The sequence below is a fragment of the Rhodoferax sp. genome, assembly GCF_023700745.1.
Classification (GTDB): domain Bacteria; phylum Pseudomonadota; class Gammaproteobacteria; order Burkholderiales; family Burkholderiaceae_C; genus Rhodoferax.
The window spans coordinates 1-56939 of sequence record NZ_JAMPYG010000003.1; the positions used below are offsets into that span (position 1 = coordinate 1).

Genomic DNA, 56939 nt, shown 5'->3' on the forward strand with positions numbered 1-56939 from the left:
CAAAATAACTCAAAACGCGATGGAGTCCATAACCGCAATCAACAAACCAATAAAGACTTAAAGCAGACGCGAGACTGACATTCACCGCAAACCGTGTAGTGTTTTAAAAAACAATACGGGCTGCATGATACGACAAGTTTCAGTTTTTCAAACATTTATTTTCAGGCGCTTCAAAAATCCGTTGGTTTGCTCAAGAAAATGGTATGGCTATTTGCATTCCTTGCCATGTCAACTGGAGATTTACCCATGAGCCTGCTGTTTTCACCTTTGACCCTGCCCTCGCCGCGTGGTGGCCTGACGCTACCCAACCGCCTGGTGGTGGCGCCCATGTGCCAATATTCGGCCCATGAGGGCTGCGCCACCGACTGGCATCTGATGCACTGGGGCAACCTGCTCAACAGCGGCGCGGCCATGTTCACCATCGAAGCCACTGCGGTGTTGCCCGAAGGCCGCATTACGCCCAATTGCCTGGGTTTGTGGGACGACCGCACCGAAGCCGCCCTGAGCAGCCACCTGCAGCGCGCCCGCGCCCTGGCCCCGAGCACAGCCGTCTGCCTCCAATTGGCGCATGCCGGGCGCAAGGCATCCAGCGCGGTGCCATGGCAGGGCGGCCAACTGCTGGCGCCAGCCCAGGGCGGCTGGGAAACCTTTGCCCCGTCAGCGCTGCCGCATTTACCCAGCGAAACCGCGCCCACGGCCATCTCTGCCGCCAGGCTCATCGAGATTCGTGAAGCCTTTGTGACCGCCGCCCGGCGCGCCGCACGCCTGGGCGTCGAAGCCATCGAGCTGCACGGAGCGCACGGCTATCTGCTGCACCAGTTTTTGTCGCCCCTGGCCAACCAGCGCAGCGATGCCTATGGCGGCCCGTTTGAGAACCGCATCCGCTTCCCGCTCGAAGTATTCGCCGCTGTGCGCCAGGCGTTTGATGGCGTACTGGGCTTGCGCCTGTCGGCCACCGACTGGGTCGAAGGCGGCTGGGATCTGCCACAAAGCATTGAACTGGTGCAACGCCTGCAAGCCGCTGGCTGCAACTTTATCCACGTCTCTTCCGGCGGTGTTTCGCCACTGCAAAAAATTGCGCTGGGGGCGGGTTACCAGGTGCCGTTTGCCCAAGCCATTCGCGCCGCCACCGGCATGGTCACCACATCCGTCGGCCTGATCACCGAAGCCCAGCAAGCCGAGGCCATCCTGCAGACCGGCGATGCCGACCTGATTGCGCTGGGCCGCGGCTTTTTGTACCAACCGCGCTGGGGCTGGCAAGCTGCTGCAGCCCTGGGTGGCACGGTGCAGGCCAGCCCGCAATACTGGCGCTGCCTGCCGCGCGAAGCCCAAACGGCTTTTGGCAAGGTGACGGTGGCGCAGCGTTAATGAAAGCGGGCCAGCCAGGCGGACACCTGCCCAACTGCCTGGTCGCTGGCTGAGGTCAGGGCGCGTACAGCACCCTGCGCATCCGGCGTCGGTGCCGGCTGCTGCACAACAAAACTGCGTTGCGCCAGCACGGCTTCACTGCCGGCAATGCGCTGCGACAGGGTGGCGCGCAAGCGCAGCAAGCCGTGGCTTTGCGCCGGGGAATCAAATACCTGGCTGAATTCTTCCAACACCAGCCGCACATTGAACTGCGCCACCGCTTCACCCGGCGCCACCACCGCACGCTGCTCGCCCAGCTGCTGGCGCAGGCGCTGGCTGACCAATTGCGCCGGCGGCATGCTCCATCGCGTCAAGGCATAGGGCTTAAGCTGTTGCGCGTCGGCATAGGCCAGACGGTACAGCACCGCGTTGCCTTCCAGCGCCGGGCCGACCTGGGGCTCGAACAAGGCCACCGCCGCCAGACCGGGTCGCGCCTGCGTTGCAGCGGTCTGCACCGGGGCAGGACCAAAGTCATAGATCTTGACCACCGCTTCCGGTCGCGGTGTGGTGCAGCCAGCCAGCAAGAGCATCAACACAAGCAGCAGACCCATGGGCTTGACCAAATCAGTTTGGGACGCAGTTTTTTTCATGGTGCATTAAAACCGGGTTCACCCGGACCGGGCATGGGGGGCGGGGCGCCCAGCAGCAGGGCCTGCGGGGCGTCGCGCAGGATTTGCACCAGCTCGCCAATCTGGCGCGTACTGCGCGCCACGTCCTGGGCGACGAGATTCAGGCGCGGCAAGGTGACACTTTGCAGACTCTGATTGGTGGCCACCCATACCTCGGCGCCCTGCCCGAGCTGGTCCAGCGCGCCACCGGGGCCCGCCATGCGCTCGGTCAGCCGCTGAAAAGCGCGAGCCGACGTTTTTGCGGCGTCCGCGCTGTCACCCAAGCGCAGCGAGGTCGCCTTCAGCAGGGCCAGACTGTCGCGCGTACCCTGCGCCAGTTCGGGCAGCAAGCTGCGTGTTTGCGCTGTCAGCTGCTGGATTTCCGAGGCAACCCGGCCCAGATTTCCCACGGTGGTCATCAGGGTTTGCTGGTTCTGGCTTGAGAGCAATTGGTTCAGGCGCTGGCTGGCCTCGTCCAGCTGCCCCAACACGCGCTCACCCCGGTCGGTCAGCTTGCTCACCAAACCGGGCTTGAGTGGAATGCGGCTGTTGTCTGCAAGCTGCGCCAAGGGCGCGGCCGCGCCTTCGGTCGGCTTGTTATCGTCCAGCTGGATGAAGGCCAGCCCGGTCACGCCCTGGTAGCCCAGCGTGGCAAAGGTATTGGCGTTGATGGGGGCCAACTCATCGACCGCAATGCGCACCAGCACATGGCCCTGGGTCTGGGGGTCCAGACGGATGCTGGTGACCTTGCCCACCGGCACGCCCTGGTAACGCACATTGGCCTGGGGCTGCAAACCGCTCAGATTGACCTGCCCGGCCAGTTCATAGCTACGCAGCTGGCGTGTGTCGCGCGTCAGCCAAACCGCCAGTGCGATCAGCAAGGCGGTGACAAAAACGACAAACAAGCCGGCGGCCAGCGCGTGTGATTTGTTTTCCATGAGTTGTATTTAAACCCAAATCATTCCTAGAATGCGCTCCTGTGGGGGCATAGCTCAGTTGGGAGAGCGATTGGTTCGCAATCAATAGGTCGGCGGTTCGATTCCGCCTGTCTCCACCACCTCTCCGAATGCTCAATGCGACCGGATCATCGTGCCAAAAGCCTGATCCGTCAAAATTTCGAGCAGCAGCACATGCGGCACGCGGCCGTCAATGATATGCACCGAATTGACGCCACTCTTGGCCGCATCCAGCGCACCGGCAATTTTGGGCAGCATGCCGCCGCTCAGGGTGCCGTCGGCAAACAGCGCATCAATCTGGCGCGCCGTCAGGTCGGTCAGCAACTCACCGGCCTTGTTGAGCACGCCGCTGATGTTGGTCAGCATCATCAGTTTTTCGGCTTTGAGCACGGTAGCGAGCTTGGCGGCCACCACGTCGGCATTGATGTTGTAGCTCTCGTTGTTGTCACCAAAACCAATCGGGCTGATCACCGGAATAAAGGCATCGTCCTGCAGCGCCTTGACCACGCTGGGGTCGATACTGACGATGTCACCCACCTGGCCCACATCGTGTTCAATGCTGGGGTCGGCGGTGTCGATCATCTTGAGCTTTTGCGCGCGGATCATGCCGCCATCGCGCCCGGTCAGCCCCACCGCCTTGCCGCCAGCCTGGTTGATCAGGCCGACAATGTCCTGCTGTACCTCACCGCCCAGCACCCATTCGACCACTTCCATGGTCTCGGCGTCGGTCACGCGCATGCCCTGGATGAATTCACCCTTTTTGCCCAGCCGCTTGAGCGCCGTTTCAATCTGCGGGCCACCGCCATGCACCACCACCGGGTTGATGCCGACCAGCTTCAAAAGCACCACGTCTTCGGCAAAATCGGCCTGCAGGGCAGGGTCGGTCATGGCATTGCCACCGTACTTGATGACCATGGTCTTGCCGTGAAATTTGCGGATGTAAGGCAGCGCCTGCGCCAAGATTTCGGCCTTATCGCGCGGAGGAATTTGGGAGACGTCGGTCATGGTGGGCTCGGTGTTCAATGAAAGTGACAGTGTAAGACCCGTAAATTGTGCCGCATCTTGCCGCCATGGACTGCCGCGCTGCGCAGTAACTGGGCAAGTTCAAGGCCCGGCAGCGGTACTAGCCGGAAAAAGCTGGCTTACGGTAAATACGATCCAAAGGCGCTCTTATTGCCCGGATGTCAGTCTTCTTTACCGAACAGATTGACACATCGCTCCAAGGAATATCCAAGATGAACATCGGCGAGTTTCAAACCCGCCGGCAGCACCATTTACCTGACCGTATGCGGCCAATCCAAAACCCGGCTTTGCTAATAGCGTCCCTATGCTTTCACAACGCCGTTAAAGGTGCATTTAATGTCTGGTGATTTATATCGCAAACGCTTCTTTGCTTTGCCCTTGCGCCACCAAGGCCGCCAGCCAGCGCGGCATCAAGCCGCGGCCGCTCCAGGTTTCACCATTGGGACCGCGGTATTTGGCGGGTGCAGGATTGCCAGGCTTGGCCGCTGCAGTCGACTTGCGCGTGCGGCCCCTGGCACGGTCAAGGTCTTCTACCGTGATGCCATAAGCATCCATCTTGCCCAGAATATCCTGGATGGTTTGCGCCAATTCACGGGTGCGGATTTCTTCGGCTTGCTTTTGCAAGATGGCGATCTGGTTTTGAATATCGATTAAATTGTTCATGGTATTTGATAAGAATATGTGTTTAACACCCTGGTTGGCACGTTGCAGTGGCTCTTTTAATGGGTCAAATTATCACTTCAAACCACATTGAATCTGAGCAAAAATTTTAGTTCCATGAAAATCGCTATTTATCACTCCGTCATTTGGGGTCTATGTCGACCATGAATGCCATAAACCAACAAAACACCCAGCGACAAACAAAAGAAATACCCAATATAAGCATCGTAAAGCGAGGAGTTAAAAAGACAAGATATCACCAAGGCTACCAATACCGATTGCCCCGCTCTGGCAATGGGTTCATCCATTTTGAGTAGGTCCTTCATGATGGAACTCAAAAAACCCAGCAGAAGCAGGATGCCGCCCACACCAAGCTGAACGCCCCACAACAAATACTCCTGATGCGGGTTACTGCCAATACCCAGATCCTTATGGCCTGGGAAATTCAACTTCTGAAGTTTGTTGTATTCAGTGGCCCAACTGCCAACACCAAAGCCCGTCAAGGGCCTTTCTGCAATGGTTTCCACAGAGCCTTTCCAAAAATCCAAGCGGTTATCTTCGGAAGTGGCAGCTCCCACTCCGGACGAAAAATTCGAGATTTCAGTTTTTGTAAAAACAAATCTCTGCGCCACGTTTTCAAAACTCAAAACTGCCAACAAAATCAACACTGGTGGGACAACCAATGTAACAAGGCGATAACGTCTCGGCAACGCCCAAAAAATAGCCATTGAAATCATGACAACGCCCACCACATGACCGGTTCGCCCAACAAACAGAAAAAATGCATTCCCCAGTGCCAGCAAGGATATTCCTGCAAGAACATAAAACAGGGGGCGACTGGGTGCAAGCGGCTTCAAGTGCCAGAAAATGGCTGCAACTACAGCGCTCATGATGCCCTGATCAAGATAAGTAACAAATACCGCATAGCGTGTTAGTGCCATTTTTGAAGTGGCCCATGCCACTGGCACATTGAAATACAGCAGCCACGAACTGATCAGCAGAAAAACTTGCGCGACAGCAAAAGCAAGTAGTACCCAGGTGGCCTCACGATGCGTTCGGACAAGCACCAGCAGCGTCGGGATAACCAGGAACTTGCCGTATTTTCCGATTGTGCCCAAGGCCTGGTCCATAGGGGCAGTGGTCCAGAACAAACTGACAGCAAACGCAAAAAGAACCATGAGAACTACTCTTGGCGTCCACATGAACCGCCAAGCGGCAGGCGCCACTGTCGCGGGTTTTCCCAAAAGCAATGCGATAAGTGCTGCAATGACCAAAAGCACTTTTGAGAGGCTGACAAAAACGATCGGCAAAGCAGCAGAGGCCGCTGCAAATACAGCAATTGCTACACGGATATTTAGACGGTTGGGTGTCATTCTTTAAATACTTCAAGGCTATACAGGCGGCGAGAATAATAATTCTTATATCTAGAAATATCGACTACCTATGCAAATATTCAACATCCAGTGCAACTTTTTCAGGCATCGGCAACTCATTCCGCCCATTAATTTGCGCCCACCCGGTTAACCCTGGCACCAATTCATGTCTGCCGGCTTTGGTGGACAACTCGATCAAGTCATGTGATTGAACAAGGCCGGCAGCGACGCAGCAATCCATGCAGTCCGGAGAGGCGCGTCTTTTGAATCTCGCCACTCCCGTGTCTTGGAAATATCCGCCTGCAATACCCACACCGGCACCGGCAGCAAGCGCGCGGCTACAACCGCAGCCTGCACCATCCCACGAATCAACTCTCGTTGTTCTGGAGCAGCATTTTCTTCAGCTGCTCACGCCAGAGAAAAACCGCGCTCAACAGGCCCGCCAGCAGGCCGGCCAGCACCATCACCATCAAGGGACCAGGGCGTTCGGGGCGGGTGGGCACGGAAGGCTTGGCGACGAACTGGGCCTGCGACAGGAAGCGGGCACTGATCTGCGACACATCGGCGGCCAGCGACGACAGCTTTTCGCGCTCGGCCTCGGTCTTGACCAGCTTGCTGAACCGGTCAATCAACGCGGACAGCCTGACCACGCTGTCGCTGCCGCTACGCGCCTCGTTCAAGGCCGCCTCAGCATCAGCCACCATCGCCTTGGCAAACGCCTGTTGCGCCATTTCCCGGTCGAGCCGCTGGATTTTTTCACGGACGTCAATGATCTCGGACTCGGCGCCCACCAGCTGCGCCATCGGCGACATGAACTTTTCATTGTCCTTGCGTACATCAACCACCTGCTGGGACTCGCGTCGCGCCGCATCAGGGTAACTGGCCACCAGCTTCTTCAGCGCTGTGGCACGGGTTTGGGCCTGCTCGATGTCAAACTGATACTTCAGCTTGCGCTCCACCGCACGGTCTGAAAACTGGCGGTTTTCAAGGGCCCAGCGGGACACCTGCTCACGCACTGCCTCGCGGGTGGCAACATCCTTGAAATAATTGCCCAGCCAGGTGGCGCCCTTGGCGGTTTCTTCAGGATCAGCGGCCGTCTTGGTCAATTTCAAACCAAGGTATACCGTACTTTTTCGCTCCCTGTCCTGTGTCTTTTCACGTTCCTGCTCCAACTGAAGCAAGATATCCGGCAATTCCTTGGCATCGGCCTTGCTGACCTTGGGCACCGGCTTGAGCCATGCACCCTTCGTCACCTCACTGACCAATTGATCCACCCTGCGGCTGTCCACATCCGGCGGTAAAGACACGGCGGCAAACTGCCGCACGGTGTTGGCATCCGTGGCCAGTTCGGCAAAGCGTTTGTATTCCGCCGTGCCCATTTCCATGCTGAGCACCCCCTCGGACTTGTAGCGCAGCAGCGGCCCGTAGCCCAGCCCGGCCCCCACGCCAACACCGGCCAAAACAGCCACCAACACCCCTACCATTTTCTTTCGCATGTGCACTCCCATATTTTGCATAAACAGATACGGCTAACCGCACCACTCTTAATCATCAACAGCAGGGGGACTATATCCATGGACAAATTGCTTCAGGATATTCTTGATCACCGCCTCATTGTTTTGTGTTGCGGCCTGCCGCATCTCCACCAATACGGGCGCCAGCTCGGGCCAGACCACAAAGTCTTCACGCGCCTTCATGATGCGCTCATGCGCGGTGCCTTCCGGGTTGTCGCCAATGAGCAGCTCCTCATACAGTTTTTCCCCAGGGCGCAGGCCGGTGATTTTAATTTCTATATCGCCGCACGGGTTGCGGTCATCGCGCAATGTCAGGCCAGAGAGCTGGGCCATGCGCCGTGCCAGATCGATAATTTTCATGGGCTTGCCCATGTCCAGCACGAACACATCGCCGCCGTTGGCCATGGCACCGGCCTGCAACACCAGTTGGGCGGCCTCGGGAATGGTCATGAAATAGCGGGTGACTTCCTCATGCGTCACCGTCAGCGGGCCGCCATCGCGCAACTGCTTGCGAAACAGCGGCACCACGCTGCCACTGCTGCCCAGCACGTTGCCAAAGCGCACCATGGCAAACAGGGTGTGGTTGCGCACTTGCGTGCTTTGCGACCCGTCCGGCAGATGAAAAACCACCGAAGAACTGGCCGCCAGCGCCTGCAGCACCAGTTCGGCCATGCGCTTGGTGGCACCCATCACATTGGTGGGTCGCACCGCCTTGTCGGTGGACACCAGCACAAAGTGGGCCGCCTCGCTTTCCATGGCGGCACGGGCCATATTCAGGGTGCCAAACACATTGTTCAGCACGCCCTCGGCAGGGTTGCTCTCTACCAGCGGCACATGCTTGTATGCCGCCGCGTGGTAAACGGTGGCGGGTCGGTAAAGCTGGCAAATTTCCCTCAAACGCCCAAAATTCCCCACGCTGGCCAGCAGCGGAATCACCTCCACCGGCAAGGCATGCTCTGCGCACAGGCCCTCCAGCTCACGGTGGATGGTGTACAGGCCAAATTCGTTGTGCTCCACCAGCACCAGCTGGCGCGGTTTTTCCATAAGTATCTGGCGGCACAACTCACTGCCAATGCTGCCGCCGGCCCCGGTCACCAGCACCGTCTTGCCGGCCAGATTCTTGGCCAGCAAGATCGAATCAGGTGGCACAGGGGGCCGCCCCAGCAGGTCTTCGACATCAAGTTCCTGAAAATCCTGAGTCGTCACCCGGCCCGATGCCAAGTCACCCATGCCCGGCAAGCTGCGCACGTGCACCGGCAATTCGCGCAAACTGGCAATGATTTCATTGCGGCGCATCCGTTCCAGCGACGGCATGGCCAGCAAGATATCGGTCACGCCCATGCGCTCCACGGCATCGGCCACCTCATCAGGCGCCATGATGTCAACGCCGTTGATGCTGCCCCCCGCCTTGGCCTTGTCATCGTCAATAAAGCCCAACAGCACAAAATGGCGCGCTACACCCAAGGCAGACGCCGTCTGCACACCCGCCTCGCCAGCACCGTAGATCAGCAGACGGCCAGTGGCATTTCGCGCCTTACGGGACCAGCCCGCCAACCAAAACCGCGCAATCGCCCGACTGCCCCCCACCAGCAGCAAAAAGAGCAGCGGCTGAATCAGCCCCACGCTGCGCGGCACGCCCTGCCAGTTGAACCACAACAGGGCAAAGAAAAACAGCAGCGTGTACAGCCCCACCGCCTTGGCGGTAGTGGCCAGGGCTGCCATGCCGGTGTAACGAAAAATGGCGCGGTACAGCCCAAAGCGAACAAAAATGGGAATCGCCAGCAAGGGCGCCAGCAGGTAAACATACTTCTGCTGGAGTTGCGGCAGGCCCGTCTGGTCGATGCGCAGATAAAAGGCGGCCCAGACCGAAACCAGTGCCAGCACCAAATCAAGCGCAACGACTACCAAACGCTTGGCCGGGCGCGGCAGCGCCAGCAAAGGAGTAGCGAATCGACTCAGCGGCATACCTGCCTCAAAACTGCGGCTACCGTTTCACATGTCTTGGTGATTTCTGCAAGAGTCAACGTGGGATGCACCAGAAACATCAAGCTGGTTTCACCAAGCTGCCTTGCAACCGGCAAACGCTCGGCCGGGCGCCAGCCGGTCCCGTCGAATGCTTTTTCCAAGTAGACCTCCGAACATGACCCCTGGTAGCAGGGCACACCTTGGGCATTGATCGCCTCCACAATTCGATCACGGCTCCAGCCGTCGACCAGGCGCTCGGGCTTCACCTGCACATAACATTTGTAGTGAGCGTGCACGCTGCCAGCCGGCATGGCAGAAAAGTCGGGGACGTGCACCACTGCGTGCTCACGGCAGGCAGCCCAAATGGCTTCAGCGTGCCGGGTGCGGCTGGCCGTCCAATCCGCCATGCGGCGCAACTGGATGCGTCCGATCACGGCTTGCATCTCCAGCATGCGCCAGTTGGTGCCAAAGCTCTCATGCAGCCAGCGGAAACCCGGTGGGTGCTGGCGCTCGTACACCGCCGCGTAGCTCTTGCCGTGGTCTTTAAAGGCCCACATGGCACGCCACAGCGCCTCGTCGTTGGTGGTGATCATGCCGCCCTCGCCGCCGGTCGTCATGATCTTGTCCTGGCAAAAGCTCCAGGCGCCCACATGGCCAATGGCACCTACGCCTCGGCCCTTGTACTTCGCCCCATGGGCTTGGGCGCAGTCCTCGATCACCTTGAAGTCCTGCGAATCGGCAAGCGCCATGATAGGGTCCATGTCACACGGCCAACCAGCCAAATGCACGCAAATCACGGCCTTTGTGCGCGGTGTCAGAACCTTGGCAATCGTGGCAGCAGAAATATTGCCACTGTCAGCCTCTACATCTGCAAACACTGGCGTGGCGCCTGCATTCACCACGCAAGACACGCTGGCGATGAAAGTGCGCGGTGTCACCACCACCTCGTCGCCCGGGCCAATACCCAGCGCCTTCAGCGCCACATCGAGCGCCAGTGTGCCGTTGCTCAATGCCACGGCATACCGCGTACCGCACCAAGCCGCAAACTCTTTTTCAAACTCGCGACATTCGGTGCCGGTCCAGTAATTGACCTTATTGGACAGTAGCACCGCGCGCACGGCGTCAGCCTCTTCGGTGGTGAAACTGGGCCAGGAAGAAAACAAAGTGTTCAGCATATGTAATTCAATATTTCATCGAGCGAGTCGATCCAAAACTGTGGTAACTGCTCGGGCTGGAGTCCATCCAAATTCTGGCTATGGATATTGCGACCGTCGTCGCGAAGCCCTAGGGTTGTCCAGCCCAAAGAATTAGGAGCCAGGAAATCTTTTTTTGGGTTATCGCCAACGTAAATTTGGCGCGATGCAGGCATGTGGCGCATGATAAGTTCAAAGCGCAATGGAGAAGGCTTGTCAGCGCCGTAGTCTTCTGAGATATACGCCGGAAAACGTGATAACCCCAAAGCCTTGATTTTCTGGCGCTGGCTAATGGAGCGACCGTCAGTGATAATCGCCAGATTGCACTTCGTCTGCAACCTCTCCAGCAAATCCTGCACAAACGGAGTCAATCGAATTGCTGGCTCATGCAGACGATAGATCCACAAAAGCGACTCTTTAACTGAAATCGGCAACCCAGCCACACGGCAAAGACCTGCAAGCAGATCCGGCTCACCAGCTTTCTGGAGTGCAAGTAAATCCAATGCCAGCGATTTACCATAAAGCTGCTCAATCCAACGACATACCTCGGCAAAGCCCGAAGCATGATAATCAGCTTCCTTGTATAGAGTGTCATCCAAATCAAGAACGACGACAGTCTCAAAAAATTCAGTTATAGCCATGCACTAGAACCTTAGCGTCATAACGCAGCATCAATAGATCGGCTTCCCAATCCTCCTTGAACGGCAGATCATGATCGAGCAAATACTCGTCAATTAGCCAACCAGGATATTTGGCCTCCGCACCATAAGTGAGCGGATAACCGCCACCGAAGCGCGGGTTTATCTCAAGGGCCGCAAACCGTCCCGTCTCTTGATTGCTAAACAGTTGCAGCGTGATGCATCCGCGCGCGCCTTGAATTCGGGTCAACTTGTCGCGCAAATAGTGATAGACGTGATTTCGGCGCGTGACACCCTTGCTAACTTCGCCAGCCCGTGTTTCTAAGCGCTGCCGGGGTACGAAGCAACGCAACTGGCCCCGGCGGTCATAGTAAGCGTCGACGGTATATTCTTGATGGCTGGCATCAATGAGTTCCATAAACATCATCTTTTCGTCTGCCAACATTGCATCGGAAAGCATTGCTGGCGTGCCAACTATAGAAGCACCAATGCTGCAACTACCGTCATAGGGCTTGGCAAAGCAAGGAAATCTGATCGCATCGCGTGCAAAGATTTTTGGGGTATCAATACTGATATCCGTGAACAAGTCTGCAGTCAAACGCTTGTCGCGGCAGATTCTTACCAGTGACTCATCCGAAATGATGACGTGAATACCCTCATCAGAAAACATCTGCCGATGCTGCGATAGCAGCAGAAGTTCAGTATCAATAGTCGGCACGACCAAGCCTATTCCTTCCCTCAGGCAGGTCGAAAGCAGAAAATCAACGTAAGAGGAATCCGTAACCCGAGGAGCTTTAATGGCTTTGTGCACGACCTGGCACGCTGCAGAAGTTTCAGGCCTCATCTCCGTCGCCAGGAGTCTAGAGTCCAAATTCCGTTCGGCGATATCAATCAAAAAAGACTGGGCAAGTTCGACGCGTCGCCCGGCAGACAAGAGTAAAACGTTTTTCATTCTTCAGCTTTAGTTAGGTTGGATCCCTTGAAAACTGGCATCGTCGCCTCGCCCGCCGCACTGATGCCCTCGCGCACCAGCACCTTCTTCACCGTCAGCCACAGGACCTTGATGTCCAACCACAGCGAGCGGTGGTCGACGTACCACACGTCCAGCCTGAACTTGTCGTCCCAGCTGATCGCGTTGCGGCCATTCACCTGCGCCCAGCCGGTGATGCCAGGGCGCACTTCATGGCGGCGCGCCTGTTCGGGCGAGTAGAGCGGCAGGTACTCCATCAGCAGCGGACGCGGCCCCACCAGGCTCATATCACCCTTGAACACATTCCACAGCTCGGGCAGCTCATCCAGGCTACTGGCGCGTAGGAATCGGCCGAAAGGCGTCAACCGCTCGGCGTCGGGCAGCAACTCGCCATCCGGCCCACGTGCGTCCGTCATGGTGCGGAACTTGACCATCTGGAACGGTTTGCCGTGCCGACCGGGACGTGTCTGGCGGAAGAAGGCGGGACTGCCGAGCTTGTTGCGCACCAGCCAGATTAAGCTGAGCAGAGGCAGGGCGAGTAAAAGCAACGCCAGCAGGGCGATGACGAAGTCAAAGAGTCGTTTCATTCAGGTTCGTGTCGTGTGTGATGCTAGCAGTTCGATTTCCGGCTTGACGCGAGTGCCTTGAAGATGACCCCAAACCTGGCCGCCCCCACCGGCAGTGACAAATGCTCCCGGTAATAGTCCTGAGCCTTGCGGCCCATTTCTTTGAGCTGACTGGAAGAAAGTGCAGCCATCGCCTCCGCCGCAATTGCCAAGGCTTCTGCATTCTCAGACTCGGCAACTACGCCGCCGCCGGACTGGATGACCAAATCGGCCGCATCGCCATCCACCGCCATCAAGAGTGGTTTGCCAACGGTCATGTAGGCCTGGGTCTTGGACGGGATGGTGATCTGAAACAGCGGATCCTTGCGCAAATGCACCAGCAAGGCATCGGCCGCATTCAGCAGCGTGCCCACCTCAGACATAGGCACTGGCGGCAGGAAGACTACATTGCGGAGCTGCAGTTCCGCAGCCCGTTGCTTGAGTCGGTCCACCTCCACACCGCCGCCCAACATCACCCAGCAGACACGCAATCCACGCGCCTGCAGCAGTTCAGCCGCCTGCAGTACGGCATTCAGCGCCTGTGCCTTGCCCATGTTGCCGGCAAACATGATCCGAAACTGATCCGCTCTCGGAAAGACCTCAGGCAACTGCCCCTGCGGTGCGGCCAGCGCCGCCTCGTCCGCCCAGTTGTAAATAACCTCCACCTTGGCCTCTGACACCCCGCGCTGCATTAATAAGCGCTTGAAGCCTGGCGACAGCACTACGATGTGGTCCACACGGCGGTACACCCACTGGCATACAGCACTCACCACGTTCAAGGCGCGGACGTTGTTGAGCATGCCCGTGGCACGCAAGGTATCGGGCCACATGTCCTGAATGTCATACACCACTGGAATATGGCGTAACAGGCGAATCAAGCTGGCGGTGATGCCTACTGTCAATGGCGGATGATAAGCATAGATCACATCTGGCCTGCGAGCCATGAACAAGCCGTACACCAACGACGACGCGGCAAAGCTGGCGTAATTCAACACCCGCTTGATGGCCGACTGGTCGTGGTTGGGGTACAGCGGAACGCGCGTCACCTGCACGCCATCAATCACTTCGCGCTGAAGCCACTTGATGCAATAGCCGGGGTAGACCTTGCCACCGGGGTAATTAGGAAAGCCGGTAAGCACCTCTACCTCGAACCCTTGGCGCACCAGCTCGCGTGCAAACACCAAGCCCTTGAAAGTGGGCTCGGGGTCGAACCATTGCGTCAGCAACAGGATGCGTGTGGCCATGCGTCAGTACTTCTTCCACACCACGCGGTTCACGTAATCCGTGTAGCTGTGGATGATACGCAGAACCTTGTCCGAGACATTGGGCATGCTGTAGTCGGCCACCTGGCGCAACAGGCGTGTCTGGCCACGAGGCTGGCTTTCCAGAATGGCCAGGCCCTGCATGACCCGCTCCACCTCCAAGCCCACCATCATGACCGCAGCCTCTTCCATGCCCTCGGGCCGCTCATGCGCCTCGCGCAGGTTCAGCGCCGGAAAGTTCAGAATGGACGACTCTTCATTAATGGTGCCGCTGTCCGACAGCGCCGCCTTGGCCGAAAGCTGAAGTTTGTTGTAGTCGGTAAAACCCAGCGGCTTAAGCAACTGCACATTGGCGTGGAACTTTGCACCCATGGCGTCAACCCGCTTTTGCGTGCGCGGGTGGGTGGAGACGATCACCGGCAGGCCGTATTGCTCGGCCACAGTGTTGAGCACCTGCACCAGCTTGCCAAAGTTCAGGTCGGAGTCGATGTTTTCCTCACGATGGGCGCTCACTACAAAGAACTGCCCCTCGGCCAGCCCCAGCCGGTCCAGCACGCCCGATGCATCAATGCCCGGGCGGTAGTGCGCCAGCACCTCGGCCATAGGGCTGCCGGTCTTGATGACCATGTCGGGCGGCAGGCCCTCGCGCAGCAGGTATTCGCGGGCAATGCTGCTGTAGGTCAAGTTGATGTCTGCCGTGTGGTCCACGATGCGGCGATTGATTTCTTCGGGCACACGCTGGTCAAAGCAGCGGTTGCCGGCCTCCATATGGAACACCGGCACCTTGCGCCGTTTAGCCGGCAGCACGGCCATGCAGCTGTTGGTGTCACCCAGCACCAGCAGGGCATCGGGCTTTTCCGTGGCCAGCACGCCATCCACCGCGATGATGATCTTGCCAATGGTTTCCGCCGCGCTGGCGCCAGCGGCGTTCAGGAAGTGGTCTGGTTTGCGAATGCCCAGATCGTCAAAAAAGATCTGGTTCAGTTCGTAGTCGTAGTTCTGGCCCGTGTGCACCAGCACATGGTCGCAATGCTCGTCAAGGCGCGCTAGCACGCGAGAGAGGCGAATGATCTCGGGCCGGGTACCGACCACAGTCATGACTTTGAGTTTTTTCATGGGTATCGATTTCAGAGCGGGCAGGCAAAGGTATCCGGCCGCGCACGGTCGAACACCTCATTCGCCCAGAGCATGACGATCATTTCGTCGGCGCCGATGTTGGTGATGTCATGCGTCCAGCCCGGCACGGTTTCCACGATTTCGGACTTGTCACCGCTCGTGACCAGTTCATTCTCCTGGCCGGTTTGCATGTGGCGGAACTTGAAGCGCGCCTGGCCCTTGATGACCAGGAACTTCTCGGTCTTGCTGTGGTGGTAATGCCCACCCCGCGTGATCCCTGGGTGCGCGGTGAAGAAGGAGAACTGTCCGCAATCGGGCGTCTTGAGCATTTCAACGAACACGCCGCGCGGGTCGCCATGCTGGGGCACGGTGTAGGTAAACGACTCCACCGGCAGGTAGCTCACATAGGTGGCGTACAAGGCACGCACCAGCCCCGTGCCCACGCGATCCGTCATCAGGGTGCTGCGGCTGTCCTTGAACGCCTGAATCTGCCGGGCCAGTTCGCCCACGGTAGAGGTGTATTGCGGTGCCACAGTGGCAAAGCCATCCGGCCCCACCGCAGCGTCAGCGCCATCCATCAACTGCACAAAGCGTTCAATCACATCGTCCACATACACCAGCGTGAGCGGAGCGGCCGGGTCATTGATCTGAATGGACAGATCGCGGGCAACGTTGTGGCAGAACGTAGCCACCGCCGAGTTGTAGTTGGGCTTGCACCATTTGCCGAACACGTTGGGCAGGCGAAACACATGCGCTGGCACGCCGTGGCTGGCGGCCAAGGCAAACAAAGCGTCTTCCGCCGCGCGCTTGCTCTGGCCGTAGAGGTTGGGCTGCGTGGCCTGGGTACTAGAGGCAAACACCACCGGCACGCGGCGCCCGCTACGCTCTGCCTCAGCCGCCAAGGCACTGCACAGCGCCTGCGTGAGCCCGGCATTGCCGCTAGCAAATTCGGTAGGGTCTTGCGGACGGTTAACCCCCGCCAGGTGAAACACAAAGTCCACCCCTTGCAGCAGCGCCGGCAGTTGCTTCACGTCGTCTGCACGGGTAAAGCAGCGCACCTGCACATCCTTGCGTTCGGCCAGATGCAGTTGCAGGTTTTTGCCAATGAAGCCGTTGGCCCCGGTGATCAGCATCGTCTTGACGTTGCTCATGTACTTATTCCTCGGCCACGGCGTGCTCGCCGCGTGCAATGCGCTGCATGAAATCCAGCTTCAACAACAACGCCTTCATGCCTGCGACATCCAGCCGCGTGGTGTTGTGCGAGTTGTAGTCCTCGCCATGGGCGGTCTGGGTCAAGCGCTGTTCGCCTTCCTCGACGAACTTGGCGTAGTTGAGGTCGCGCCCATCCGGAGGCACGCGGTAGTAGTCGCCCATGTCTTCGGCACAGGCCATTTCTTCACGGCTCAGTAGTGCTTCATACAGCTTTTCGCCATGGCGCGTGCCAATGCTTCGCACTTCGTGTTCGGGCTTGCCCATCAGTTCCAGAATCGCATGCGTCAGCACTTCCACCGTGGCCGCAGGCGCCTTTTGCACGAAGATGTCGCCGTTGTTGCCATGCTCAAACGCATACAGCACCAGTTCAACCGCATCGGCCAGCGTCATCATGAAACGGGTCATGGCCGGGTCTGTGACGGTGATGGGCTTGCCCGCAAACACTTGATCGACGAACAGTGGAATCACCGAGCCGCGCGAAGCCATCACATTGCCATAGCGCGTGCCGCAAATGACGGTGCTGGTACCCTCCAGGTTGCGGCTAGCCGCCACCATCACCTTTTCCATCATGGCCTTGCTGATACCCATGGCGTTGATGGGGTATACCGCCTTGTCGGTACTGAGGCACACCACGCGCTTGACACCTGCATGGATCGCAGCCTCCAGCACGTTTTCCGTGCCCAGCACATTGGTGCGCACCGCCTGCATCGGGTGAAACTCACACGACGGCACCTGCTTGAGTGCAGCGGCGTGGAACACGTAGTCCACACCGCGCATAACCTGCTCCACACTGCGACTGTCGCGTACATCACCGATGTAGAACTTGAGCTTGGAACTGGCATAGCGCTTGCGCATGTCATCCTGCTTTTTTTCATCGCGGCTGAAGATTCGAATCTCTTTCAAGTCGGACTGGAGAAACCGGCGCAGCACCGCGTTCCCAAACGAACCTGTGCCGCCAGTTATTAACAGTTTCTTACCAAGAAACATATTCACCGCATTTAAATTAACCATCCAAGGACTCCAAATTAAGAACTCACTACCCTGAAAGTGACCTAGACTAAATCCTAGGCCAATTAGCCAATTACAGCCACACAACAACTAGAACTTCAGTTGACTACACATCTAGCACATGCAACCTTTATAACCATTAACTTGATAAACAATTTAAAACTCAGCCTCCATGCGCAGACGTCCCACCCCTGATGATATTCCGAGCAATTTATGAAAGTACGACTCATAAGGAACAAAGAAGCTATTTTCCTTCACTAGGGTAAAAATTAACATGGAAAAGGCAATAGATGCAACAATAGTTCGAATGGTAATTTTAAATAAAAATGATTTACGATCGATAATCAATGCCAATGCCATTCCTTGGACCGGCACAGCCGCAAGCATAACTCGATTCCAAATAGATGGGATTTGATAACCAAAAATAATTGAAGCAATTAATCCGATTGTTAACCAGATTGCCACATTGGACACCACATCAACTTCAGAATTTCGTGGTGCACCATAAGAAACTCCAATAGCTATTAAAATATTGTACAAAATATACAAACCAACGGTGAAAGGAATATTCTCTGAAAAACCTGAGGAATAGGAACTAAATTTTGAGAAAAAACTATCTCCATCGATCAATGACAGGAGCGAAAAAAACTCGCCAACGTCTATCACAAAACCAGCAAAGATCATCACCGAAGATAAAATAATTACCGACAAAAAAGACAAGCGGAAGCGCTTAAGTAAAACCAATGGTAAGGTAAAAATAACAAAAAAATGGAACAATGCACCAACCAAGACCATCAGAATAAAAAATTTTCGCCTTCCTTCAAAAAGGTAAATTAAACCAATATAAAAAAATGAAATTCCCAAAGAATATCGCACAACAATAAAATACGCCAACAAGTAACAAAATCCAATATATAAAACGAGCGGAACATATAAATTAACTCTAATTGAGACGAGTAATTTATATAAAGCGAATGAATAAAAAATTGCCGACAATAAAAAAATAGACTGAATTGACCCACCGAATGATTTTACAATATAAGAAAAAATAAAATACAAAGGCTCAAATGAGCTATCCAATATGCTGTCGATCAAAGTTATTTTGGTATTTATTTGATCGAAATTAATTTCATATGCCAGCCAATCATACCCCGTCTCGTATCTGAGACCACCCACCATGGCCATACTAAAAAGAATGAATATCAGTACAAATCGACGATACGCACCATCGGCCAGCACAGCCAAAATAACAATTAGATACAAACAGATATATATTGCCAACGCATTAATTTCTAAAGTTAATATTTTATTTAATATTCATTGACCTACAAATTTTCTTCGGGGATTAAAATCCTCAAATAAACTATTATTTATTGGTCAAGGAAAAGCTTTCAATCAAAAAAATTGTCAACTCCATCTATAAAAGCCCGATAATATCTGCCGCTTTTTCAGAATTAAATTTATTTGCAAAACATTCTCGACAATTTTGAGACATTTTTCCTCGCTGTTCGTGATCAATGACCAATTGAGAAAGCGCAAAAAAAACAGAATCATCGTCATCAGGATGAACATAAAAACCAACTTTATTTTCGTTTATAAAAAATTTAATAGCCGGATTTAAACAATCCATCACCACCACAGGCAACCCAGCACGCATGTAGTCGACTAGTTTTGATGGGAAGCTCGGACATCCCGTTGCATCATCCAATGAAACAAACCCTGCCAAGCAATGCCGAATAAGTTCAACATACCTAGCACGTGAAATTGAATTCGTAAAAACTATATTTTTAATTTTTCTTTCTGAGCAGGCCGATTTCAATCTTGATAATGCATTTCCTTTACCAATGACCAAAATACGCAATGCTGGATCTACAAGAGCCGATATTTGACATAGCTGGATGAAATTAAGCAGACCGCGTCCTTCGGCAAGTTGTCCACCAAACACAATAGTTTTACATAGATCATCCGGTGCGTTGTTAGATATGCTACTTCCGCTAGACATATCCACCCTCCCCCCCCATAGACCTGTAGTGACCACCTCAACATCAGCCGGTATTCGATAGTTTGATTCAAGAAAAGTTTTGTAATCATCTGATAGAACGCATATTCTTGAGCATCTTGAGTAAATAGCTTCCTCAATGAGGTGTAGAGCAGGGGAAATCGCACGCGGAATCATGCCAAGCTTGACTTGATGAATCGGGAAGAAGTCCCAGCATAATGCAACCCAACTACACTTCAGGAAGCGGTGACCTAACAAAAGAAACAGAGTAAACACTGTCATTGGTGTAGTTAGCAAGCATACATCGAAATTCTGCGCACGCAGCCTTCGGCGCAAGCTAAAATAAGCGAGAGCGGAAGACATCAACCAAACTATCGGCAATCTAAATATTCGTGGTAACCATGTTAATTGCAGGCGTGCGACGCTATAAAGTAATACATTTCCCTGTTTCCGCTCACAAGGTCCACCATTGTCGTTGTGCCAATCTATATTTACGACTGTTACGGAATCGCCGCGTGCGGCATATGCGTCACATATTTCATTAGTTAGATACGGCGACTCTGGGTCGACCGGAAACTTGGTTGTAAGCAGCAGAATATTCATATAGGCGACCTCATTCGAACCCAAGTTCGCATCTTCCAGAGAAATAGCGTAAAGTAGAGTCTGACCGCGAACCCAAGTCGGTGCTTCCCTCTATTAATAAAGATCAGCCCGCCATCCGCCAGCTGAATCGCTCCTGACAAACGATGCTCTAAATAAAAACAAAGTGCCTTCCTGATTTGCATCTCTGGAATATGCCCTATGGAAAGGGCCGGACGCCATACACCACCGGTTGGTGTGAGCAAAACAAGTTTCAAATATGAGTGAAACTTCGTTCCTATTAATTCTGCAAGTCTTAATCCCACATCCTCAGCATTATTTTCAGAATAGTTATTTGGAAAAGCAGCCATACAACGCTCGGTAAGGGAGCGTAGTAGCCCAATCGCCTTAGCATTGGCAAAAAAACAGGCTGAGCATATGTACGATTGAGCCCCAGACCATGGATTGTTCTGCAAGAAAAAGCGGTAATCGGCGCTAAAACCCACCATACAAGGCACATCTAGTCTTTCGGAATAGTCCAAGTCACAGGCCAGCCGTCGAAGAATCCACCAAGATGGCAGCTTCGTAAATAGCGAGTCGTTCATGAAAAGTACTCCAGAGTCCATCTCACCCTCTTTCAGAAAAGCTAACCCTTCGTAAAATGCGGAAAAATCAAGTAACATATTGCTACCAGTCACTTGACTCACCCTTCCCATCACATCATTTAGGCCCTCAAGGTTGAGTTCCATGTAGTCGCCGTTGTGAACGACGACTAACATTCGCAAATCAAAAAGTTGACTCGTCAGCAGGCGCCGCACTACATCTTGAAGAGCCTTGGCGCTCAAGTAGTAGTGACATAGAACGAGGCAAATGGCTGGTCGACAGGCGATTTTCATTTCTCTAGATTTCACACAATTCATTCAACGTATTTCAATCACAGACTATCTCGATGATGTCTTGGTGTTTTGTAAGCGGTATGACTGATGTAATCATGTGTAAGAGCTTGTTCAGGACACGTACTACCCATCCACTCTCTCCCAATTTTGCCCGCATGGATGCCTCAAATGTATGGATTGGCGCTGGATAAACTTTTATGCTCCTAATACCAAATTTACCCAGTTCCATTTGAAGCACCTCAAGTGATGGCAGACACAAATGCCGAGGTGCCTCCAACCCACGCCAGTGACGGCCAAACCAACGTCTAACAACGCTGCTTGGATTTGGATACGCAATGAATAGGCTCCCACCAGGCTTGAGCGCATTCACCAAGCTACTGAGCAACTGGCGAGGCTCATGAACATGCTCGATTACGTGCGAGCACACAATGCATTCAAATGAGCTTCGATATTCACAAAGGAGTTCGAATGATCCATGCTGGACGGAGAGTCCTTTACTGCAGGCTGCATCCACCGCTTTTGCATCAATCTCGAGGCCCCTTACTTGCCACCCCATTGCTTGAGCAGCCAAGAGAAGATCGCCACTGCCGCAACCCACGTCGAGTAGTTTGCCACGCGGCAGGCACGCCAACTGGTCAAGTGGAAACTTGCGCGGGATCATCGGTTTTAATACACTAAGGTAGCCACCAAACCGATAATGAAGGCGAGGCCCTTGATCTATTCCAAGCCAATGAAACAAGCATTCATTTCTTAGCCTAAGCTTGAAGCTCGACCTTACTCCCTGAGCCACGGTTTCTCCCTTATGCGTGTAATAAGTGCTATATGCACGCCAAATCGATTCAGCGGTTGGGCGAGGGTCCAAATAGAGAGAACTGCATTCATCACAAAGCCAATAGTTCCAACTCCCGGGGGCACACGCAAACGCCCAGTCTTTGACCCCACGATGTGCCAACGTGCGCCGCTCAGATTCACACATTGGACAAACCGAAACAGACTCGATGTCTTTCTGTGGCCAAGCCTGATCAATGATCGAAGCAGATTTTGGAAATATGTCTTTATGCGCCACTCAAAGTCCTCCCAACAGCAATCCGTAAGAGCGCAAGGTCAAGCGCCACGCGCACTGTCCAGGCAATGGCAGCACCGATGAGTCCATATTTCCGGGTTAACGCCCAAATTAACGCCGCATACAGCAGCATTTCAACCAAGTGAAAAATAGCCGTGATCTTAGGCTTCCCAATCGCCTGGATCACGGTGTATGGCACCATTGCCATAGAGTTGAGCCAAATGCCCACGATAAGTACGAGTGTTACCGGCAACGCACTTTGGGCAAAGGTCGGTGAAATCCAAATGCTCAAGCTAGGGTAAGCCAACACAGCCGCGGAACAACAGACGCAAAACATCCAAAGGGAAACCCTCTTAGTGTTGTGGTGATATGCCGCCACAGTTTTTTCGCGTGACAGTGCGGCAAGCTGTGGCAGTAGAGCGCCACATAAGGCAGTGGGGATTAATAAAAGACGCTGCAGCGCTTCTTGGGGAATAGCGTATTGAGGTAATAATTGTGCACCGACCACAGCGCTAACGAAAAATCTATCGCCATACACCATCAGTGGACCAACAATGCCTGTTACTGTTACCCACACACCATAATTGAGCAGGGCGGCAAGATGTGCGCGTTCGAGCTTACTGGGGAGTAACATGAACTGACGCAGCTGGTATAGAACTAACAGCATTAGGACGAGTCGGCCGATAACCATGTACAAGGTGGCAATCCACAAGTGGTTACCGTGGGCATACACAGACCATGCAGGTAATGCAAACATAGCGGTGCCAAGAACTAAGCGATTAATGTTGGATGCCGAAAAACGATTGAGCCCCTCTAGGGCACCGCGCAGGCCACTAGATATGGTTGTCGGGATGATGCCTACTGCTGCAATTAAGAACGAGAGCAGCGCGTCGTACTGCCATTCTGCGCGGATATGCAACCAAGTACTGGACAAGGGCTTGGCTAATACTGCGACGATTGCTGCACCAATCAATCCAGTTGCACACGTTAACGCGATACCGGCACGCACGTAGGGCGCAAGCTCGCTTGGTGAAGCAGACGAGCGCCGGGCAAGCTCGTAAGTAAGAGCCCGACCGACACCGAAGTCGAACAGGCTAAAGTAGCCAATCAACGCCCACACCAGCGTGAGCACACCAAAACCTTCCATCCCCAGGACGCGCAGTAGGTAAGGTATGGCAAAAAGTGCTACTAGTAAGGGCGCGCCCGCTCCTACAAGATTCCATAACGTATTTCGCCTCAGTGACATAACTAGCGCGATGTTGGGTAACCAAGAGAGTATCGACTCTGTGGGTCACAGCTAGCGCACTGACCTGCAACGTAAATTTTGTCTTGCTCGCTCATTTATGTTGTTCTGCCGTAAGTGTCTTCAAACCGCACAATGTCGTCTTCACCCAGATATTCGCCGCTTTGTACCTCGATCATCACCACGTCAACCACCCCGGGGTTTTGCAGGCGGTGTTTGTGGCCGGCAGCAATGTAGGTGGATTCATTTGGTCTGAGGATGATCTCGTTGTCACCATTTACAACCTTGGCGGTGCCACTGACCACCACCCAGTGCTCGCTGCGGTGGTAGTGCATTTGCAGGCTCAGGCTGGCGCCGGGCTTGACCTCGATGCGCTTGATCTTGAAGTTGCGGCCCTCTTCCAGCACCGTGTAAGTGCCCCAGGGGCGGTGCACGGTGCGGTGGTGTTTATGCGCCTCGTGGCCCTGGGATTTGAGGCTGGCGTAAATGTGTTTGACATCCTGCGCGCGGCTGCGGTCGGCCACCAGCAGGGCGTCAGGGGTGTCGATGATGAGCAGGTTGCTGACGCCCACGGCGCCCACCAGGCGTTCGTTGCTCTGGATGTAGCAGTTGTTGACATCGTGCAATTGCACTTCGCCTTCGATGCGGTTGCCATTGCCATCCTGCACGGTCAGGTCGCCAATGGCGCTCCACGAGCCAATGTCGCTCCAGCCAATGCTGCAGGGCACCACGGCCACGTTGCGCGACTTTTCCATGACGGCGTAGTCAATGGAGTTGTCTGGCACCTGGGCGAAGGCACTGGGCGTGAGTTCGATCTGGGTAAAGCCCTTGCCGGTTGCCGTGCTGGCTTGCTCGATGCAGGTGCGGGTGGCCGCCAGGATGGCCGGGCAGTGTTGTGCCATCTCGCGCAGCATGGTGCCAGCAGCAAAGCAGAAAATGCCGGCGTTCCACAAATAGCGGCCGGTGGCCAGGTATTCCTGCGCTTTTTCAAGGCTGGGTTTTTCAACGAACCGAAGGACCGTGCTGCCATCGGCCTCGATGTAGCCATAACCGGTTTCGGGCGCCTCTGGCTGGATGCCAAAGGTGACCAGCTTGCCTTGCCGGGCCAGTTGCGTGGCTTGGGCCACGGCAGCGGCAAAAGCGGCTTGGTCGGCAATGAGGTGGTCGGCGGCAAGCACCAGTAACACAGCGTCTTCACCTTGCGTGGCCGCCACTTGCAGCGCAGCGGCGGCAATGGCAGGCGCCGTGTTGCGGCCGAAGGGCTCCAGAATGTAACTGTTGGCCAGCTGGTTGTGGCTGGTGCCGGCTACTTCGCGGTACTCGTCTTCGGTTTTAAAGAAAAGTTCACGGTTGGTAACGGTAAGCACCTCGGCCACGTCAGGCAGCGCCGCGCCGCGCAGCCAGGCTTTTTGCAGCAGGCTTTGGCCGTCTGCCAGGCGAATGAAAGGCTTGGGGTGCAGCTCCCGCGAGACTGGCCACAAGCGCGACCCGGCACCACCACACAAAATTGTAGGTATCAGCTTCAAATTTTCCCTGCCTGTTCGAGCCTCAAATAAAGCCTGCGCCTATCTGGACTTATTGTTTATTACCGGCTTAATTTTACCTGTACGCCTGCTGACGCGTGTCTGACGGCTGACTGGGTATGTAACTGAATGTACAACGGCGGGGGCGATACAGGCAACATGAGGTAGTCACGAGGCATGCATTGCCGCGCTTCGCTCGCAATGACAGCCATAACATCATCGCGCTGGCAGCCCTCAAAAATGAATCCCCCGCATCATCTGCTGCATGGCCACCGCCTCGGCTGAGAACTGTTGTTTGACGGGCTTGTCGCCCGGCTTGGCGCCCTTGGCCGCAGTGGAATCGGGGAACATCCTGAAGCTGGTGTTCATGGCGATTTGCGCTACGCGCGGCAGCAGGGCATGGAGAACCTGGCCGGTGATGCCGAGCCGGGTGGCGATGCGCACCGGTTTGAAGATGCAGGCCTGGGCGGCCAGGTCGGCGGCTTCTTCGGGGCTGAGGGTGGGCACGTTGTTGTACAGGCCGGTGGGCGCGATCATGGGGGTGCGCACCAGCGGCATGTTGATGGTGGTAAAGCTGACGCCCTGATCGGCAAACTCGCTGCTGGCACAGCGCGTCCAGGCATCCAGCGCCGCCTTGCTGGCCACGTAGGCGCTGAAGCGTGGCGCGTTGGTGAGCACGCCGATGCTGCTGATGTTGACGACATGGCCTTTGTGCTTGGCCACCATGCCGGGCAGGAAACCCATGGTCACCCGCAGGCTGCCAAAGTAGTTGAGCTGCATGGTGCGTTCGTAGTCGTGAAAACGGTCATAACTGGACTCGATGGCCCGGCGGATGGAGCGGCCTGCGTTGTTGACCAGAAAGTCAACGCCACCGTGGTCCTGGGTGACCTGCGCGACAAAGCTGGCGCAGGGTTCGGCCTCGGAAATGTCCACCGCATAAGCCACAAACTGGTAGCCGCGCGCCTTGGCCTGGGCACAGGCTTCATCCAGCTTGCTTTGGTCGCGTCCGCAAATCAGGGTGATGGCGCCGGCCTCGGCAAACTTGTGCGCCGTAGCCAGGCCGATGCCGGACGACCCCCCGGTGACCAGCACCACCTTGCCGCCCACGGTGCCGCGCAAGGTGCGGTCAATGTGCAGGTCGGGGTCGAGGTGGCGCTCCCAGTAGTCCCACAGGCGCCAGGCGTAGTCCCGCAAATTGGGGCATTCAACGCCAGTGCCCTTGAGCGCGGCCAGCGTGTCGCGACAGTCAAAACGCGTCGGGTAGTTGACAAAGGTGAGCATTTCCTCGGGCAGCCCGAGGTCTTTCATGATGGCGGCTCGCACGCGACGCACCGGCGCCAGCGCCATCAGGGCTTTGGTGACATTGCGTGGAATAAAGCCAAACAGCGCGGCGTTGATGAACAGGTTCATCTTGGGCGCATGGGCGGCCTTGCTGAAGATGTCGAGCACGTCGCCGACCCGGTAGCCCACCGGGTCCACCAGGTGGTAACAGCGGCTGGCCGTGCCTTTTTGGTGGCTGATGGTGTTGAGCGCGGCCACCACAAAATCGACCGGCACGATGTTGATGCGCCCGCCCTCCAGGCCGATGGACGGCAGCCACGGCGGCAGCAGCTGACGCATGCGCTGGATCAGCTTGAAGAAATAGTACGGGCCGTCGATCTTGTCCATTTCACCGGTCTGGCTGTCGCCCACCACCATCGCCGGGCGATAGACCGACCAGGGTAGCTGGCATTCGGTGCGCACAATTTTTTCGCTTTCATGTTTGGTCATGAAATACGGGTGCTCGTAGTTTTCGGCCTCATTGAACATGTCTTCGCGGAACACGCCTTCGTACAGGCCGGCGGCGGCGATCGAGCTCACATGGTGAAAGTGTCCGGCGTCGATGGTGCGGGCCAGTTCGATGGTGTTGCGCGTGCCCTCCACGTTGACCACAATCTGGCTGGCGGCATCGGCACTCAGGTCATAAATGGCCGCCAAGTGGTAGAAGTGGTCAATCTGGCCTTTGAGTTGCTTGAGGTCCGCGGCGGAAATTCCCAGCTTCTTGCTGGTCAGGTCGCCTGTCACAGGGATGACGCGCGCCGCGCTGACGCCCCAGAATTCACGCAGGGCCTTGATCTTGCCCGCACTGCCCGGCCGAACCAGGAAATACACCACCGAGCCCTTGCGCTCCAGCAGTTTTCTGACCAGCCGTTTGCCGATGAACCCGGTAGCACCCGTGACGAAATAACGCATCGATGTCTCCCAAAGAATGGGGCTATTTTTGCCTGAATTGAAGCACGCAAGCTTCATCGTAAACCCGTGCCCACCGTCATCGCGAGGAGCGCTGTGACGCGGTCTTTGGTTTTAGAAAGCTGCCCCTACACATTTGCAGCCATCCTCCTTAAAGTTCATCTCATGCACCGAAGATCTTGGTGCAACAGCATTTACCTTTTAACCACCAGGAGTTCAACATGGTTACCAAGCTCAAAAAAGTCAGCCCCACCGCCAAATCAGCAGCCAAGTCTGGCGGCAAGTCAGCCACCAAGAAGTCTGCCAAGGCTGCTGCACACAAGTCGTCCATTTTGTCTGGCTCGGTGAAAGACTCGGCCCAGCAGATCTGGCAAGCCGGCCTGGGTGCTTTTACCAAGGCGCAGGTCGAAGGCACCAAGGCATTTGAGGCCCTGGTGAAAGAAGGCGTGAGTTTTCAGCGCAAGACCCAGTCTGCGGCCGAAGAAAAAATCAACGAAGCCACGCAAAAAATGACCAGCATGGCCACCGACATCAGCAGCAAGGCCTCGGGCCAGTGGGACAAGCTGGAAAACATTTTTGAAGAGCGCGTGGCCAAGGCGCTCAACAAGCTCGGCGTGCCTTCGGCCAATGACATTGATGCCCTGATTGCCCGCATTGACGCGCTGAATGCCAGCGTGAAAAAACTCAGCGCCACCAAAACAGCGGCCAAGCCCGTTGCCAAAGCGCCCGTCGCCAAGCCAGTGGTCAGAAAAACCCCGGCCCGCAAAGCGCCGGCCGCCAAAAAAGCCGCGCTCCAGGCCGCCCAGCCGGCGCAGGTAAACCCTGAATAAACCGGGGCCTGAAGCGCCCTACACTGCAGTGGTATGACGCGCTACAAAGCCCACGCACCCAAGATCGCCCTGGCGCTGGCCGGTGGCGGGCCACTGGGTGCCATCTACGAGATTGGTGCCCTGTGCGCGCTGCAGGAGTCGCTGAATGGCATCGATTTCAACCGGCTGCAGCATTACGTGGGTGTATCGGCCGGCAGTTTTATTGCGGCGGGTTTGGCCAACGGGGTCACGCCGCACCAACTGTTTTCACTGTTCATTGAAGACCGCCAGCACCAGTCCGAAGCCTTTGACCCGGCCTGGCTGCTGCGGCCCGCCTTTGGCGAGTTTTTTGCCCGCAGTCTGCTGCTGCCGGGCCTATTGTTGGCAGGCACCTGGCAGGGCACGCTGGGGCGCAAATCTTTGATGCGTGCGCTGGAGCACCTGAGCCCGAGCCTGCCCACCGGGATTTTCTCCAATGCCAAAATTGAAGTTGAGCTGGAACGGCTGTTTTCCAGACCCGGCCGCAGCAATGATTTCCGCCAGCTCAAAAGCCGGCTGACCCTGGTAGCCACCCATCTGGACAGTTGCCAACCGGTCGCGTTTGGCCGCCCGGGCTGGGACCATGTGCCCATCTCCCGGGCCGTGCAAGCCAGTGCCGCCTTGCCGGGCCTGTTTCCACCGGTGGAGATCAACGGCCAGCATTTTGTCGATGGCGCCCTGATCAAAACCATGCACGCCTCGATTGCGCTCGACGAGGGCATGGACCTGATGCTGTGCATCAACCCGCTGGTGCCGTTTGACGCCTCGGTGCGGCAAGCCACCACCGAGGCCACCGCCCCTCCCTGGGTCGCGCCGGAGCCGATTCCGCACATTGCCGATGGCGGTTTGCCCGCGGTGCTGAGCCAGACCTTCCGCTCGCTCATCCACTCACGGCTGGTGCTTGGGCTCAAGAGCTACGAGCAGGCCTACCCCAATACCGACATTGTGCTGATCGAGCCCGACCACCGCGACCCTGAGCTGTACCTGGCCAACACCTTCAGCTACAGCCAGCGCCGCCACCTGGCCGAGCACGCCTACCAGCAAACCCGCCAGCTGCTGCGCTCGCGCCAAACCGGCCTGAGCACCAAACTGGGCTACCACGGCATCACACTCAACCATGCGGTGCTTGACGACAGCAGCCGTCATCTGTGCCGGCCCCGGCGCGACCCCAGCCGGATCAGCCATGCACTGACCAGGCTGCACACGACCCTGAACAAGTTGAACCAGGTGGTTCAGGCCGCCCCCCCGGAGAGCCTGCCTGCATGATCAAAAAAGCCCCCCGGCGCACGGCAGAACGCATTCTTGAAGTCACGCTGGGGCTGTTCAACCGCTTCGGCGAACCCAATGTGTCCACCACACTGATCTCGGCCGAGCTCAACATCAGCCCCGGCAACCTGTATTACCACTACCCGGCCAAGGACGAGCTCATCAACGCGCTGTTTGACCGTTTCGAGGCCCCTTTGAACGAGCTGCTGGGTGCGGGTGACGACGTGCGCAACGTCGAAGACGCCTGGTTTTACATGCACACCCTGTTTGAGCTGATCTGGCAATACCGTTTCCTCTACCGTGACCTGAACGACCTGCTGAGCAAGAACCGGCGCCTGGAAACCCACTTTCAGTCGATCCTGAAAAACAAGACCCGTTCCGTCAAGGCCTTGCTGGACGGCATGCGCCGGGGCGGCGCACTGCAAATTGACGCGCGTGAGATCGACGCCACGGCCACCAGCATGGTGGTGCTGCTGACTTATTGGCTCAGTTTTGAATACGTGCGCGACCCGCGCAACGCGCTGGAAGAGCAAAACGCCCAGGCTGCGCTGCTGCGGGGTGCGCAGCATGTGCTGAACCTGCTGGCGCCCTACCTGGAACCGGCCCAGCGCGACCACCTGCTCAAGCTCTCCGATGCCTACAATAAGGAGATCAAATAGAAAGACAGGGCAGAGGAAACAACCATGGCCAAGTGGACGACTTTCCCCTTTGCGGGCGACTACAACTTTGATGCCGCGAGTGTCAGGAATCAATGGACCAGATTGCACGCCGGTGACCTGGAACCCCTGCCCGATGATCCCGGCTTGCTGCAAGCCTGGGCTTATTTTCACAACGGCGATTTTTACAAGGCGATGCATTTGGGACTCGGCATGGGGCTGGCCGGCCTGAACGTAGCCAACAAGGCCGCCTGTGTTTACGCCACTTACCTCGAACGGCAGGAAGCCGCCCGGCTCGCCCTGTTTGTCGAAGTGGCCGGGCGCGCCGAGTCGCAAATCAAACAGCAGCCCGACAACGTCAACGCCTATTACTGGCGCGCCTATGCGCTGGGGCGCTACAGCCAGGGCATCAGCGTGGCCAAGGCGCTGGCGCAAGGGCTGGGGACCAAGGTCAAGACCGACCTGGAACACGTCATCCGGGAGCAACCCACGCATCCGGACGCCCATATCGCGCTGGGCAGCTTTCATGCCGAGGTGATCGACAAGGTGGGAGAACTGATTGGCGCCATGGCCTACGGTGCACACAAGGCCACCGGGCTCACGCTGTTTCAGCAGGCGCTCAAGTTCAACATGGCTTCGACCATCGGCATGGTCGAATACGCCCGCGCCATGCTGATGCTCGACGGCGATGCCATGGTGCACGAGGCCACCCGCCTGTACCAGCAGGCCGCACGCACCCAACCCATCGACGCCATGGAACGCCTGGACGTCGAAATGGCAAAAGCCGAACTGGAAGACTGAAGACTAATCCCCCCAGGGCAGCATCAGGGTCAGCAGGCGCAGCTTTTCAAACTCGGGCTCAAACTGGTCGATGATGGCCTGCGGGCTGGGGCACAGCGTGGTATCGCTGATGATGCCAAATTGCACGCCACCGCCGTAACTCAAAATTGACACCCCCAGGCCAACCGTACCCGACTGCGGCACCCAAAACAGCGCTTGTTCCAGCGTGGCGCCACAAAACCGGAGTTTTTCGCGCGGCCCGGGCACGTTCGTCATCACGGCCGTGGTTTTCCTGGAGAACAGGCTCAGCATGACATCCTGGGCCGGTTTGATCACCATGCCGGCGATGGCCAGCAGGGCATAACTCAGCAGCGGCTGCATGCTGCCTTTCAACTCAGCCATGCGCCGGCGCACTTCGAACACCCGTGCCAGCGGGTTGTCCAGGCCGATCGGCAACACGACCGGCGCCAGACCAAACTGGTTGCCCAGCTGGTAGGCCTGCGCCATCGGTCGCAAATTGACCGGCACCATGGCGCGAATGTCCTTGCCCGCCACCGAGTCACCCTGCGCCTTGAGGTATTCGCCAATGGCGCCGGCCACGCAGGCCAGCAACACGTCGTTGATCGAGCAATGCAGCGCTTTACTGACCGCACGCACATCATCGAGCGGGATCGGCTGGCACCACGCCACCCGTTTGGTGTGGCCAGGGGTGCCTTTGAGGCGGGTGGGTGAATCGTCGGGCATCAGGGCCAGCGCGGCACTGTCGCGCAGCACCTGGCAGGTCAGCCGGGCCACGTCGGCAGAGCCCGCCTTGCCCTTGCTGAAGCCCTGGATGATCAGCTTGTCGAGCAGGGCTTGGGGGTCGCCCATGGCACCCAGGGCCTGCGCAGCACCGTCCCCCGCGGCCGCCAGCGCTTTCACGGTAACCCCTGTCAGCGGCTCGATCACCGTTTGCGCCAACCATTCTTCAGCCGCCTCCCAGCCCGTGAGGGCAGCGGTTCTGGCCTGGTGTTGCGGCGGCTCGGTACCGCCATCGACCAGCGACTGGATCACGGCGATCAGCGCCAGCCCGTCGGCGATGCAATGGTGAATGCGCACCAGCAGCGCCGAACCGCCCTGGTAATGCGTCACCAGCCTGAAGTCCCACAGCGGGTAACGCGGGTCCAGCGGTTGCAGCGCCAGCTCGGCCAGACGCGCTTGCAGGGCTTGTTGCGGATGGGTCCAGGCCGAGGGCGGCAGTTGTTCGCGCAGCACATGGCGCCTGATGTCGAAATCGGTGTCTGTCACCCAGCTCGCACCGGTGGCATCCTGCACCACTTTTTGCCCAAACCTCGGGTATTTCAGCAACCGCGCTTCGATGCGCTGGCAAGCGGCCGCATAACTCACCCCCGGCTTGATGATCCACACCCCCATGATCATCATCAAATTGCTGGCGCTGTCCATGCGCAGCCAGGCCGTGTCCACCTTGCTCATGCGTTCATGCACCGGGGTGATGGGCGGATTGGCCGCGGCGGCGCGGGCGCTGGGGCGATGCAGGCGTGTGACCATGTCAACTCTTTCGGGAATATCCTCTATTTTGCGATCAAAACCCCCATTAAGATCACTCCTGCTAACCCCTGATACACGATCTTTTTAACTGTTAGAGAATTTTTCATGTCTGACCTGAAAACCAAATTTGAAGCCGCCGTAGCCAACTCCAAAAACCTGAGCGAACGCCCCGACAACATGACACTGCTCAAACTGTATGCGCTGTACAAGCAAGCCAGTGCAGGCGACAACGCCGAGAAAAAACCAGGCTTTACCGACATGGTGGGGCGCGCCAAATGGGATGCCTGGAACGCCCTCAAAGGCACGCCCGGTGCGCAGGCCATGCAGCAATACATTGACCTCGTCGAATCACTAAGCTGAAATCGGCAGGTACGTCACGGCGTTTTTTTTCTGCCGTGCTTTTTCTCAGGCGCCGTCAGCAAGGCGTCCAGGTTCTTCACGATCTCGGCCTCGATCGTGCCCTTGAAGGCGCCGAGTAAAAACCCAAGCTGGGCGCGCAACTCAAAGTGCGTCTGGGTCACCGTCAAACTGCCCTTGACACCAGCGCGCACAAATTCGACCTCGTCCTCATGCTTGCCCTGTGCGTAATTGCACTGCATGGCAAATTCCTGCTCGACCTGTTCCGCCCACTGAAAAGCGATCTTGCGCGCCTTGGCCAGCCCCAGCGCGTGTTCGCGAACGATATTGAGTTCAGCCATATTGCCTTCAGGTAAAAAGTTATCGTTATTGCCTCGTCAGTAGGAGCGGCGCCCTGTGGGAGCGGCGCCCTCGCCGCGAATGCCCCCAGAACAGCCTTCGGCCCGAGGGCGGGCCTCCCACAAAGACAGGGCCTCCCTCAAAGTTCCGCTGCCCATTGTTTCAGTTGTTGCGTCCGCTCGTTCTTGGCGCGTTTGGCGAGTTGCCTGACTGCATCATAAAACGCGGGCCAGTCACGCCCTTCGCGCACGAACAGCGCCTCGAAGCCGGGCACCAGCTCGTCGTAAGCCGCCTGGGCCCCAAAAGCGGCATTGTTGGCCTGCGCCACCCAAGCATCGTAGCCGCTGTAGCCGCCCCAACGCCCCTTGAGTTCGGCATAGGCTGCCTTGAAGTCCTGCATGGCCGCATTTTTCATGGCTGCCTGGCTTTTTTCACCCTGTGGCAGCAGGCCATCGGCGGTGTAAATCTGCTGCAGCCGGTCGCGGGTGCTGCGCGTCAAGGCCCTGAATTGCTGGCGTCGCACATCGAAATCGGCATAGGCCTGACGCGCCTGCGGGCTGGCGTGCTGCGCCAGCCAGAGGTGGCCACCCAGGCGCTCCACCGCCGTGGCAAAGGATTCGTTGAATACCGTGTCGTCAGGCACATACACCACCTGGTGCGACAACTCGTGGAACAGCAAACGCGCGACCTCACCATCGGGATAGTGGATGAAGGTGTTGAGCAGCGGGTCACCGCCCAGCCAGTTCATCCAGCCCAGCGTGGAGTAGGCGGGCACGCCATAAACACTGGCCTCCAGACCTGCTGCGCGCTGCGCTTGCGCCTCGGCCTGGGCGTCGGCCTCCGAGAAATAGCCCCGGTAGCCCACGCAGCCGGCCACCGGGAAGCACCAGGTTTTCAGCGTCAGGGAGAACTCGGGCGCCGCCACCACGTTCCACACCACATGGCGGCGGTGCAGGTCGGCGTAGCGCTGGTAGCTGGCGTTGTCGGGCAAGTGCAGTTCAGTCACCGCAAAATGACGCATGTCCCGGGCCAGCACCAGACGCTGTTTCACGGCCGCCGGCGTTGCGGCATCTGCCAGCCAGTCGTCAATGGGGCGCGCCGCCTGCATCAGTTGCAGGTGACCGCTGACCGACTGCGCGTAATAGCGCGCATCGGCACAGCCGGTGAGCAACAAGGCCAGCAGCAGGCCAGGGACTAACATGAGTCCTTTGAGATGAATCACCACAGCAAGGAAACGCATGCTTTACAAGTTCAAATCCAAAGTGACCGGGGATGTGATTATGTTGCAAGCCAACGGCCAGCGGCTGCTGGAGATCATTGGCAAACACACGGCCGCGGAGCCTAGCGTCAAGGGCATTTTGTTGCCCGAGCAGATGCCGCAAGCGCTTGAGGCGCTCAAAAACGCGGTGCTGCAGGAAGAGGCGCAGCAAAAGGAAGCCATCGCCCAAGCCCTGGCTGAAAACCTGCCGCCACCCCGTTTTGATGCCATCGGTCTGCGCCAGCGCACGCTGCCCTTGATGGACATGATCAGGCAGTGCCTCAAAGAAGACGAGGCCATTACCTGGGGCGTCTGATTACTGGTAACTGCGCGCGTCCTCGATCACCTTGCCGTCGTTGGGCAGCGAGCCCGGCAACACCACTTCGACCTGGCCGCGCAGCTTGGTCACGTCGCGAATCGCTTCCATCACTTTAGCGGCCAGGCCATCGGGGCCGCTGCAAGCGGTTTCCACCTTGAGCGTCATCTGGTCGTTGGCCATTTCGCCGCTCACCACCAGGCGGGCCTTGGTGATCTCGGGGAAGCGCTTGGCAATGGTGTCCACCTGCCCGGGGTGCACGAACATGCCGCGGATCTTGGTGGTCTGGTCGGCGCGGCCCATCCAGCCCTTGATGCGCACATTGGTGCGCCCGGTCGGGCAAGTCCCAGGCAACACCGCCGACAGGTCGCCCGTGCCAAAGCGGATCAACGGGTAGGTCGGGTTGAGCGTGGTCACCACCACCTCGCCCACTTCGCCCTCGGCCACCGGGTCGCCGGTGCCGGGCCGCACAATTTCAAGCAGTACGCCCTCATCCGCCACCAGGCCCTCGCGCGCCGAGGTCTCGTAAGCGATGGAGCCCAGATCGGCCGTGGCGTAACACTGGTAACCGGCAATGCCATGGGCGCTAAACCAGTCACGCAAGCTGGGCGGAAAAGCCTCGCCGCCAAACATGGCCTTGGTCAGGCTGGGCAGCGCCACGCCCATTTCGGCGGCTTTTTCCAGGATGATCTTCAAAAAACTGGGGGTGCCAATGTAGCCCGCGGGTTTCAACTCGGCCATGGCCTGCACCTGCTGTTCGGTCTGGCCGGTACCGCCCGGGAACACCGTGCAGCCCAGTGCGTGGGCGCCGGTTTCCATCATCGAGCCGGCAGGTACAAAGTGGTAGCTGAAGCTGTTGTGGATCAGGTCACCGGGGCGAAAGCCGGCGGCAAAAATGGCGCGCGCCATGCGCCAGTAGTCTTTGGCCGTGCCTTCGGGCTCATAGATGGGTCCCGGGCTGGCAAATACACGCGGCACGTCAACACCAAAAGCGCTGGTGCTGAAGCCGCCAAACACGCTGCCGCCCCGGCTGCGGCTGGCGATTTGCTTCTCCAGCAATTCGTGCTTGCGCGTCACCGGCAATCGGGCCAGTGCCGCCCGGCTGATGATTTCTGCAGGATTGACGTCCTTGAGAATCTCGGCAAAAGCGACCGAGGCCAGTTTGGCATGCGCCACCTGCAACGACAAGGCCGCCAGCAAAGCCGCTTCGCGCGCGGCTGGCTCACGCGTTTCCAGCGTATCAAAATAATCGCTCATATTTGTGTTCCTGAAAAGTCAATATTCAAGCCAGCCAGCGTTTGCGGCGTTTGTAGCTTTTGACATCCTTGAAGCTCTTGCGCTCGCCGCCACCCATGCCGAGGTAAAACTCTTTGACGTCTTCGTTGTTGGCCAGGTCACTGGCAATGCCGTCCATCACGACCCGACCTGACTCCATGATGTAGCCGTAGTCGGCGTATTTGAGGGCCATGTTGGTGTTTTGTTCGGCCAGCAAAAAGGTCACTTTTTCTTTTGTGTTGAGGTCTTTCACAATGTCGAAAACCTCCTGCACGATCTGCGGCGCCAGTCCCATGGACGGTTCATCGAGCAGCACCATGCTGGGGTTGGTCATGAGGGCGCGGCCGATGGCGCACATTTGCTGCTCGCCGCCCGAGGTATAGGCGGCCTGGCTGCTGCGCCGGGTCTTCAGGCGCGGGAAATAGGTGTACACCTTGTCCAGGTTGGCCGCAATTTCACCCTTGTCCTTGCGCGTGTAGCTGCCGGTGAGCAAGTTTTCCTCGATGGTGAGGTGGGCAAAACAATGGCGACCCTCCATCACCTGCACCACACCACGCTGCACCAAATCGGCGGGCGACAGGTTTTCAATGCGTTCGCCGCGCAACTCGATCGAGCCCTTGGTAACCTCACCGCGCTCGCCTTTGAGCAGGTTGGACACCGCGCGCAAGGTGGTCGTCTTGCCGGCACCATTGCCGCCCAGGATCGCCACGATCCTGCCCTCGGGCACATTCAGGGACACGCCCTTGAGCACCAGGATGACGTGGTTGTAGATGACTTCAATGCCGTTGACGTTGAGGACGATGTTTCTTGATTCACTCATAGTGCTGTTTCCACGTAACTTGATTGCTCCCGGTGTGCCGGGCGTTAAGCCAACTGAAAAAGCAGCCAGGCCACTTTTTCAGTTGGCGACTCGGATGAGTCGCCGTGATGTGGGAGGCCGTCATCGCGATTGCCGCGTCGCCACGCGCCTCGCAATGACAACCAGTTCCGGCCAATGTCAGGACTGGCAATCGGCCGATTCACGCCGCGTCATCTTCTTGTCGGCGAGGTACTTGTCCGCACCAGACTTGATCATCGGCTTGAGAATCTGTCCGTCGGCCTCGTAGTAGTCCGAGGTAATGCCCCACTTCTTGCCGTCCCAGGTCTCGATGCGCACGGCGGTCGAGCCCATGTGGTCGGCGCAGGAGGTGCTGAGCGGCCGCATCACGCCATTGAAGCCCAGGGCGTCGAGCTTCTTCTGATCCAGTGCCAGGTTTTCCAGACCCCAGCGAACCTGCTCGCCGGTCATGACCTTGCCTTTGCCAAAACGTTCCTGGGCCCGACGCACGGCTTCCTGCGACAGCATCTGGATGATCACGCCGCGGGTGTAAAGCACCGAACCGACCTCGTCCCTCGGTCCTGCGCCCTGCCCCTTGTCATGCACATATTTCAGAATGTCCTGGATGACCTTGGGTTGCTGGCCCGAGGTGTTGAGCGCCAGCGCCTGGTAGCCCTTGGCGCCTTCACCCACGTCTTTCACGTCGGGCTCGGCCCCGGCCCACCACACGCCATACATCTTGTCGCGCGGATAACCGGTGGCTTGCGCTTCTTTCAGGGCCGTGGAGTTCATCACACCCCAGCCCCACAACAGCACGAAGTCGGGCCGGGCCTGGCGCACCTGCAGCCAGGTGGCTTTCTGGTCGACTCCGGGCGCGGTCACCGGCAGCAATTGCAGGTCGAAGCCATGCATCGCGGCGCGCTCCTGCAGCAGCGGAATCGGCTCCTTGCCAAACGGACTGTCGTGGTAGACCAGCGTGATCTTTTTGCCCTTGAGTTTGTCCATGCCGCCGAGCGTCTTGCCGATGTGCTGGATCAACACGTCGGCACCGCTCCAGTAGCTGCCCATCAGCGGGAAATTCCACTTGAATGCCATGCCATCCTGAGACACCGACAGGCCATAGCCCAGCGTCAGCAGCGGAATCTTGTCCTTGGGCGCCTTTTCGGTCAGCGCAAACGTGATGCCGGTGCTTTGCGGATCGAACAGGGCCACGCCGGGCTTGCTTTTCAGGCGCTCGTAGCACTCGACGCCGCGGTCCGTGGCGTAGCCGGTTTCACACTCCTCATAGGTGAGCTTGACACCATTGATGCCGCCGTCGCGCGCGTTCACCATCTTCAGGTAATCCTGCTTGCCGTTGGCCCATGGCACGCCGTTGGGCGCATAGGCGCCCGTGCGGTAAGACAGCAGGGGAAAGAACTGCTCCTTGGCCTGGGCAAATGCCGAAACGCCCGCTGCGGCGATGACACTGGCCAGGACGATGTTGCGGATTTTCATGAAAGTCTCCTAAAGTATTGGCACTTGCATGCCTTTTGATTAACGAACGGAAAACACGGGCGACGAAAGAACTCGGTTCAGTGAGGGAAAGGCCACAGCCGCAGCTTCTGCTTGCCGATCGACCACAGCTTGGCCAGCCCATGGGGTTCGACAATCAGGAACCAGACGATCAGAGCGCCGAAGATGATCAGTTCGGCGTGGGAGGTCATGGCAGTCGAAATCGGAATGCCCACCAAGCCGCCCAGCGCAGGCAGGAACTGGTTCAGGAAGATCGGCAGCACCACGATGAAGCCTGCGCCGAAAAAGCTGCCCATGATCGAGCCCATGCCGCCGATGATGACCATGAAAAGCAGCTTGAACGAGAGGTCGACCGAAAACGCAGCAGGCTCCCACGAGCTCAGGTAGATAAAGCCCCACATGGCGCCAGCCACGCCGACGATGAACGAACTCACGGCAAAGGCAGTCAGCTTGGCGTACATGGGGCGGATGCCAATCACGGCAGCGGCGACGTCCATGTCGCGAATCGCCATCCACTCGCGGCCAATGGCCGAGCGCACCAGATTCTTGGCCAAAAGCGCCAGCAGCACCAGAATCGACAGGCAGAACAGGTACTTGGCGATCGGGTTGTCGATCTTGATGCCCAGCACCTGCAAGCCCGACACCGACACCGAGCCCGACGGTGCGTCGTTGGTGAACCACTTGATGCGCAGAAACATCCAGTCGCTGAAAAACTGCGCCGCCAGCGTGGCCACGGCCAGATAAAGCCCCTTGACGCGCAAACTAGGCAAGCCAAACAAAATACCAAATGCCGAGGCACAGACACCGCCCAGCAACAACGCCAACAGCAGCGGCATGCCATCAACCCGAACAAAGAAGTTGAAGGCGGCATAGGCTCCCACGGCCATGAAGGCCCCGGAACCCAGCGAGATCTGGCCGCAATAACCCACCAGAATATTCACCCCCAGGGCCGCCACCGACATGATGACAAACGGAATCAGGATGGCCCGGAACATGTATTCGCTGGTGACCATGGGCACCACCAGAAACGCTGCGGCAATGATGAGCAGCACCGCCATCCGGTCCTGGGTGATGGCAAAAATCTGCTGGTCAGCCCGGTAAGTGGTTTTGAATTGGCCGTTTTCTCTGTAAAACATTCTTCTTCCTCAAATTCATCTAATCGGTTGGGGACAGAGCTAAAGATCTGTCCCGCAAGGTCTCAGACTCGGTCAATGATCTTCTCGCCGAACAGTCCTTGCGGGCGGAACAGCAAAAACACCAGCGCCAGCACATAGGCAAACCAGATCTCGATGCCACCACCCACATACGGGCCCAGAAACACTTCGGACAATTTTTCGCCGACACCGATGATCAAGCCGCCCACAATGGCTCCGGGCACCGAGGTCAGGCCGCCCAGAATCACCACCGGCAAGGCGCGCAAGGCCACCGTGGTCAAGGAAAACTGCACGCCCAGTTTGCTGCCCCAGATCATGCCGGCCACCAGCGCGACCACACCCGCCACGCACCACACAATGACCCAGATACGGTTCAGCGGAATGCCAATGCTTTGGGCTGCCTGATGGTCATCGGCCACCGCGCGCAGGGCTCGTCCGGTGACCGTCTTCTGGAAAAACAGCGTCAGCAGGCCCACCAGCAGTGCGGCAATCACCGCGGCGTACAAGTCTTCCTTGTTGATCAGAATACCGCCCGGAAACATCGACTCCAGCATGATCACCGGGTCCTTGGGCATGCCGACATCGATGGAATACACATCGCTACCGAAAATCGTTTGCCCGATGCCGTCCAGAAAATAGCTGATGCCCAGGGTCGCCATCAGCAAGGTCGTGCCTTCCTGGTTCACCAGATGGCGCAGTGCCAGGCGTTCGATCAGCCAGGCCACCACAAACATCACCGCCCCGGCACCGACGAAGGCCAGCAGATTGATCACAAACTTGTTGTCCAACCCGGTGTACATCGGCAGCCACTCGGAAAAACGCGCCATCGCCAGCGCCGCAAACAGCACCATGGCGCCCTGCGCAAAGTTGAACACGCCCGAGGCCTTGTAGATCAGCACAAAGCCCAGTGCCACCAACGAATACAGCATGCCGGCCATCAGGCCGCCAAGCAAAGTTTCAAGGAAAAAACCCATATATACCTCTAGTCAGTTGAGGACAGAGCAAATTTGCTGCGCAAATCTTGGTCTGTCCCGCAAAGTTTCAATGACCCGTTCCCAAATAAGCGCTGATCACTTCTTCGTTGGTGCGCACCTCGTCCGGGGTGCCGTCGCCGATCTTCCTGCCGTAGTCCAGCACCACCACCCGGTCGCTGATGTCCATCACCACGCCCATGTCGTGTTCGATCAGCACAATGGTGGTGCCGAATTCTTCGTTCACGTCCAGCACAAAGCGGCTCATGTCCTGTTTTTCTTCCACGTTCATGCCGGCCATGGGCTCGTCAAGCAGCAGCAATTGCGGCTCCATGGCCAGGGCACGGCCCAGGTCCACGCGTTTTTGCAGGCCGTAGGGGAGCTGGCCCACCGGGGTTTTACGGAACGCCTGGATTTCCAGGAAGTCAATGATGTGCTCGACAAATTCGCGGTGTTGTTCTTCTTCGCGCTGGGCCGGACCGATGCGCAGCGCCTGCAGGAACAGGTTGCTCCTGATGCGCAGGTTGCGCCCGGTCATGATGTTGTCGATCACGCTCATGCCCTTGAACAGCGCCAGGTTCTGAAAGGTACGGCCAATGCCCATGGTTGCCACCTGATGGCTGTCCATGTGGCTGAAGGTCTGACCCTTGAAGGTGATGGCGCCCTGCTGCGGGCGGTACACGCCGTTGACGCAGTTAAGCATCGAACTCTTGCCGGCGCCGTTGGGGCCGATGATGGCGCGCACCTCGTGCTCACGCACGTTGAAGGAAATGTCGGTCAGCGCCTTGACGCCACCAAAACTCAAAGAGATGTTTTTGACGTCGAGAATGACATCACCAATTTGCTTGCTCATGCTGCGGCCTTGACGGGAGTGAAGGTCTTGGCGTCGTCAATGCGCAGCGTGGCGCTGACGCTGCCCGTGCGTCCGTCTTCGAACTTGACCTGGGTTTCGATGAACTGCGAGGTTTTGCCGCCGTACAGGGCATCCACCAGCACATCGTATTTTTCGGCAATGAAGCCCCGGCGCACCTTGTTGGTCCGCGTCAGTTCGCCATCATCGGCATCGAGCTCTTTGTGCAGCACCAGGAAGCGACTCACCTGACTGCCCGCCAGCATGGCGTCCACACTGAGGTCGGCGTTCACTTTTTCGACGCATTCCTTGACGAGCTGGTAAACCTCGGGTTTCTGTGCCAGATCGGTGTAACCGGCATAGGGCAGATTGCGCCGTTCGGCCCAGTTGCCGACCGCGTCGAAGTCGATGTTGATCATCACACACACCTTGTCGCGGCCGTCGCCATAGGCCACCACCTCCTTGATGTGCTGGAAGAACTTGAGCTTGTTTTCCACGTATTTGGGGGCAAACATGGCGCCGTCGTTGGCGCCGCCCTTGATGCGACCCACGTCCTTGACGCGGTCGATGATCTTGAGGTGGCCATGCGCATCCAGAAAGCCGGCGTCGCTGGTGTGGTACCAGCCATCGGCCGTGAGCACTTCGGCCGTGGCCTCGGGATTTTTGAAATAGCCCTTGAGCAAACCCGGTGACTTGACCAAGATCTCGCCGTTCTCCGCCACCTTGATTTCCACCCCGGCGCAGGGCACACCGACGGTGTCGGCGCGCGCTTCGTGGTCGGGCTGCAGACAGACAAACACGGCGGTCTCTGTGGAGCCGTAGAGCTGCTTCAGGTTGACGCCGATCGAGCGGTAAAAACTGAACAGGTCCGGGCCAATGGCTTCGCCCGCGGTGTAGGCCACGCGCACCCGGCTAAAGCCCAGGTTGTTGCGCAAAGGCCCATACACCAGGAAATTGCCCATGGCGTACAACACCTTGTCGGTGAACGACACGCTTTTGCCATCCATCAGTGTTGGCCCCACGCGCTTGGCCACCGCCATGAAGTAATGGAACATCTTGCGCTTGATGGCACCCGCGTCTTCCATGCGGATCATCACGCTGGTCAGCAGGCCCTCGAACACCCGGGGCGGCGCAAAGTAGTAGGTGGGTCCGATTTCTTTCAAATCAATCGTGACTGTGGCGGCCGACTCGGGACAGTTCACCACATAGCCACAGCTCAGCCACTGCGCATAACTGAAGATGTTTTGCCCGATCCAGGCCGGCGGCAGGTAGGCCAGCACGTCCTCCAGGTGGGTCAGCTTGTCAAATTCGGCGCCGGCACGGGCGCGGTTGAGCAAGGTGTCATGCGTATGCACCACGCCCTTGGGGTTGCCCGTGGTGCCGGAGGTGAAAAACATGGCGGCCACGTCGTCGGGCTTGACCTGGTCAACGGCAGACTTGAAAAAATCCGGGTTCTGTGCGGCAAAGCTTGCGCCCGCGGCAATCAGTGCGTCGAGCGACTGCAGACCCGGCTCGTCGTAATTGCGCAGACCCCGCGGATCGTCAAAATAGATGCTGGACAGCTGCGGGCACTGGTCACGGATTTCCAGCAGCTTGTCCACCTGCTCCTGGTCTTCGGCAAAAGCAAAGCACACATCGGCATTGTTGAAAGGGAAAACACATTCGGGTGCCGCCGCATCCTGGTACAGCGCAATCGGCACCGCACCCAGCGCCTGCACCGCCAGCATGGTGGCATAGAGGCGGGGCCGATTGGCGCCAATCACCACCATGTGGTCATGCTGGCGCAAGCCGGCCTGGTGCAGGCCGCAGGCCAGGTGCGCCACCAGCGTGGCCATGTCACCCCAGGTGATGGCTTGCCAGATACCGTATTCTTTTTCGCGCATGGCCGCATCCCTGGGGCGCTGGGCGGCGTGATCTAGCAGTAATCGGGGAAACGTCGTTTGCATCTCAACACCTTGTCTCTGAGTCATCACAGCCCGGGCATGGCCCCAAGCTGCTGGAGTGGGCGAATCATAAAACCCGATTTGACGTCAAGTTGTCGTTTGGACGACAATTCAAGCATTTATACGTAGGTGTTTTCCCTGCACGCTTAACACAAATTTTCTCAATCAGGTCTTCCAAAATGAAAATTGATGCTTCTTTGTTTCAGCGCCGCCGCCCCTTGACGGCGGATGAGCTGGACGTGATTCCGTGGCTCAAATTACTCTCGGCGGCAGAGCGGGAGCGCGCGGTGGAAGACCTCAAGATCACCGATGCCGGCGCGGGCGATTTTGTCTGCCGCACCGGTCGCCCTGTCACCTACTGGTTTGGTGTGGTTGATGGTCTGTTGAAAATGAGCACCGACAACGCTGACGGTCAGACCATGACTTTCACCGGCATCCCGCCCGGTGGCTGGTTTGGCGAAGGCACCGCGCTCAAGCGCGAAAGCTACCGCTACAACATCCAGGCGCTGCGCAAAAGCCTGGTGGCGGGCCTGCATGTGGACACCTTCCACTGGCTGCTCGACCACTCGATTGGCTTCAACCGCTTTGTCATGAACCAGCTCAACGAGCGCCTCGGGCAATTTATTGCGGCGCGCGAAATTGACCGCATGACCAACCCCAACATCCGCGTGGCACGCAGCCTGGCCGCCCTCTTCAACCCGGTGCTCTACCCCGGTCTGGGCACCGTGCTGCGCATCACCCAACAGGAGCTGGCTTACCTGGTGGGCCTGTCGCGCCAGCGCGTCAACGAGGCCCTGACAATTCTGGCTGCCGAAGAAGCCATCCGGGTCGAATACGGTGGCCTGCGCGTCACCAACCTGCAGGCTTTGCGGTCCAATCATTTTTAATGTGAAATAGTTCCTATCCCTGTCGCTTGGAGCCCCGTCAGTCGAAGCGATTCACGCTCTTATAAGACCGAATTCAGTCTAAAATCGGACTCAATCAGGCTCACTCTCTCGCCATATGAAACTGCACACGCACATCAAACCCATCAGCTACCTTAAGAGTCACGCCGCGCAAATCGTCACGGAGCTGAACGAAAGTCGCGAGCCGATGATCATCACTCAAAATGGCACAGCCACGCTGGTGGTGATGGACGTTAAGAGCTACCAAGCGCATGAGGACACCCTTGCGCTGCTGAAGCTTCTGGCCATAGGCCAGCGTGACATTGAACAGGGCCGATTTCGGGATGCCGAAGACGTTTTTGCCAGCATCGCGCAACTTGACCCCAAATGAAAATCGTCATCCTGGCGTCGGCGGAGCTGGATTTGCAAGACTTGCGCGCTTACATCGTCAAAGATTTTTCTGTAGCCACATGGCAAAAGACTTTCAAACAAATCAAAGCCAGTATTCGAAATTTAGCCAGTTTCCCGCTGTTGGGCTCTGTCCCGGATGAACTTCAAACGCTCAACCTGACGCAATACCGCCAAGTGCTCAGTGGCCAGAACCGAATCATCTACGAGGTGCGCCAAGACACCATTTACGTCCACCTTGTTGTCGATACACGCCGAGATTTGCTGTCATTCTTGCTGCGCCGCTTGGTGCGCTAAGGGTTTTTTTAATTTAACAAGCCAACCATTTTGACCACCAAATTTGAGATGACTACCCCACAGACCCCTCCCGTTTTCCGCCGCGCCGCGCCACCAGCTACCAAGGCCCCGATTCCTGCCGGACAAAGCAACACAGCTGCCCATGGCGCCAACGGCACGCTGCGTCTGAACAAACGCATGGCCGAGCTCGGCCTGGCGTCGCGCCGCGAGGCTGACGAATGGATTGGCAAGGGCTGGGTCAAGGTCAATGGCCGGGTCGCCGAGATGGGCATGCAGGTGAAACCCGATGTGCGCATCGAGATCGACAAACAGGCCACCGGCGCGCAGGCGAAGCAGGTCACGGTGCTGATCAACAAACCGCTCGGCCTGGTCAGCGGCCAGGCCGAAGACGGCCACGAGCCCGCCATCACGCTGGTGCAACCGCAGAACCGCTGGGCCGAGGACAACGCGCGCTTTTTCTTTCACCCCAGCCAGCTCAAAAGCCTGGTGCCCGCCGGACGGCTCGACATTGATTCGACCGGTCTGCTGGTATTGACGCAGGACGGCCGGGTGGCACGCCAGCTGATCGGCGAGGATGCGGTGATGGAAAAGGAATACCTGGTGCGCGTGATGTACACCGGCGTGCTCAATGCGGCAGCGGCCAACTCGGCAGCAGCCACCTATGCCGCCGCGCCTGGCGCGAAAGCAAGGCCGGCGCAACCCGGCCAGGTCACCCAGCTCAGCCGCATTGACGACGACGATCCGGTGAGCCAGGACGTGCAGTCGGTTTTCCCCGCCGACAAGCTGGCGCTGCTGCGCCATGGCCTGAGCCTGGACGGGCAGCCCTTGCAGCACGCCAAGGTCGAATGGCAAAACCCCGAGCAACTGCGCTTTGTCCTGACCGAGGGCAAAAAACGCCAGATTCGCCGCATGTGCGAACAGGTGGGCCTGAAGGTGGTGGGCTTGAAGCGCGTGCGCATTGGCAAGGTGATGCTGGGCAATTTGCCGGTAGGCCAATGGCGCTATCTGGCCCCGCATGAGCGCTTCTAGAAATCCGCTCCAACACCTGCGCGCCTCCGACCTGCGCGCCGTCGCCCTGCTCGCCACCGACGCCACCAAGGCCGTGACCCGCATGGCAGAAGGCGTGCACCAGTCGGTCTGGCGCACACTGGGCGCCCCCAGCGGTGCCGCGCCAGGCCGGGCACGCGGCCTGACCGGGCTGATTTACCAAAGCATCACCGGGGTGACGCAGCAGGTTGGCAATGGCATGGCCGCGGCGCTGACCCGGCTCGAGCCCCTGTTGCAGCGCATCGACAACCAGGGCGCGGAATCACTGGAACGCGCGGCCGTGCTGGCTGCCCTCAACGGTGTCATGGGCGACCGCTTGCAGGCCCATGCCAATCCGCTAGCGACACCCATGACGCTGCGTTGTAACAACAAGATGCTGACCCGTGCGGAACCACTCACAACCACAGAAGTCACGGGCAAGGTGTTGATCGTCATTCACGGCCTGTGCATGAACGATCGGCAATGGACCAGCCAGCATGCCGGTCTGCCCGTCAACCACGCTGAAACCCTGGGTGCCGCCCTGGGCTACACCCCGGTTTATGTGCGCTACAACTCCGGCCTCCATGTTTCGGAAAACGGCCACTTGCTGGCGCAGCAGCTGGACGACCTGGTGCACGGCTGGCCGGTGCCCGTGACCGAGCTCAGCGTGCTGGCGCACAGCATGGGCGGACTGGTCGCGCGCAGCGCACTGTTTGCCGCCAGCCAAGCGGGCATGCATTGGCCGGGCCTGCTCAAAAACATCGTCTTCCTGGGCACCCCGCACCACGGCTCGCCGCTGGAGCGCGCCGGCAACTGGGTGGATGTGATCCTGGGCAGCACGCCCTACAGCCGCCCGTTTGCCAAGCTCGGCCAGTTGCGCAGCGCTGGCATCACCGACCTGCGTTATGGCCATGTACTGGATGCCGATTGGCAAGGCCATGACCGCTTCCGACGCAAGCCGGACAGCCGCGTCCACCTGCCACTGCCCGTGGGTGTCGCCTGCTTTACCGTGGCAGCAACCACCGCTGCCAAACGCAGCCGGGTAGCCGACCGCTTGCTGGGCGACGGCCTGGTGCCGCTGCACAGCGCGTTGGGCCAGCATGACGACCCCAAGCGCTGTCTGCACTTTGCCGCCGATCACCAATACCTGGCCTACCGCACCAGCCACCTGGCCCTGCTCAGCAGCCCGGCGGTCGCGCAACAAGTGCTGGCTTGGCTCTCACGCTGATTTTTTGTGCCCCTCTTGAAACGCCAGCCATCGACCTTATCTAGCTGGTTCTAAGCATGCCTGAAGCTGTCAGGCAGTGAAACTTTTTTTCGAAACCAAGCACCTCCCATGACCAAACAAACCCTTTCCTTCCAGGCCGAAGTCGCGCAACTGCTGCATTTGGTGACCCACTCGCTGTACTCCAACAAGGAAATTTTCCTGCGCGAACTCATCAGCAACGCGTCGGATGCCTGCGACAAGCTGCGCTTTGAAGCCATCAACGACGCTGGCCTGTACGAGAACGACAGCGAGCTCAAGGTCAAGGTCACTTTCGACAAAGATGCCAAAACGCTGACCATCACCGACAACGGCATCGGCATGAGCACCCAGGAAGCCATTGACCACCTGGGCACCATTGCCAAGAGCGGCACCAAGGACTTTGTGTCAAAGCTTTCCGGCGACCAAAAAGCCGACTCGCAGCTGATCGGCCAGTTTGGCGTGGGCTTTTACAGCGGCTTCATCGTGGCCGACAAGATCACGGTGGAGTCGCGTCGTGCCGGCATGAAAACCGAGGAAGGCGTGCGCTGGATCAGCGGTGGCGCCGGCGACTTCGAGGTGGAAAACATCACCCGCCCCGAGCGCGGCACCAGCGTGATTCTGCACCTGCGCGACGACGCCCTGGACTATTGCAGCGCCTGGAAAGTCAAGGGCATCATCAACAAATACTCTGACCACATCAGCCTGCCCATCATGATGGAAAAGGAAGAGTGGAAAGACGGCGAACTCATCAACCCGAGCGACGAAAACGGTGGCCGCCAGCCCGGTGCCATGGTCAAGACCGGTGAATGGGAAACCGTCAACAAGGCCAACGCCATCTGGTCGCGCGCCAAAAAAGACATCTCCCAGGACGAGTACAACGAGTTTTACAAACAGATCAGCCACGACTTCGAGGCCCCGTTGGCCCACACCCACAACCGCGTCGAAGGCAGCACCGAATACACCCAGCTACTGTACATCCCTGGCAAGGCACCATTCGATCTGTACAACCGCGAAAAATCAGCGGGCGTCAAGCTCTATGTGAAACGCGTCTTCATCATGGACGACGCCGAAGCGTTGCTGCCCACCTACCTGCGTTTTGTCAAAGGCGTGGTCGACTCATCAGACCTGCCGCTCAACGTGAGCCGCGAATTGCTGCAGGAAAGCCGCGACGTCAAGGCCATCCGCGAAGGCTGCACCAAGCGCGTGCTGGGCATGCTCGAAGATCTGGCCAAACACGACAAGCTGCCGGAAGCCGCTGCCCCGACGGAGGGCGTGACCGATGTCGTCAGTGCAGAAGATAAGGCGGAGGCGCAAGCCAACGCCGGCAAGTACACCAAGTTCTACAACGAATTTGGCGCCGTGCTCAAGGAAGGTCTGGGAGAGGACTACGCCAACAAAGACCGCATCGCCAAACTGCTGCGTTTCGCCAGCAGCACCACCGACACGGCAAGCGTCTCATTTGCCGACTACAAGGCGCGCATGAAAGAAGGCCAGGAGGCCATCTACTACATCACTGCCGACAACGCAGCCGCCGCCAAGAACAGCCCGCAGCTGGAAGTCTTCAAGAAAAAAGGCATCGAAGTGCTGCTGATGACCGACCGTGTCGACGAATGGGCGCTGAACTATCTGCAAGACTTTGACGGCACGCCGCTGCAAAGCGTGGCTAAGGGTGCGGTCGACTTGGGCAAGCTGCAGGACGAAACCGAGAAGAAAGCCGCAGAAGAAGCCGCAGAAGCCTTCAAGCCGCTGCTGGCCAAGCTGAAAGAAGCGCTCAAGGACAAGGCCGAAGACGTGCGCGTGACCACCCGCCTGGTCGACTCGCCCGCCTGCCTGGTAGTACAGGACCACGGCATGAGCACGCAGCTCGCCCGCATGCTCAAGCAGGCCGGCCAGGCCGCACCCGACGTGAAGCCGGTGCTGGAAGTCAATGCCGAGCACGCGCTGGTGAAAAAACTCGACGGCTCGGTGCACTTCAACGACCTGGCGCACATTTTGTTCGACCAGGCCCTGCTGGCCGAAGGGGGTCTGCCGGCTGACCCGGCGGCCTATGTCAAACGCGTGAATGCGTTGCTGGTATAACCCCAGCTTCAAACACAATCCTCAGGCGCGGTGCCTTGCGAGGCCAGCGCCCTGTGGGAGCGGCGCCCTCGCTGCGAATGTCCCCTAACAGCCTTCGGCCTGAGGGCGGGCCTCCACAAAGGCAGGGCATCTCAGCATACCAGCTTGCGTATTCCTTATGAAAACACTTCTTCCCCTCTCCCTTCTGACCGCGGTCCTGTCTTTTGCATCGGCGACTTATGCCGCCGATGCCACCCTGGCGGCCTCGGCCAAGGAAGCCGGCGCGGTGGTCACCGCCAGCGGCCTGGTCTACAAGTCGGTCAAGGACGGCACCGGTGCCAGCCCCAGGGCCAGTGACACGGTCAAGGTCAACTACCGTGGCACCTTCCCGGACGGCAAGGAATTCGACAGTTCGTACAAGCGCAACAAGGCGATTGAATTCCCGCTGGACAAGGTCATCCCCTGCTGGACCGAAGGCGTGCAGCGCATGAAGGTCGGCGGCAAGGCCAAGCTGACCTGCCCGGCGTCGATCGCCTATGGTTCGCGCGGTGCTGGCGGCGTGATTCCGCCCAACGCGACGCTGCTGTTCGAGGTCGAGTTGCTGGCCATCAACGGCCAATAAGTGCGGCGCGCGACGCTGCCCACAAGCGTCAAAAAACCCTTGAAAAGGGTCGCGCCAACCCCATCTTCAACAATGGAGGTTCGTGGTCATGGGGACTGCGGGCCGCTCATCCAAGACACTGTTGAAGAAGGAGAATCTCATGAATGCACTGATGACGCGCGGCGGCCTGTTTGACGACTTTTTCCGCGATGTGGCACCTGGTTTTTACATCAAACCCCTGCATGGCGATGCCCTGCCGACGCCAGCTCAGATCAAGGTGGATGTGAAAGAGAGCGGCGACGCCTACACCGTGCAAGCCGAAATTCCGGGTGTGCCCAAAGAGGACATCCAAGTGGCGGTGGAAGGCAATGTGGTGAGCCTGCGCGCCGAAGTCAAGCAGCAGGACAGCACCAGCCAGGATGAAAAAATGCTGCGCAGCGAGCGTTATTACGGGGCCGTGTCGCGCAGCTTCCAGCTGGCGTCTGACATTGACCAGACCCAGGCCAAGGCCAAATACGACAACGGTGTGCTGACACTCACGCTGCCCAAGAAGCAGGCCATGAGCGGCGCGCAACGCCTGACCATCGAGTAAGCCGCGACTACCTGAAAATCTTGCCCGGATTCATCAGGTTGTCGGGGTCGAGCGCCTGCTTGATGGCACGCATCATGGCAATGGCCCCGTCGCCGGCCTCCTGCACCAGAAAGTCCATCTTGTGCAGGCCTACGCCGTGTTCGCCGGTGCAGGTGCCGCCCAGCTTGAGCGCACGTTGCACCAGCCTGTGGTTGAGTTGCTCGGCGGTGGCACGCTCCTCTGCCGAATCCGGGTCGATCAGGTAACCCATGTGAAAATTGCCGTCGCCAACATGGCCGACCAGAAAGTAGGGAATGCCGCTGGTCTGGGCCTCTGTCACCGAGTCCAGCAGTGCGTCGGCCAGCTTCGAGATTGGCACGCAGGCGTCGGTGGTGATGACCTTGCAGCCCGGACGTGACTGGATGCCGGCAAAGTAGGCGTTGTGCCGCGCGGTCCAGAGTTTGGTGCGCGCCTCGGGCGTGCTGGCCCACTCGAAGGTCTGGCCGCCAAAGTCATGGGCAATGGCCTGCACCGTTGCCACCTGCTCCTGCACGCTGGCGGGCGAGCCGTGGAATTCCATCAGCAACATGGCACCCTCGCGCAGCGCCAAATTCGAGTGCTTGTTGACCATGCGGATGGTGTTGGCGTCAAGCAGCTCACAACGCGCAATCGGTACCCCCATCTGGATGACGTGGATGGTGGTATTGACCGCGTCGGCCAGGCTGCTGAACAAACAGGTGGCGGCCATCACCGCCTCGGGCAGCGGGTAAAGTTTGACCGTGACTTCGGTGATCACCCCCAACGTGCCTTCGCTGCCCACCATGAGACGCGTCAGGTCGTAACCGGCGCTGGACTTTTTGGCACGGGTGCCGGTGCGCATCACCTCGCCCTGGGCCGTGACCACTTCGAGCGCCAGCACGTTTTCGCGCATGGTGGCGTAGCGCACGGCGTTGGTGCCGCTGGCGCGCGTGGCCGCCATGCCGCCCAGGGTGGCGTCAGCGCCCGGATCCACCGGAAAAAACAGGCCGGCGGACTTGACCGCCTCGTTGAGCTGCTTGCGTGTCACGCCCGCTTGGACGGTCACCGTCAGGTCTTCGGCGTTGATGGCCAGCACCTGGTTCATGCGGCCAAGATCCAGGCTGATGCCACCCTGCACCGCCAGCAAATGACCTTCCAGCGATGAGCCGACACCAAACGGAATCACCGGCACCTTGAAGCGCGCCGCCAATTGGACGGCATCCGCCACGTCCTGCGTGCTTTCGGCAAAGACCACGGCGGCGGGCGGCGGCACGCTGAAGGACGACTCATCGCGGCCATGCTGTTCGCGCACCACCAGGGCGGCAGAATACTGGCTGCCAAAGCGGGTGGCCAGGTCTTGCAGCAACGCTGCAGGCGCGGGGTGGTTATGGATTTCCGGGTGCAATTGGGGGCTTGGGGCGTTCACGATAGGTCTCCGTCATAATGCCTCATTATCCTGAATTGAACCATCCAGAGCACACCTATGGGCAACCGACTGACACAAATCGCCACCCGCACCGGGGACAACGGCACCACCGGTCTGGGCGACAACACCCGCGTTTCCAAGAACAGCCTGCGCGTGCACGCCATGGGCGATGTTGATGAACTCAACTCCTGCATTGGCGTGCTGCTGTGCGAGGCCATGCCGGACGATGTGCGCACCCTGCTGGTCGAGATCCAGCACCAGCTGTTCAACCTGGGCGGCGAGCTGTCGATTCCGGGCTTTGAACTGCTCAAGCCTGATGCCGTGCTGGCGCTGGACAATGCGCTGGCGCAGCACAACGAAGCGCTGCCGCGCCTGCAGGAATTCATCCTGCCGGCAGGCACCCGGGCGGCGGCCCTGGCGCATGTGTGCCGCACCGTGGCCCGCCGGGCCGAGCGCGCCGTGGTGGCGCTGGAAGGCCAGGAAGCCTTGAAAGATACGCCCCGGCATTACCTCAACCGATTGTCGGACCTGATGTTTGTGCTGGCCCGCGTGCTTAACCGCTACCGCACCGACGGCAGTGTGGGCGATGACGTGTATTGGAAGAGCGAACGGATTTTGCAGACGAAATAGTGAGAGGCCCTGCCTTTGTAGGAGGCCCGCCCTCGGGCGAAGGCTGTTTGGAGGCACTCGCGGCGAGGGCGCCGCTCCCACAGGGCGCCGCTCCCACGGGGCAATTTCGGGCTAAAGTTTCTCGGTTTCGCCCGATTTGGGTTGCCACTTCATCAGGTGTTTTTCCACCTTGCCCACCAGACCATCGAGCACCAGCGCAAAAGCGGTCAGCACCACAATGCCGGCCATCACGGTGTTAATGTCAAAACTGCCCTCGGCCTGCAAAATCAGGTAGCCCACGCCCTGACTGGAGCCCAGGTACTCGCCCACCACGGCACCCACAAAAGCCAGGCCGACACTGGTGTGCAATGAGCTGAAGACCCAACTGGTAGCGCTCGGCAGGTACACATGGCGCAGCAGCTGCCGCGCGTCCGCCCCCAGCATGCGGGCGTTGGCCAGCACCACCGGACTCACTTCCTTGACGCCCTGGTAGACATTGAAAAACACGATGAAAAACACCAGGGTCACACCCAGCGCCACCTTGGAGCCCATGCCCAGACCGAACCAGACCGAGAAAATGGGCGCCAGAATGATGCGCGGCATGGCGTTCATGGCCTTGATGTAAGGCTCCAGAATGGCCGAGGCCATCGGCGCCAGCGCCAGCCACAGGCCGCCGCCCAGGCCCAGACCGGCACCCACGGCAAAGGCCATCATGGTCTCGGCCAGGGTGACGCCCAGGTGCTGGTAGATGTCGGCGTCGGTCACAAACCAGGCCCAGATGCGCTCAAACATCTTGAGCGGCTCGCCAAAGAAAAACGCCGCCTGGCTGTCGTTGTCAAACATCATCGGCGGGATCAGGCCCGGCACCGTCATCACATGCCAAAAGGCAAACAACGCCAGCAGCAGACCGACTTGCCATACCCACAGGTTAGCGCCGCGCGGTTTGATGAATTTCCACATGGTTTCAGGCCGCTTTCAACTGTTGTTGGTAACCCTTGAGCACCTCTTCGCGCAGCACCTCCCAAATGGCCTGGTGCAGTTGCAAAAAACGCGGTGAGGTCTTGATCTCGGCCACATCGCGTGGCCGCTCGATGTCAATGGTGAAGTCACCAATCGGGCGGCTGCCGGGCCCGGCGCTCATCACCACCACGCGGTCGCTCATGGCAATGGCTTCGTCGAGGTCGTGGGTGATAAACAGCACCGCCTTCCTTTTGGCCGCCCAGATCTCGAGCAACTCGTTCTCCATGAGCTGGCGGGTCTGGATGTCGAGCGCCGAGAACGGCTCGTCCATCAGGATGATGTCGGGGTCGAGCACCAGGGTTTGCGCCAGGCTGACACGCTTGCGCATGCCACCGCTCATCTGATGCGGGTAGCGGTCGCCAAAACCGCCCAGACCGACGCGGCGCAGCCAGTCATTGGCTTGCACAGCGGCGTCGCGCTCGGCGACGCCGTGAAACTGCAAGCCGGCCGACACGTTGGCCAGCGCGGTGCGCCACGGCATCAGGCTGTCAGCCTGAAACATGTAACCGGCGCGCTGATTGATGCCTGCCAGGGGCTGGCCAAACACCGTCACCGAACCGGTGCTGGGCACCAGCAAGCCGGCGCCGACGTTGAGCAGCGTGCTTTTACCGCAGCCGGTAGGCCCGACCACGCTGACAAACTCGCCGGCGGCGACCGTCAGATTCACGTCCTGCACGGCGGTGTAGCGCTGGCCGGGTTGGTCCTTGCTGACAAAGGTGCAGGCCACATCCTGCAACGCCAATGCAGCCGTCATGTCAGCCCTTGGGATACTTGGCGTTGGCCTTTTTGACGAAGTCGTTGGTGTAGACCGCCATCAAGTCCAGTTTGGCGGCGGCCAGCTTGTCGTCCACGCTGGCCAGCGCCTTGAAAGCGGTTTGCGCACCTTTGTCGGGAATCATGCCGTCTGGCGACAGGGCCCCCTTTGCCGCCAGGAAGGCGTCAATGTAGACTGCCCGGTCGCCCAGCAAAAAGCCCTCGGGCACGGCCTTGATAATGTCAGCCGCGCCCGCCTTCTGGATCCACTTGTTGGCGCGCACCATGGCATTGGTCAGCGCCTGCGCGGTGGCGGGGTTCTTGTCGAGGAAGGCTTGCGGCGCGTACAGGCAACCGGCCGGCATGGGGCCGCCAAAGACCCTTTCGGACTCGGCCACATTGCGGGTGTCCGACACAATCTTGAGGTCGCCCGAGCGCTGCAGCAGCGTGATGACGGGGTCCAGGTTGCTCATGGCGTCGATCTGACCCGAACGCATGGCGGCCACTGCACCGTTGCCGGTGCCGACACCGATGATGCTGACGTCGCCGGGTTTCAGGCCCACCTTGGCCAGCGCAAAATTGACCATCACATTGGTCGAGCTACCCGGCGCCGACACGCCCACCTTTTTGCCCTTGAGATCGGCCACCGTTTTGAAATTGGGCATGGTTTTGGGATTGACGCCCAGCACGATCTGGGGTGCCGCGCCCTGCAGCACAAAGGCGCGCATATTCTGGCCCTTGAACTGCATGTTGATGGTGTGCTCGAACGCACCTGACACCACGTCGGCACTGCCACCCACCACCGCTTGCAGGGCTTTGGAGCCGCCGGCAAAGTCAACAATGGTCACATCCAGCCCTTCGGCCTTGAAGTAGCCCAATTGCTCGGCAATGGTCAGTGGCAGGTAATACAGCAGGTTCTTGCCACCCACGGCCAGCGTGACCTTGGGTTTTTCCAGCGTTTGCGCCAGCGCCCAGTGAGGCAGGGTGGCGGCAACCAGGCCGCCGGCAATCAGGTGTCTTCTTTGCATGGGGTATGTCTCCAGGTGAATGAAAGCAGGGCATCTGAATGCACCCTGTCAGTCGCAAATCATAACGCGTGGGGCAGCGCGGCATGAGGCCGTGTTCCGAGCCAGATAATCGCCGCACCCGCCAACGCCACCGGGATCAGCGAACCCGCGTTAAGCAGTTGCCAGCCCTGGGTGGTCACCAGCACGCCCGAGGCAAAAGAACTGAGGGCCGTGGTGGCAAAGACAAAGAAATTGAGCGCGCCCTGGGCCCGGTCTTTCTCGGCCGGCGTATAGGTTTGCAGCGACAGGGTGGTGCTGCCTGTGAACAAGAAGTTCCAGCCCACGCCCAGCAAAAACAGCGCGATCAGGAACTGGTGCAGGTCCACGCCCGACAGGGCCACCACGATGCACACGGCATTGAGCAACACACCCATACCCATGACCGGCAGCACACCCAAACGCTTGATCAGATGACCGGTGAAAAAGCCGGGCGCAAACATGCCGATCACATGCCACTCCAGCACCAGCGCCACATCAGAAAACGGCAAGCTGCACTGCTGCATGGCCAGCGGTGTGGCGGCCATCAGCAGGTTCATCACGCCAAAGCCCAGGGCGCCGCAGGCGGCTGCCACCATGAACGTGGGCTGGCGCATGATCTCGCGCAGCGGACGGCCCTCGTCGTTGTGCTTCCTGGCTGGCGCAGGTGGAAACGTGATGAACGTGAGCACCACCATGGACAACAGCGCGACCCCAGCCAGCGCCAGGTAGGCGCCCATGAAAGGCACGTCCGTCAAAGTGCGGGTTTGCGCCGCCAGATTCGGGCCAGCGACGGCGCCGATGAGGCCCCCCGCCATCACCATCGAGACCGCTTTTTCCTTGTAGCCAACTGCGGCCAATTCGGCGGCGGCAAAACGGTACAGGTTGGCATTGGCGTTGTAATACCCCGCAATCACCGTGGCCGCGCACAGCAGCCAGAAGTTCTGGCTCCAGGCGGCATAGGCGCACAGCAATGCGCTCAAGCCGGCCACCACCAGGCCCATTTGAAACGCCGCCTTGCGGCCAAAGCGGTGCTGGCTTTTGGCTACCAGTCCGGTCGAAAACGCACCGCCCACCACATAACCCATCACCGGCAGCGTGGCCATCCAGCCCAGCGGCGCCAGGCTGAACCCGACCAAGCCGTTGATGGCAATAAAGGTGACGTTGTTGGTCAGGAAAAGGCCTTGACAGATGGCCAGTAGCCAGAGGTGTCGATTCATGGGAGATTGTTAATATAAGTAATTGATTATAAGAAGCATCTATTGGTCGTCAGTATTGTTTTTTTTGTGAATTGCTTGACCTGCATCATTTACTTGAACGGCAAGCCTGGTTAATCTTGAATGCTTGACTTTACCTGTACTTGGACGGCATTTTTCCTATCTTTATGACTACAGTTGCTGATTCCCCCCATCAATCGCGGCCTGGCGCGGCGCCGGCGGCAGGCATGGAACTGGTCTGCCCGGCCGGCAGCCTGCCGGCACTCAAGGCCGCGGTGGACAACGGCGCAGATTGCGTCTACCTGGGCTTTCGCGATGCCACCAATGCGCGCAATTTTGCCGGCCTGAACTTTGACGAGGCCGCCATCGAGACCGGCATTCGCTATGCCCATGACCGCGGCCGCAAAGTGTTTGTCGCGCTCAACACCTACCCGCAGGCGGCCAAGGCCGAGCTCTGGCAACGCGCCGTAGACCGCGCCGCCCACAGCGGCGTCGATGCCGTCATTCTGGCCGATCCCGGCATGATGGCCTACGCCGTCAAACACCAGCCGCAACTGCGCCTGCATTTGTCGGTGCAGGGCTCGGCCACCAACTACGAGGCGCTGGACTTCTATTACCAGCACTTTGGCATTGCGCGCGCCGTGCTGCCACGCGTGCTGTCCATGACCCAGGTCGCCCAGGTGATCGAAAAAACCCCGGTTGAAATCGAGGTGTTCGGCTTTGGCAGCCTGTGCGTGATGGTCGAGGGGCGCTGCGCCCTGTCGAGCTACGCCACCGGCGAAGCGCCCAACACCAACGGCGTCTGCTCGCCACCCAAGGCGGTGCGCTGG

At 58.4% G+C, this 56939-nt stretch carries 54 protein-coding genes, 1 tRNA gene and 1 pseudogene (1 of these 56 running past the window's edge); 18 read left to right on the forward strand and 38 right to left on the reverse strand.

All coding sequences use genetic code 11. The features are described 5' to 3' along the window. Positions 1-246 precede the first annotated feature (246 nt). Positions 247-1368: an NADH:flavin oxidoreductase/NADH oxidase gene (locus tag NDJ10_RS03815; RefSeq protein ID WP_296159826.1), complete on the forward strand. Its 1122-nt coding sequence runs from the start codon at positions 247-249 to the stop codon at positions 1366-1368. Here the strand turns inward: NDJ10_RS03815 and NDJ10_RS03820 are convergent. Together NDJ10_RS03820 and NDJ10_RS03825 are read right to left on the reverse strand one after the other, a co-directional pair. Continuing rightward, positions 1365-1958: an ABC-type transport auxiliary lipoprotein family protein gene (locus tag NDJ10_RS03820; RefSeq protein WP_296159827.1), complete on the reverse strand. Its 594-nt coding sequence runs from the start codon at positions 1956-1958 to the stop codon at positions 1365-1367. The genes NDJ10_RS03815 and NDJ10_RS03820 overlap by 4 nt on opposite strands. Positions 1959-1993: 35 nt before the next feature. Then, positions 1994-2953 carry an MlaD family protein gene (locus NDJ10_RS03825; protein WP_296159828.1) on the reverse strand — a complete coding sequence of 320 codons (960 nt, stop codon included), beginning with the start codon at positions 2951-2953 and terminating at the stop codon, positions 1994-1996. Positions 2954-2996: 43 nt separating this feature from the next. On the opposite strand from NDJ10_RS03825, the gene NDJ10_RS03830 reads away from it, so the two are divergent. After that, a tRNA-Ala gene (locus tag NDJ10_RS03830) sits at positions 2997-3072 on the forward strand. Between the two features lie 13 nt (positions 3073-3085). On the opposite strand, the gene argB is transcribed toward NDJ10_RS03830, so the two are convergent. From argB to NDJ10_RS03930, 21 genes and pseudogenes are all read right to left on the reverse strand, one after another. Beyond that, positions 3086-3976 carry an acetylglutamate kinase gene (gene argB / locus NDJ10_RS03835; RefSeq protein ID WP_296159829.1) on the reverse strand — a complete coding sequence of 297 codons (891 nt, stop codon included), beginning with the start codon at positions 3974-3976 and terminating at the stop codon, positions 3086-3088. Between the two features lie 366 nt (positions 3977-4342). Then, positions 4343-4657 carry an H-NS histone family protein gene (locus NDJ10_RS03840; RefSeq protein WP_296159830.1) on the reverse strand — a complete coding sequence of 105 codons (315 nt, stop codon included), beginning with the start codon at positions 4655-4657 and terminating at the stop codon, positions 4343-4345. 131 nt (positions 4658-4788) lie between these two features. After that, positions 4789-6027: an O-antigen ligase family protein gene (locus NDJ10_RS03845; protein WP_296159831.1), complete on the reverse strand. Its 1239-nt coding sequence runs from the start codon at positions 6025-6027 to the stop codon at positions 4789-4791. Between the two features lie 67 nt (positions 6028-6094). Continuing rightward, positions 6095-6249 (reverse strand): annotated as a pseudogene (locus NDJ10_RS03850) (sugar transferase); the annotation flags it as partial. 146 nt (positions 6250-6395) lie between these two features. Beyond that, positions 6396-7523: a hypothetical protein gene (locus NDJ10_RS03855; protein ID WP_296159832.1), complete on the reverse strand. Its 1128-nt coding sequence runs from the start codon at positions 7521-7523 to the stop codon at positions 6396-6398. 48 nt (positions 7524-7571) lie between these two features. Next, positions 7572-9506 (reverse strand): nucleoside-diphosphate sugar epimerase/dehydratase, encoded by a 1935-nt coding sequence (locus NDJ10_RS03860; RefSeq protein WP_296159834.1) that lies wholly within the window; start codon positions 9504-9506, stop codon positions 7572-7574. Then, positions 9497-10681, reverse strand: coding sequence for a DegT/DnrJ/EryC1/StrS aminotransferase family protein (locus NDJ10_RS03865; protein WP_296159835.1), 1185 nt, complete (start codon positions 10679-10681; stop codon positions 9497-9499). The genes NDJ10_RS03860 and NDJ10_RS03865 overlap by 10 nt, the downstream gene beginning before the upstream one ends. Beyond that, the gene (locus NDJ10_RS03870) at positions 10675-11340 is read right to left on the reverse strand and encodes an HAD family hydrolase (protein ID WP_296159836.1); all 666 of its coding nucleotides are present in this window, start codon (positions 11338-11340) and stop codon (positions 10675-10677) included. Before NDJ10_RS03870 ends, NDJ10_RS03865 begins: the two co-directional genes overlap by 7 nt. Next, positions 11327-12289: an ATP-grasp domain-containing protein gene (locus NDJ10_RS03875; protein ID WP_296159837.1), complete on the reverse strand. Its 963-nt coding sequence runs from the start codon at positions 12287-12289 to the stop codon at positions 11327-11329. The genes NDJ10_RS03870 and NDJ10_RS03875 overlap by 14 nt, the downstream gene beginning before the upstream one ends. Next, positions 12286-12894 carry a sugar transferase gene (locus NDJ10_RS03880; protein ID WP_296159838.1) on the reverse strand — a complete coding sequence of 203 codons (609 nt, stop codon included), beginning with the start codon at positions 12892-12894 and terminating at the stop codon, positions 12286-12288. The genes NDJ10_RS03875 and NDJ10_RS03880 overlap by 4 nt, the downstream gene beginning before the upstream one ends. Positions 12895-12917: 23 nt before the next feature. Continuing rightward, entirely contained in the window at positions 12918-14156 is a 1239-nt protein-coding gene (locus tag NDJ10_RS03885; RefSeq protein ID WP_296159839.1) for a glycosyltransferase family 4 protein, read from the reverse strand. A gap of 3 nt (positions 14157-14159) precedes the next feature. After that, entirely contained in the window at positions 14160-15290 is a 1131-nt protein-coding gene (gene wecB, locus NDJ10_RS03890; RefSeq protein ID WP_296159840.1) for a UDP-N-acetylglucosamine 2-epimerase (non-hydrolyzing), read from the reverse strand. Between the two features lie 11 nt (positions 15291-15301). Further along, positions 15302-16441, reverse strand: coding sequence for a capsular polysaccharide biosynthesis protein CapF (locus NDJ10_RS03895; protein ID WP_296159841.1), 1140 nt, complete (start codon positions 16439-16441; stop codon positions 15302-15304). Positions 16442-16445: 4 nt separating this feature from the next. Then, the gene (locus NDJ10_RS03900; RefSeq protein ID WP_296159843.1) at positions 16446-17489 is read right to left on the reverse strand and encodes a polysaccharide biosynthesis protein; all 1044 of its coding nucleotides are present in this window, start codon (positions 17487-17489) and stop codon (positions 16446-16448) included. A 177-nt stretch (positions 17490-17666) separates the two neighbouring features. After that, a complete protein-coding gene (locus tag NDJ10_RS03905; RefSeq protein WP_296159844.1) occupies positions 17667-18791 on the reverse strand; it encodes an EpsG family protein in 1125 nt (374 codons plus the stop codon). Positions 18792-18927: 136 nt separating this feature from the next. Continuing rightward, positions 18928-20112, reverse strand: coding sequence for a glycosyltransferase family 4 protein (locus tag NDJ10_RS03910; protein WP_296159845.1), 1185 nt, complete (start codon positions 20110-20112; stop codon positions 18928-18930). After that, positions 20109-20999 (reverse strand): hypothetical protein, encoded by an 891-nt coding sequence (locus tag NDJ10_RS03915; RefSeq protein WP_296159847.1) that lies wholly within the window; start codon positions 20997-20999, stop codon positions 20109-20111. Before NDJ10_RS03915 ends, NDJ10_RS03910 begins: the two co-directional genes overlap by 4 nt. Positions 21000-21018: 19 nt before the next feature. Continuing rightward, complete coding sequence (locus NDJ10_RS15250) at positions 21019-21960, reverse strand: class I SAM-dependent methyltransferase (protein WP_363318686.1); 942 nt, start codon at positions 21958-21960, stop codon at positions 21019-21021. Between the two features lie 79 nt (positions 21961-22039). Continuing rightward, positions 22040-23293 (reverse strand): flippase, encoded by a 1254-nt coding sequence (locus tag NDJ10_RS03920; RefSeq protein WP_296159848.1) that lies wholly within the window; start codon positions 23291-23293, stop codon positions 22040-22042. Between the two features lie 95 nt (positions 23294-23388). Further along, entirely contained in the window at positions 23389-24816 is a 1428-nt protein-coding gene (locus NDJ10_RS03925) for a mannose-1-phosphate guanylyltransferase/mannose-6-phosphate isomerase (RefSeq protein WP_296159849.1), read from the reverse strand. Between the two features lie 231 nt (positions 24817-25047). Further along, on the reverse strand, positions 25048-27045 hold the full coding sequence (locus NDJ10_RS03930; protein ID WP_296159850.1) for an SDR family oxidoreductase: 1998 nt from the start codon (positions 27043-27045) through the stop codon (positions 25048-25050). Between the two features lie 218 nt (positions 27046-27263). Between NDJ10_RS03930 and NDJ10_RS03935 the strand changes: the two genes are divergently transcribed. Genes NDJ10_RS03935 through NDJ10_RS03950 form a run of 4 tightly spaced genes read left to right on the forward strand, consistent with a single transcriptional unit; the run spans position 27264 to position 30613 of the window. Continuing rightward, a complete protein-coding gene (locus NDJ10_RS03935) occupies positions 27264-27872 on the forward strand; it encodes a phasin family protein (RefSeq protein ID WP_296159851.1) in 609 nt (202 codons plus the stop codon). A 33-nt stretch (positions 27873-27905) separates the two neighbouring features. Further along, the gene (locus tag NDJ10_RS03940) at positions 27906-29156 is read left to right on the forward strand and encodes a patatin-like phospholipase family protein (protein WP_296159852.1); all 1251 of its coding nucleotides are present in this window, start codon (positions 27906-27908) and stop codon (positions 29154-29156) included. Beyond that, on the forward strand, positions 29153-29815 hold the full coding sequence (locus NDJ10_RS03945; protein ID WP_296159853.1) for a TetR/AcrR family transcriptional regulator: 663 nt from the start codon (positions 29153-29155) through the stop codon (positions 29813-29815). The genes NDJ10_RS03940 and NDJ10_RS03945 overlap by 4 nt, the downstream gene beginning before the upstream one ends. A 24-nt stretch (positions 29816-29839) precedes the next feature. Next, positions 29840-30613 (forward strand): hypothetical protein, encoded by a 774-nt coding sequence (locus NDJ10_RS03950; protein WP_296159855.1) that lies wholly within the window; start codon positions 29840-29842, stop codon positions 30611-30613. 3 nt (positions 30614-30616) lie between these two features. On the opposite strand, the gene NDJ10_RS03955 is transcribed toward NDJ10_RS03950, so the two are convergent. Further along, positions 30617-32065 (reverse strand): wax ester/triacylglycerol synthase family O-acyltransferase, encoded by a 1449-nt coding sequence (locus NDJ10_RS03955; protein WP_296160115.1) that lies wholly within the window; start codon positions 32063-32065, stop codon positions 30617-30619. A gap of 180 nt (positions 32066-32245) precedes the next feature. Here NDJ10_RS03955 and NDJ10_RS03960 point away from each other — a divergent pair, with 180 nt between their 5' ends. Then, positions 32246-32500 carry an acyl-CoA-binding protein gene (locus tag NDJ10_RS03960; RefSeq protein WP_296159856.1) on the forward strand — a complete coding sequence of 85 codons (255 nt, stop codon included), beginning with the start codon at positions 32246-32248 and terminating at the stop codon, positions 32498-32500. Between the two features lie 14 nt (positions 32501-32514). Here NDJ10_RS03960 and NDJ10_RS03965 read toward each other — a convergent pair whose 3' ends face one another. Together NDJ10_RS03965 and NDJ10_RS03970 are read right to left on the reverse strand one after the other, a co-directional pair. Next, on the reverse strand, positions 32515-32838 hold the full coding sequence (locus NDJ10_RS03965) for a polyhydroxyalkanoic acid system family protein (protein WP_296159857.1): 324 nt from the start codon (positions 32836-32838) through the stop codon (positions 32515-32517). Between the two features lie 137 nt (positions 32839-32975). Further along, a complete protein-coding gene (locus NDJ10_RS03970; protein ID WP_296159858.1) occupies positions 32976-34037 on the reverse strand; it encodes an aminopeptidase in 1062 nt (353 codons plus the stop codon). 37 nt (positions 34038-34074) lie between these two features. On the opposite strand from NDJ10_RS03970, the gene NDJ10_RS03975 reads away from it, so the two are divergent. Next, the gene (locus tag NDJ10_RS03975) at positions 34075-34410 is read left to right on the forward strand and encodes a DUF1840 domain-containing protein (RefSeq protein ID WP_296159859.1); all 336 of its coding nucleotides are present in this window, start codon (positions 34075-34077) and stop codon (positions 34408-34410) included. Here NDJ10_RS03975 and NDJ10_RS03980 read toward each other — a convergent pair whose 3' ends face one another. The 7 genes from NDJ10_RS03980 to NDJ10_RS04010 all read right to left on the reverse strand — a co-directional run bounded on the left by NDJ10_RS03980 (position 34411) and on the right by NDJ10_RS04010 (position 42935). Then, complete coding sequence (locus tag NDJ10_RS03980) at positions 34411-35667, reverse strand: AMP-binding protein (RefSeq protein ID WP_296159860.1); 1257 nt, start codon at positions 35665-35667, stop codon at positions 34411-34413. A 25-nt stretch (positions 35668-35692) separates the two neighbouring features. Then, a complete protein-coding gene (locus tag NDJ10_RS03985) occupies positions 35693-36505 on the reverse strand; it encodes an ABC transporter ATP-binding protein (protein ID WP_296159861.1) in 813 nt (270 codons plus the stop codon). A 177-nt stretch (positions 36506-36682) separates the two neighbouring features. Continuing rightward, entirely contained in the window at positions 36683-37996 is a 1314-nt protein-coding gene (locus NDJ10_RS03990) for an ABC transporter substrate-binding protein (RefSeq protein ID WP_296159863.1), read from the reverse strand. A 77-nt stretch (positions 37997-38073) separates the two neighbouring features. Further along, positions 38074-39150: a branched-chain amino acid ABC transporter permease gene (locus tag NDJ10_RS03995; RefSeq protein WP_296159864.1), complete on the reverse strand. Its 1077-nt coding sequence runs from the start codon at positions 39148-39150 to the stop codon at positions 38074-38076. Positions 39151-39212: 62 nt separating this feature from the next. Beyond that, on the reverse strand, positions 39213-40142 hold the full coding sequence (locus tag NDJ10_RS04000) for a branched-chain amino acid ABC transporter permease (protein WP_296159865.1): 930 nt from the start codon (positions 40140-40142) through the stop codon (positions 39213-39215). Positions 40143-40209: 67 nt separating this feature from the next. Continuing rightward, positions 40210-40992 (reverse strand): ABC transporter ATP-binding protein, encoded by a 783-nt coding sequence (locus tag NDJ10_RS04005; RefSeq protein WP_296159866.1) that lies wholly within the window; start codon positions 40990-40992, stop codon positions 40210-40212. Then, positions 40989-42935 carry an AMP-binding protein gene (locus NDJ10_RS04010; protein WP_296159867.1) on the reverse strand — a complete coding sequence of 649 codons (1947 nt, stop codon included), beginning with the start codon at positions 42933-42935 and terminating at the stop codon, positions 40989-40991. The genes NDJ10_RS04005 and NDJ10_RS04010 overlap by 4 nt, the downstream gene beginning before the upstream one ends. Positions 42936-43111: 176 nt before the next feature. Between NDJ10_RS04010 and NDJ10_RS04015 the strand changes: the two genes are divergently transcribed. The 8 genes from NDJ10_RS04015 to NDJ10_RS04050 all read left to right on the forward strand — a co-directional run bounded on the left by NDJ10_RS04015 (position 43112) and on the right by NDJ10_RS04050 (position 50044). Further along, positions 43112-43819, forward strand: a complete 708-nt coding sequence (locus NDJ10_RS04015; RefSeq protein ID WP_296159868.1) for a Crp/Fnr family transcriptional regulator — start codon at positions 43112-43114, stop codon at positions 43817-43819. A 115-nt stretch (positions 43820-43934) separates the two neighbouring features. Further along, positions 43935-44207 carry a type II toxin-antitoxin system Phd/YefM family antitoxin gene (locus NDJ10_RS04020; protein WP_296159869.1) on the forward strand — a complete coding sequence of 91 codons (273 nt, stop codon included), beginning with the start codon at positions 43935-43937 and terminating at the stop codon, positions 44205-44207. Then, positions 44204-44521, forward strand: coding sequence for a type II toxin-antitoxin system RelE/ParE family toxin (locus tag NDJ10_RS04025; RefSeq protein WP_296159870.1), 318 nt, complete (start codon positions 44204-44206; stop codon positions 44519-44521). Before NDJ10_RS04020 ends, NDJ10_RS04025 begins: the two co-directional genes overlap by 4 nt. 48 nt (positions 44522-44569) lie before the next feature. Further along, complete coding sequence (locus tag NDJ10_RS04030; protein ID WP_296159872.1) at positions 44570-45550, forward strand: pseudouridine synthase; 981 nt, start codon at positions 44570-44572, stop codon at positions 45548-45550. Further along, entirely contained in the window at positions 45537-46775 is a 1239-nt protein-coding gene (locus tag NDJ10_RS04035) for an alpha/beta hydrolase (RefSeq protein WP_296159873.1), read from the forward strand. The genes NDJ10_RS04030 and NDJ10_RS04035 overlap by 14 nt, the downstream gene beginning before the upstream one ends. A 108-nt stretch (positions 46776-46883) precedes the next feature. Further along, positions 46884-48872 (forward strand): molecular chaperone HtpG, encoded by a 1989-nt coding sequence (gene htpG / locus NDJ10_RS04040; protein ID WP_296159874.1) that lies wholly within the window; start codon positions 46884-46886, stop codon positions 48870-48872. A gap of 157 nt (positions 48873-49029) precedes the next feature. Continuing rightward, the gene (locus tag NDJ10_RS04045) at positions 49030-49473 is read left to right on the forward strand and encodes an FKBP-type peptidyl-prolyl cis-trans isomerase (protein WP_296159875.1); all 444 of its coding nucleotides are present in this window, start codon (positions 49030-49032) and stop codon (positions 49471-49473) included. Between the two features lie 139 nt (positions 49474-49612). Beyond that, entirely contained in the window at positions 49613-50044 is a 432-nt protein-coding gene (locus NDJ10_RS04050; protein WP_296159876.1) for an Hsp20/alpha crystallin family protein, read from the forward strand. Between the two features lie 7 nt (positions 50045-50051). Here the strand turns inward: NDJ10_RS04050 and NDJ10_RS04055 are convergent, their stop codons facing one another. Beyond that, positions 50052-51467, reverse strand: a complete 1416-nt coding sequence (locus tag NDJ10_RS04055) for an FAD-linked oxidase C-terminal domain-containing protein (RefSeq protein ID WP_296159877.1) — start codon at positions 51465-51467, stop codon at positions 50052-50054. Between the two features lie 57 nt (positions 51468-51524). On the opposite strand from NDJ10_RS04055, the gene NDJ10_RS04060 reads away from it, so the two are divergent. Next, positions 51525-52097 carry a cob(I)yrinic acid a,c-diamide adenosyltransferase gene (locus NDJ10_RS04060; RefSeq protein ID WP_296159878.1) on the forward strand — a complete coding sequence of 191 codons (573 nt, stop codon included), beginning with the start codon at positions 51525-51527 and terminating at the stop codon, positions 52095-52097. Between the two features lie 111 nt (positions 52098-52208). Here the strand turns inward: NDJ10_RS04060 and NDJ10_RS04065 are convergent, their stop codons facing one another. From NDJ10_RS04065 to NDJ10_RS04080, 4 genes are read right to left on the reverse strand one after another with little or no spacing between them, the layout of a single operon-like run. Continuing rightward, a complete protein-coding gene (locus NDJ10_RS04065) occupies positions 52209-53036 on the reverse strand; it encodes an ABC transporter permease (RefSeq protein WP_296159879.1) in 828 nt (275 codons plus the stop codon). A 4-nt stretch (positions 53037-53040) separates the two neighbouring features. Further along, complete coding sequence (locus tag NDJ10_RS04070; RefSeq protein ID WP_296159881.1) at positions 53041-53850, reverse strand: ABC transporter ATP-binding protein; 810 nt, start codon at positions 53848-53850, stop codon at positions 53041-53043. A 1-nt stretch (position 53851) separates the two neighbouring features. After that, positions 53852-54877: an ABC transporter substrate-binding protein gene (locus tag NDJ10_RS04075; RefSeq protein WP_296159882.1), complete on the reverse strand. Its 1026-nt coding sequence runs from the start codon at positions 54875-54877 to the stop codon at positions 53852-53854. 59 nt (positions 54878-54936) lie between these two features. Continuing rightward, positions 54937-56112, reverse strand: coding sequence for an MFS transporter (locus NDJ10_RS04080; protein WP_296159883.1), 1176 nt, complete (start codon positions 56110-56112; stop codon positions 54937-54939). Positions 56113-56276: 164 nt separating this feature from the next. Here NDJ10_RS04080 and NDJ10_RS04085 point away from each other — a divergent pair, with 164 nt between their 5' ends. After that, positions 56277-56939 carry the 5' portion of a peptidase U32 family protein gene (locus NDJ10_RS04085; RefSeq protein WP_296159884.1) on the forward strand. It continues 396 nt past the right edge of the window, so the window shows 663 of its 1059 coding nt (coding positions 1-663); its start codon is at positions 56277-56279; the stop codon falls past the right edge of the window.

Bases quoted from the DNA above. Each gene is read 5' to 3' on its own strand.
- NDJ10_RS03815 (WP_296159826.1), top strand. From the start codon at position 247: ATGAGCCTGCTGTTTTCACCTTTGACCCTGCCCTCGCCGCGTGGTGGC.
- NDJ10_RS03820 (WP_296159827.1), bottom strand. From the start codon at position 1,958: ATGGGTCTGCTGCTTGTGTTGATGCTCTTGCTGGCTGGCTGCACCACA.
- NDJ10_RS03825 (WP_296159828.1), bottom strand. From the start codon at position 2,953: ATGGAAAACAAATCACACGCGCTGGCCGCCGGCTTGTTTGTCGTTTTT.
- argB (WP_296159829.1), bottom strand. From the start codon at position 3,976: ATGACCGACGTCTCCCAAATTCCTCCGCGCGATAAGGCCGAAATCTTG.
- NDJ10_RS03840 (WP_296159830.1), bottom strand. From the start codon at position 4,657: ATGAACAATTTAATCGATATTCAAAACCAGATCGCCATCTTGCAAAAG.
- NDJ10_RS03845 (WP_296159831.1), bottom strand. From the start codon at position 6,027: ATGACACCCAACCGTCTAAATATCCGTGTAGCAATTGCTGTATTTGCA.
- NDJ10_RS03855 (WP_296159832.1), bottom strand. From the start codon at position 7,523: ATGCGAAAGAAAATGGTAGGGGTGTTGGTGGCTGTTTTGGCCGGTGTT.
- NDJ10_RS03860 (WP_296159834.1), bottom strand. From the start codon at position 9,506: ATGCCGCTGAGTCGATTCGCTACTCCTTTGCTGGCGCTGCCGCGCCCG.
- NDJ10_RS03865 (WP_296159835.1), bottom strand. From the start codon at position 10,681: ATGCTGAACACTTTGTTTTCTTCCTGGCCCAGTTTCACCACCGAAGAG.
- NDJ10_RS03870 (WP_296159836.1), bottom strand. From the start codon at position 11,340: ATGGCTATAACTGAATTTTTTGAGACTGTCGTCGTTCTTGATTTGGAT.
- NDJ10_RS03875 (WP_296159837.1), bottom strand. From the start codon at position 12,289: ATGAAAAACGTTTTACTCTTGTCTGCCGGGCGACGCGTCGAACTTGCC.
- NDJ10_RS03880 (WP_296159838.1), bottom strand. From the start codon at position 12,894: ATGAAACGACTCTTTGACTTCGTCATCGCCCTGCTGGCGTTGCTTTTA.
- NDJ10_RS03885 (WP_296159839.1), bottom strand. From the start codon at position 14,156: ATGGCCACACGCATCCTGTTGCTGACGCAATGGTTCGACCCCGAGCCC.
- wecB (WP_296159840.1), bottom strand. From the start codon at position 15,290: ATGAAAAAACTCAAAGTCATGACTGTGGTCGGTACCCGGCCCGAGATC.
- NDJ10_RS03895 (WP_296159841.1), bottom strand. From the start codon at position 16,441: ATGAGCAACGTCAAGACGATGCTGATCACCGGGGCCAACGGCTTCATT.
- NDJ10_RS03900 (WP_296159843.1), bottom strand. From the start codon at position 17,489: ATGTTTCTTGGTAAGAAACTGTTAATAACTGGCGGCACAGGTTCGTTT.
- NDJ10_RS03910 (WP_296159845.1), bottom strand. From the start codon at position 20,112: ATGAATATTCTGCTGCTTACAACCAAGTTTCCGGTCGACCCAGAGTCG.
- NDJ10_RS15250 (WP_363318686.1), bottom strand. From the start codon at position 21,960: ATGTGTGAATCTGAGCGGCGCACGTTGGCACATCGTGGGGTCAAAGAC.
- NDJ10_RS03920 (WP_296159848.1), bottom strand. From the start codon at position 23,293: ATGTCACTGAGGCGAAATACGTTATGGAATCTTGTAGGAGCGGGCGCG.
- NDJ10_RS03930 (WP_296159850.1), bottom strand. From the start codon at position 27,045: ATGCGTTATTTCGTCACGGGTGCTACCGGGTTCATCGGCAAACGGCTG.
- NDJ10_RS03935 (WP_296159851.1), top strand. From the start codon at position 27,264: ATGGTTACCAAGCTCAAAAAAGTCAGCCCCACCGCCAAATCAGCAGCC.
- NDJ10_RS03940 (WP_296159852.1), top strand. From the start codon at position 27,906: ATGACGCGCTACAAAGCCCACGCACCCAAGATCGCCCTGGCGCTGGCC.
- NDJ10_RS03945 (WP_296159853.1), top strand. From the start codon at position 29,153: ATGATCAAAAAAGCCCCCCGGCGCACGGCAGAACGCATTCTTGAAGTC.
- NDJ10_RS03950 (WP_296159855.1), top strand. From the start codon at position 29,840: ATGGCCAAGTGGACGACTTTCCCCTTTGCGGGCGACTACAACTTTGAT.
- NDJ10_RS03955 (WP_296160115.1), bottom strand. From the start codon at position 32,065: ATGAGCAAGGTGGACACGGCCTGGCTGCGCATGGACAGCGCCAGCAAT.
- NDJ10_RS03960 (WP_296159856.1), top strand. From the start codon at position 32,246: ATGTCTGACCTGAAAACCAAATTTGAAGCCGCCGTAGCCAACTCCAAA.
- NDJ10_RS03965 (WP_296159857.1), bottom strand. From the start codon at position 32,838: ATGGCTGAACTCAATATCGTTCGCGAACACGCGCTGGGGCTGGCCAAG.
- NDJ10_RS03970 (WP_296159858.1), bottom strand. From the start codon at position 34,037: ATGTTAGTCCCTGGCCTGCTGCTGGCCTTGTTGCTCACCGGCTGTGCC.
- NDJ10_RS03975 (WP_296159859.1), top strand. From the start codon at position 34,075: ATGCTTTACAAGTTCAAATCCAAAGTGACCGGGGATGTGATTATGTTG.
- NDJ10_RS03980 (WP_296159860.1), bottom strand. From the start codon at position 35,667: ATGAGCGATTATTTTGATACGCTGGAAACGCGTGAGCCAGCCGCGCGC.
- NDJ10_RS03985 (WP_296159861.1), bottom strand. From the start codon at position 36,505: ATGAGTGAATCAAGAAACATCGTCCTCAACGTCAACGGCATTGAAGTC.
- NDJ10_RS03990 (WP_296159863.1), bottom strand. From the start codon at position 37,996: ATGAAAATCCGCAACATCGTCCTGGCCAGTGTCATCGCCGCAGCGGGC.
- NDJ10_RS03995 (WP_296159864.1), bottom strand. From the start codon at position 39,150: ATGTTTTACAGAGAAAACGGCCAATTCAAAACCACTTACCGGGCTGAC.
- NDJ10_RS04000 (WP_296159865.1), bottom strand. From the start codon at position 40,142: ATGGGTTTTTTCCTTGAAACTTTGCTTGGCGGCCTGATGGCCGGCATG.
- NDJ10_RS04005 (WP_296159866.1), bottom strand. From the start codon at position 40,992: ATGAGCAAGCAAATTGGTGATGTCATTCTCGACGTCAAAAACATCTCT.
- NDJ10_RS04010 (WP_296159867.1), bottom strand. From the start codon at position 42,935: ATGCAAACGACGTTTCCCCGATTACTGCTAGATCACGCCGCCCAGCGC.
- NDJ10_RS04015 (WP_296159868.1), top strand. From the start codon at position 43,112: ATGAAAATTGATGCTTCTTTGTTTCAGCGCCGCCGCCCCTTGACGGCG.
- NDJ10_RS04020 (WP_296159869.1), top strand. From the start codon at position 43,935: ATGAAACTGCACACGCACATCAAACCCATCAGCTACCTTAAGAGTCAC.
- NDJ10_RS04025 (WP_296159870.1), top strand. From the start codon at position 44,204: ATGAAAATCGTCATCCTGGCGTCGGCGGAGCTGGATTTGCAAGACTTG.
- NDJ10_RS04030 (WP_296159872.1), top strand. From the start codon at position 44,570: ATGACTACCCCACAGACCCCTCCCGTTTTCCGCCGCGCCGCGCCACCA.
- NDJ10_RS04035 (WP_296159873.1), top strand. From the start codon at position 45,537: ATGAGCGCTTCTAGAAATCCGCTCCAACACCTGCGCGCCTCCGACCTG.
- htpG (WP_296159874.1), top strand. From the start codon at position 46,884: ATGACCAAACAAACCCTTTCCTTCCAGGCCGAAGTCGCGCAACTGCTG.
- NDJ10_RS04045 (WP_296159875.1), top strand. From the start codon at position 49,030: ATGAAAACACTTCTTCCCCTCTCCCTTCTGACCGCGGTCCTGTCTTTT.
- NDJ10_RS04050 (WP_296159876.1), top strand. From the start codon at position 49,613: ATGAATGCACTGATGACGCGCGGCGGCCTGTTTGACGACTTTTTCCGC.
- NDJ10_RS04060 (WP_296159878.1), top strand. From the start codon at position 51,525: ATGGGCAACCGACTGACACAAATCGCCACCCGCACCGGGGACAACGGC.
- NDJ10_RS04065 (WP_296159879.1), bottom strand. From the start codon at position 53,036: ATGTGGAAATTCATCAAACCGCGCGGCGCTAACCTGTGGGTATGGCAA.
- NDJ10_RS04070 (WP_296159881.1), bottom strand. From the start codon at position 53,850: ATGACGGCTGCATTGGCGTTGCAGGATGTGGCCTGCACCTTTGTCAGC.
- NDJ10_RS04075 (WP_296159882.1), bottom strand. From the start codon at position 54,877: ATGCAAAGAAGACACCTGATTGCCGGCGGCCTGGTTGCCGCCACCCTG.
- NDJ10_RS04080 (WP_296159883.1), bottom strand. From the start codon at position 56,112: ATGAATCGACACCTCTGGCTACTGGCCATCTGTCAAGGCCTTTTCCTG.